At 36.5% G+C, this 41,868-nt stretch carries 33 protein-coding genes; 8 read left to right on the plus strand and 25 right to left on the minus strand.

Translation table 11 applies throughout. From position 1 onward, the window contains the following. Positions 1-306: 306 nt before the first annotated feature. The gene (locus BOQ62_RS12110; protein ID WP_129039810.1) at positions 307-1,344 is read right to left on the minus strand and encodes a serine hydrolase domain-containing protein; all 1,038 of its coding nucleotides are present in this window, start codon (positions 1,342-1,344) and stop codon (positions 307-309) included. 110 nt (positions 1,345-1,454) lie between these two features. On the opposite strand from BOQ62_RS12110, the gene BOQ62_RS12115 reads away from it, so the two are divergent. Further along, on the plus strand, positions 1,455-1,967 hold the full coding sequence (locus tag BOQ62_RS12115; protein WP_129039812.1) for a hypothetical protein: 513 nt from the start codon (positions 1,455-1,457) through the stop codon (positions 1,965-1,967). A gap of 326 nt (positions 1,968-2,293) precedes the next feature. Here BOQ62_RS12115 and BOQ62_RS12120 read toward each other — a convergent pair whose 3' ends face one another. The 6 genes from BOQ62_RS12120 to BOQ62_RS12145 all read right to left on the minus strand — a co-directional run bounded on the left by BOQ62_RS12120 (position 2,294) and on the right by BOQ62_RS12145 (position 13,968). After that, positions 2,294-3,757 carry a RagB/SusD family nutrient uptake outer membrane protein gene (locus BOQ62_RS12120; protein ID WP_129039814.1) on the minus strand — a complete coding sequence of 488 codons (1,464 nt, stop codon included), beginning with the start codon at positions 3,755-3,757 and terminating at the stop codon, positions 2,294-2,296. Positions 3,758-3,767: 10 nt separating this feature from the next. Next, the gene (locus BOQ62_RS12125; RefSeq protein ID WP_228414026.1) at positions 3,768-6,707 is read right to left on the minus strand and encodes a SusC/RagA family TonB-linked outer membrane protein; all 2,940 of its coding nucleotides are present in this window, start codon (positions 6,705-6,707) and stop codon (positions 3,768-3,770) included. Between the two features lie 1,006 nt (positions 6,708-7,713). After that, positions 7,714-9,183: a TolC family protein gene (locus tag BOQ62_RS12130; RefSeq protein WP_129039816.1), complete on the minus strand. Its 1,470-nt coding sequence runs from the start codon at positions 9,181-9,183 to the stop codon at positions 7,714-7,716. After that, positions 9,176-12,337, minus strand: coding sequence for an efflux RND transporter permease subunit (locus tag BOQ62_RS12135; protein WP_129039818.1), 3,162 nt, complete (start codon positions 12,335-12,337; stop codon positions 9,176-9,178). Before BOQ62_RS12135 ends, BOQ62_RS12130 begins: the two co-directional genes overlap by 8 nt. Positions 12,338-12,352: 15 nt before the next feature. Then, complete coding sequence (locus BOQ62_RS12140) at positions 12,353-13,438, minus strand: efflux RND transporter periplasmic adaptor subunit (RefSeq protein WP_129039820.1); 1,086 nt, start codon at positions 13,436-13,438, stop codon at positions 12,353-12,355. Positions 13,439-13,719: 281 nt separating this feature from the next. Beyond that, on the minus strand, positions 13,720-13,968 hold the full coding sequence (locus BOQ62_RS12145; protein ID WP_129039822.1) for a hypothetical protein: 249 nt from the start codon (positions 13,966-13,968) through the stop codon (positions 13,720-13,722). 225 nt (positions 13,969-14,193) lie between these two features. On the opposite strand from BOQ62_RS12145, the gene BOQ62_RS12150 reads away from it, so the two are divergent. The 3 genes from BOQ62_RS12150 (at position 14,194) to BOQ62_RS12160 (ending at position 17,844) form a co-directional block, all read left to right on the plus strand. Next, positions 14,194-15,105, plus strand: a complete 912-nt coding sequence (locus tag BOQ62_RS12150) for an SDR family oxidoreductase (protein ID WP_129039824.1) — start codon at positions 14,194-14,196, stop codon at positions 15,103-15,105. A 143-nt stretch (positions 15,106-15,248) separates the two neighbouring features. Further along, the gene (locus tag BOQ62_RS12155) at positions 15,249-16,169 is read left to right on the plus strand and encodes an AraC family transcriptional regulator (protein WP_129039826.1); all 921 of its coding nucleotides are present in this window, start codon (positions 15,249-15,251) and stop codon (positions 16,167-16,169) included. Between the two features lie 166 nt (positions 16,170-16,335). Then, positions 16,336-17,844 carry an adenosine kinase gene (locus BOQ62_RS12160; RefSeq protein WP_129039828.1) on the plus strand — a complete coding sequence of 503 codons (1,509 nt, stop codon included), beginning with the start codon at positions 16,336-16,338 and terminating at the stop codon, positions 17,842-17,844. 73 nt (positions 17,845-17,917) lie between these two features. On the opposite strand, the gene BOQ62_RS12165 is transcribed toward BOQ62_RS12160, so the two are convergent. The 3 genes from BOQ62_RS12165 to BOQ62_RS12175 form a co-directional block, all read right to left on the minus strand. After that, entirely contained in the window at positions 17,918-19,129 is a 1,212-nt protein-coding gene (locus BOQ62_RS12165; RefSeq protein ID WP_129039830.1) for a winged helix-turn-helix domain-containing protein, read from the minus strand. A gap of 197 nt (positions 19,130-19,326) precedes the next feature. Further along, positions 19,327-20,289 (minus strand): zinc-binding dehydrogenase, encoded by a 963-nt coding sequence (locus tag BOQ62_RS12170; protein ID WP_129039832.1) that lies wholly within the window; start codon positions 20,287-20,289, stop codon positions 19,327-19,329. A gap of 52 nt (positions 20,290-20,341) precedes the next feature. Beyond that, complete coding sequence (locus tag BOQ62_RS12175; RefSeq protein ID WP_228414028.1) at positions 20,342-21,322, minus strand: alpha/beta fold hydrolase; 981 nt, start codon at positions 21,320-21,322, stop codon at positions 20,342-20,344. Between the two features lie 93 nt (positions 21,323-21,415). Between BOQ62_RS12175 and BOQ62_RS12180 the strand changes: the two genes are divergently transcribed. Further along, on the plus strand, positions 21,416-22,282 hold the full coding sequence (locus BOQ62_RS12180; protein WP_129039834.1) for a LysR family transcriptional regulator: 867 nt from the start codon (positions 21,416-21,418) through the stop codon (positions 22,280-22,282). Positions 22,283-22,542: 260 nt separating this feature from the next. On the opposite strand, the gene BOQ62_RS12185 is transcribed toward BOQ62_RS12180, so the two are convergent. Genes BOQ62_RS12185 through BOQ62_RS24095 form a run of 5 tightly spaced genes read right to left on the minus strand, consistent with a single transcriptional unit; the run spans position 22,543 to position 25,120 of the window. Further along, entirely contained in the window at positions 22,543-23,313 is a 771-nt protein-coding gene (locus BOQ62_RS12185) for a hypothetical protein (RefSeq protein WP_185146797.1), read from the minus strand. Between the two features lie 6 nt (positions 23,314-23,319). Then, on the minus strand, positions 23,320-23,955 hold the full coding sequence (locus tag BOQ62_RS12190) for a hypothetical protein (protein WP_129039836.1): 636 nt from the start codon (positions 23,953-23,955) through the stop codon (positions 23,320-23,322). Between the two features lie 11 nt (positions 23,956-23,966). Then, on the minus strand, positions 23,967-24,599 hold the full coding sequence (locus BOQ62_RS12195; protein ID WP_129039838.1) for a hypothetical protein: 633 nt from the start codon (positions 24,597-24,599) through the stop codon (positions 23,967-23,969). Positions 24,600-24,653: 54 nt separating this feature from the next. After that, the gene (locus BOQ62_RS12200; RefSeq protein WP_129039840.1) at positions 24,654-24,989 is read right to left on the minus strand and encodes a helix-turn-helix domain-containing protein; all 336 of its coding nucleotides are present in this window, start codon (positions 24,987-24,989) and stop codon (positions 24,654-24,656) included. Next, positions 24,965-25,120, minus strand: a complete 156-nt coding sequence (locus tag BOQ62_RS24095; RefSeq protein ID WP_317127379.1) for a helix-turn-helix domain-containing protein — start codon at positions 25,118-25,120, stop codon at positions 24,965-24,967. The genes BOQ62_RS12200 and BOQ62_RS24095 overlap by 25 nt, the downstream gene beginning before the upstream one ends. Positions 25,121-25,921: 801 nt before the next feature. Between BOQ62_RS24095 and BOQ62_RS12210 the strand changes: the two genes are divergently transcribed. Further along, complete coding sequence (locus BOQ62_RS12210; RefSeq protein ID WP_129039842.1) at positions 25,922-26,728, plus strand: helix-turn-helix domain-containing protein; 807 nt, start codon at positions 25,922-25,924, stop codon at positions 26,726-26,728. An 80-nt stretch (positions 26,729-26,808) separates the two neighbouring features. On the opposite strand, the gene BOQ62_RS12215 is transcribed toward BOQ62_RS12210, so the two are convergent. The 6 genes from BOQ62_RS12215 to BOQ62_RS12240 form a co-directional block, all read right to left on the minus strand. Further along, positions 26,809-27,309 carry a hypothetical protein gene (locus BOQ62_RS12215; protein WP_129039844.1) on the minus strand — a complete coding sequence of 167 codons (501 nt, stop codon included), beginning with the start codon at positions 27,307-27,309 and terminating at the stop codon, positions 26,809-26,811. 22 nt (positions 27,310-27,331) lie between these two features. Continuing rightward, complete coding sequence (locus tag BOQ62_RS12220; RefSeq protein ID WP_129039846.1) at positions 27,332-30,082, minus strand: hypothetical protein; 2,751 nt, start codon at positions 30,080-30,082, stop codon at positions 27,332-27,334. A 61-nt stretch (positions 30,083-30,143) separates the two neighbouring features. Beyond that, positions 30,144-30,674: a hypothetical protein gene (locus tag BOQ62_RS12225; protein ID WP_129039849.1), complete on the minus strand. Its 531-nt coding sequence runs from the start codon at positions 30,672-30,674 to the stop codon at positions 30,144-30,146. Positions 30,675-31,205: 531 nt separating this feature from the next. Then, on the minus strand, positions 31,206-31,706 hold the full coding sequence (locus BOQ62_RS12230; RefSeq protein WP_129039851.1) for a hypothetical protein: 501 nt from the start codon (positions 31,704-31,706) through the stop codon (positions 31,206-31,208). Between the two features lie 20 nt (positions 31,707-31,726). Further along, positions 31,727-34,783, minus strand: a complete 3,057-nt coding sequence (locus BOQ62_RS12235) for a DUF11 domain-containing protein (protein ID WP_164976738.1) — start codon at positions 34,781-34,783, stop codon at positions 31,727-31,729. Positions 34,784-34,862: 79 nt separating this feature from the next. Next, a complete protein-coding gene (locus BOQ62_RS12240; protein ID WP_129039856.1) occupies positions 34,863-35,435 on the minus strand; it encodes a hypothetical protein in 573 nt (190 codons plus the stop codon). Positions 35,436-36,144: 709 nt separating this feature from the next. Here BOQ62_RS12240 and BOQ62_RS12245 point away from each other — a divergent pair. Beyond that, positions 36,145-36,975, plus strand: coding sequence for an SDR family NAD(P)-dependent oxidoreductase (locus BOQ62_RS12245; protein ID WP_129039858.1), 831 nt, complete (start codon positions 36,145-36,147; stop codon positions 36,973-36,975). 59 nt (positions 36,976-37,034) lie between these two features. Continuing rightward, a complete protein-coding gene (locus BOQ62_RS12250; protein WP_129039860.1) occupies positions 37,035-37,955 on the plus strand; it encodes a helix-turn-helix domain-containing protein in 921 nt (306 codons plus the stop codon). Positions 37,956-38,023: 68 nt separating this feature from the next. Here the strand turns inward: BOQ62_RS12250 and BOQ62_RS12255 are convergent, their stop codons facing one another. The 4 genes from BOQ62_RS12255 to BOQ62_RS12270 all read right to left on the minus strand — a co-directional run. Then, positions 38,024-38,494, minus strand: coding sequence for a hypothetical protein (locus BOQ62_RS12255; protein WP_129039862.1), 471 nt, complete (start codon positions 38,492-38,494; stop codon positions 38,024-38,026). 515 nt (positions 38,495-39,009) lie between these two features. After that, positions 39,010-39,606, minus strand: coding sequence for a hypothetical protein (locus BOQ62_RS12260; RefSeq protein WP_129039864.1), 597 nt, complete (start codon positions 39,604-39,606; stop codon positions 39,010-39,012). A gap of 671 nt (positions 39,607-40,277) precedes the next feature. Further along, a complete protein-coding gene (locus BOQ62_RS12265; RefSeq protein WP_129039866.1) occupies positions 40,278-41,450 on the minus strand; it encodes an RNA-directed DNA polymerase in 1,173 nt (390 codons plus the stop codon). Positions 41,451-41,649: 199 nt separating this feature from the next. Beyond that, positions 41,650-41,868 (minus strand): IS3 family transposase (locus tag BOQ62_RS12270; RefSeq protein WP_164976739.1); only part of this gene is annotated, 219 nt, incomplete at its 5' end.

The raw sequence follows: 41,868 nt of genomic DNA on the forward strand, positions 1-41,868 counted from the left end.
AAAAATAAAATGAGTGTCCTGAATGCGGTAAGAAATAAATTAGTACACAGAATAATGGCTGTCATCAATAGAAAACAGCCATTTTTACAAAAAGAAGAATTTGTGTCAATAAAAAATTCAAATTTCTCTTGTGTATTAACATAGAAATCTTTGCGTTTTCCAACTAAACTTTTTTTATTGATGTTTTTTGGAAAATCGCAAAGGCGCAAAATACTATTAAAAAGACTGCTATAAGGCGCAAAGATTTTATCTCCGATAAAATTTAATAATGTTTATTTCAAATACTTTATATGACAATTTTTTGATTTATTTAGCCGTAATTGCTTTCAGAACTACATTCTTTATTGCAGCTTCTTTAAAACTCCAGTATTCACGGTTTTCAGGCATTTGATTTTCAAGGATAACCAAAGTAGTATCGGAGGAAGGGAAGTATGCATTCAGGCAGGTAAAACCATCTCCAAGACCTGTCACTGCATAATAATTCAGTCCGGCTTCTTTGATAAACCTCACATTATACCCGAATCCCATGCTTTCTTTTCCAAATACATCATGTTGAGAACGGGTAGAAGGAGTCATCATTTGTTTCTGAAATTCTGGGGAGATAAGCTTACCTTTAAATAATGCCTGATCCCACTTAGCAAGATCCTGTACGGTGGAAATGATCCCTGCTGCAGGAGCAATATCATCGTTCAGAAATGATTGTTTCACTTTTTCAAACTGATTGTTTTCATTCATATAACCAGGAACGAGAGATTGATTATTCTTTGTATTGTAAACAAAAGTGTGATCCATTTTCAGTTTTTTGAAAAGAGAAATGGCAAGTTCTGTGAAGCTTTTTCCGGTTGTATTTTTAAGAATTTCTCCAAGCATCATGTAAGAGAGGTTACCATATTTGAACTGGGAACCTGCTTTGAAAACAGCAGGTTTCTCAAGATTGGTAATTCCGTGAGTATGGTTCAGAAGATGATGTATCGTAACCGTATCTGTCCAGGTTTGGGTAAGAGAAGGGAGGTATTTTTTGATAGGAGTATGAAGGTTTAGTTTTCCCTGTTCGGCAGCCTGTAAAATTAAGACGGCTGTCACCTGTTTGGAATTTGACATAATTTCAAACTGATCATCTGTTTTCAACGGAACTTTTTTCTCAAAATCTTTGTAGCCATTGGTTTTCAAGTATTGTACTTTTCCTTTTTGAGCTACTAAAACCACTCCGTTGAACTGAATAGGGCTGGAAGCAGTGATAATGCTATCGATTTTATGAGCATAAGCGTCTTTTTTCTGAGCTGTTGCGGTAATAGATAACAAGGTAGAAAATAGACCTGTGAAGAATAATTTTTTTATGGTCATTATATATTTTTATTATTGAAAAAGTAAGGGATGTAAGAAATAAAAATGATTTTCAAATATAAGTAATTCCAGTTTTCTTTTATTTCAAATATTGTAATAATTTAGCTGCTATGAAAATTAAAACTATTAGCCTTTTTATCATTTTTATCTCATTTATTTCCTGTAAAAAAGATAAAGAATACCCGAAATATGTTGAGCTGGAATCGGGGAACGGAACCTATTCACTTTTTATCAAAGAGGGAACTTTTGAATTTTTAAAAACGAAACATGTAAGTCATGATCAGATCGTAACAGCATCTTTCTCAGAAGGCAAATATAAAATATCTGGCGATGAACTGATTTTGAATAGTGATAAAGGGAAAAAGTATATTTTCAAAATCGGGAATGATTCTGAACTGATCCCTGAAAAAATGGATTCCCTGAAAGACCTGAAAGGATTATATCCTGTTCAGATTCTTCATAACAATAAAATGCCAAAAGAAATGGGGCGTCTGGATTCTTTAGGAAGAAAAAATGCTTTGTGGCTTTATTTTAATGAAAAAGGGAAGGTGATTAACCAGCGGTTATATAAAAATGGCGAGCTGGTAAAAGATCATTACAAATCTGATATTATTATAAAATAAATAATCTGCAATAGACTTGAAAATAAACAGTATTCAATTTTATCACAGATAAAATCTTTGCGCCTTATAGCAAGCGTCTTAATAGAATTTTGCGTCTTTGCGTTTTCCAATTATATCTTTCTTATTTGTGTTTTTTTGAAAACGTAAAGACGCAAAGTTTTTTAAATCCTATGTATAATTTTAAGGCGCGAAAAAATCAAAGATTTTTAGCAGGTGAAAGTCAAAAATTATCAGCACTTTACCTTAATCCATAAAAAAGGCACCACTTACAAGTAAATGGCGCCTCGTCACTGAATATATTTGAATGTAAAATTGTTTCTGTTTATCTACTCATTCTGTTTGATTTGTGGGTTATTATTAATCTCTTTATTAGGAATCTGGAATCTGAATTTATCAAGGGTCAGGTTGAATCTTCCAAAAGTATGATTCGTTCCTGTGTATACTCTTTCTAAAGGAGTATTGAGTCTTTTCATATCAAACCACGCATAACCTTCGCCCCAAAGTTCTATTCTCTTTTGCAGGACAATCTCATTAATCAGCTCGCTGCCTGATTTCGTAGACAATGTATAAGCCTGATCTCTTTTTGAAGTAATGCTAAACAAGATTTGTCTTGCTTCTGCTTCCCGTCCCTGTCTGGCAAGGGCTTCAGCCTGAATATAATACAGAGAAGAAGCTCTGATGTAAATATAATCTCCTTCAAAAAGAGTTGGATCTTTAAACTTCCAGCTTACGTAAGGAGGATAATTTTTTGTTTTTCCATTAAAAGTATATGTTGCATTCTGGCTTCCATTGAAGACTTTCTTACGGTAATCTGTTGCCGGAATGGCTTCATAAAGACGCTTGTCTATCAGTTTACGGATCTGTGCAGCTCCGGCATACCCTTCGTTGGTATTATCAAACATCGAGAAGAAGGAAGCATAATAATTCCCAATACTCATGGTGGAAATCGTATTATGAAAACCCCATATTACCTCAGGATTATTAATGTTGGAAAATCCCGTGTTGGTATAATCATCTTCGGTCATCAGGGCAATTCCCTGCTTACTTTCCTCAGCGTATTTGGCTGCTTTGATGTAATCTCCAGTTTCCAGAAATACTTCTGCTGCAATAGCTTTAGCGGTTCTTTGGTCTATCTGGGCTCTGGAAGGACGGGCATAGGTATCCAAAAGCGAAACAGATTCTTCTATGTCTTTTTTGATTTGTGTATACACTTCAGCAACCGTTGATCTCGGAAGTCCCTGACTTGGATTAGCTGCGGTGAGAACCAATGGAAGTCCGGGCTCAGACTGGTGTCCGTTATAATCATTGGCATAAAAGCGAACTAGATAAAAGTAAGAATAGGCTCTTAAAGCGAGCAGCTGTCCTGCAATGGCTTTGTTTTTTGCATTGGCATTTTTATCCAGACCATCCAGCAGCTTGTTGATCACAAATATTCTTGCATAAAAAGTGGTCCACACAATCTCAGAAGCAATATTACTGGCATTGGTGGCTTCGTAATTATAAAACATTCCTAAATGCTGGTTGGTAGACTGGATCACATCATTCGACATGAGGTCGGATCCCGCTTTTATTCCCATGATTCCAAAATCTGAGTGAACGGTAGTACCGCCAGCACCATTGCTGCGAAGATCAAGATAGATCCCACCCAAGATTTTTTCAGGACTGTTAGCGTCATTATTCAGTTGTTCTCCGGAAATATCTCCTTCCGGCAACGTATTGAGATCATTAGCACAACTGGTAGCCAAAAAACTTAGGGTTGCAGCTGTTATAAAGTATTTTATTGTGTTCATTCCTGTTCTTTTAAAAATTAAGTTTAAACCCTAAAGAGACACTGGACAGCAGAGAATAACGATAAGCATCAGAAACTCCTGTCAGTGAAGCTCTTGGATCATATCCTTTTCTCTTTGACCATAGGTATAGATTGTTCCCCGTCACATAAATTTTCAGTCCTGATAATCCTGCCTGTTGTGCAAAACCTTCGGGAAGCTGATAGGAGAGGGTTACATCCTGAAGACTGATATAATCCGATTTGATCAGATAAAGTGTTGAATTTCCGTTCTGGTTCGTAGCCGTAAGATCTACTCTTGGCAATGCAGCTGTTGGATTTTCCGGAGTCCAGGTTTTATCCAGATCCGTAGAATAGTTGGATCCATAGGTATCAGAATGGAATAAGCTTCTGTAAATATCATCATAGCCATAACCTCCGAACTGGTACGCAAAATTCACTGCCAGATTGAATCTTTTATAGCTGAAATCTGTCCCAAATCCTCCATATACCTTTGGAATGGCAGACTTTCCTGTGTTATAATCGGTAGCTTCCTTATAATTATTGGTTACTGTTCTTTCTTCCTTTTGAGTAGCAGGATTAATTGTTGTACGGTACCACAAAGCATCACCATTCTCAGGATTCACTCCGGCAAATTCTTTAAGGAAATAGGTGTAGCGGTCTCCTCCTTCTGTTAAGATAAATAATCCGCTCACCAGACCTGTATTTCTCTGCTCAGCAGGTAATCTGGTAATCTTATTTTTATAATGGGTAGCATTCGCATAAAAGCTCCATTGGAATTCATCTCCACGAAGGATATCAATATTGACATTAGCCTGAACACCTCTGTTCGTCATATCTCCGATATTTCCGTACTTCACATAGGAACCCGCATTGGATGGAGGAAGAGGAAGCGTGTAGATCATATCCGAAACTTTCCTTTCAAAATAATCAGCATTCAGGTTAATTCTGTTTTTTAAAAGTGAAATTTCAAAACCGGCATTCAGGTTTTTGGAAGTTTCCCACTTTAAATCCTTGTTTCCCTGTTTTTTTAGAGATAAAACAGGTTTGTCATTCCCGAAATTATTGATTCCGTAGATATCCTGATAAGCATAGTAATCTCTGGAAGAGCCGCTTAAAAGAATGTTATCATTTCCCTGCTGGCCATAAGAAGCTTTTAATTTTAAAGAATTAATCACGCTGTTGTCCTTAAGAAAATCTTCTTTTGCGATATTCCATGCCAATCCCAGTCCATAGAAATTTCCCCATCTGCTCTCCGGAGAAAATACAGAAGAACCGTCTCTACGAATGTTAGCATTGAAGAAATATTTACCATCATAATCATAGAGTAATCTCGTGAAATAGCCTTCTACAGCATATTCATAACCGCTTCCTGATAATCCGGTAATTTTCACGGCATTATCAAAAGCTTGTGAGTCAGGTAATAAAAGCTGCTGTTTTGATCCTGAAAAACCATCATCTTTTATCTTATTCAGTTCATGTCCTACAAGGAGGTTAAAGCTGTGATTTCCCAGTTTTTTCTGATAAGTAAGCAACTGCTGGTGGTTCAGTGTATATTTAAAGTTTGAACTTTGCGAAATAGTTCCTCCTACAGAAGAGGAAGTTCCTCCTTCCGTATTTCCGAACTGAAGGTTTCTTGTATTTTCGAGATAAGCACCAAAATTATAGGTAAAGTCCAGTCCTTTGATGATTTCATAATTTAGCCCAAGATTAAGATTGGTCACATTACTTACTATTTGTGATTTATTCTTCTGAAGGTTACCTACAGGATTTTCAAATACTGCATAAGATCTTGTAGCTCCGTTAGGTCCTTGTCCGTCTCCATAATCATATAAAGCATTTCCATAACTGTCATAAAGCCTTTGGTAATTGTTGTCTCTCAGGAAAACAGGGTAGAAAGGAGCAATGTTTCGGGCAAACTGGAAAGGGTTGGAGAAACCTCCGGTCTCACCGAAATCCTGCTTGCTGTAAGTGTAGGATAAAGCACTGGTTAGTTTCAGTTTTGAAGTGATAGCGTAGTCTACATTAGATCTGATCCCGAATCTTTCAAAACCTGACGAGATTAAATATCCTTTATCATCAAGATAATTAAGGGAAGTATAAGATTTTACCTGATCCCCGTTGGCATTGATCCCTACCGTTGCTTCTCTTCTCAAAGCAGGTCTGAAAAGCAGTTTCTTCCAGTCATCCTGATACAATAATTTCGCATCAGAATTAAAAGAACCATCCTTTGATATCAACTGATTAAACGGAACATTATACACATTATACCCAAGTTTGGTCAATGCTGAAAGCCCCACATCATGAGGAGAAGGGCCTGAAGGAACAGCTCCCGGTTGTTTCAGTCTTGCAATTTCACCAATTCTGGCTCTGTTGTAATAAGCTGTATAATAATCCTGCGGAGAAGTATAGACGGAATAATCCTCAATAGATCTGAAGTTGACCCCTGTTTTTACATCGGCCTCAATACTTACGCCTTTACTTTTTCCTCTTTTGGTGTTCACAATAATCACTCCGTTGGCCCCTCTGGAACCATACAGAGCATTTGAAGAGGCATCTTCCAGAAAAGAAATACTTTCAATATCCGATGCCGCAATACTGTTCAGGTTTCCGCTGTACGGGATACCATCCAATACAATTAACGGATCGCTGGAAGCGTTGATAGATCCGATTCCTCTCATTCTGATGGTGGGCTGGGAACCTGGCTGGCCTGAGGAAATCACCTGTACCCCAGCCACTTTTCCTCCAATTCCCTGAAGAATATTTCCATTTTGAAGATTAGAAAGATCTTTAGCCTTCAGCGACTGTACAGATCCTGTAATCTCTTCTTTTTCTGCTTTCCAAAAGCTACCACCACTACTTCTTTGATGGAGGTTTCTTTGGAAAGACTGTCTTTGCTTTGGGCAAAACCATATTCCGCGAACAGCAGTAAGGCCAATACACCAAGCTTGCATTGTTTCTTTTTCATTATATTAATCTAGGTTTAAAACTGAATTGTGTATTACTGCTGATCTCTCCGTAAGAAATAATGATTCCCTGCCTCCTTTTTCAGGGAGGATATAAAAAATGGAAGATTAAAATTTACAGGAGATATACCCGGATGAAAGAAGCCTTTAATTCCTTGGCTTTAATTCCTACAGTAATGAATGTATCTTTTAAAAGTTAGCACATCATCATCATGCCCATCATAGCAAAGCACATGTCTTGAGAAATGCAATTGTGCTGTGAAGGGGCAGACATTCCACAACAATTTTGCTGTGCAGAAGCTGCCGCCGTAATGGTGCATAGGTAAGAATTAAAGGTATTCTTATTCATGAGAATAAAGTTTATGATTTTTTTAACTGGGTCAAAATTATTTAATAAATGACAAATCCCTATAAAAGGAGAGTATGAGATAAATCATATTAGTCTACTAAATTAGTAGGTTAATGGTTCGGATTTAGATTTTAATAAAATAATAAACTGATTATCAATTTATTGAATGAAATATTGTAAATGTTAAAAAATGATAAAAAAGTTAATTTTCAAGTGTGAATTAAAATTAAAACCAGAAGTCTATTTGTTTTGTAGACTTTTTGTTTATTTTATAGCTGTATTCCATGAAAATGAGCATTAGAAGCTTTATCCTGCTATCCGCTCATACTCCTCACGCCAGGCTGCCACCTAGCTTAGCCTAAGCTCTTCAACGCTTGTTGCGGGGTAACCGCTGCTATCAGGGCTAGAATAGAATTATAAATTATAAATTATGAATTGCGAATGGAAGAAATATACTCAAACATCTGTGTTTATCTGTGTAATCTGTGGGAAAAATGAAAATATTCAATAGGAACGGGCTATTACCCTGAGCATAGTCGAAGGAAGCCCGTTTACCAAAGATTAAAATTCATCAGGTTTCAGCTAAAACCTAAAAAAGAAGCCTGCCTCTTGGCAGACTCCTATAAAAACAAGATTGAAAAGAATTTATTGTTTGGTAATATCCGGAACGTCCAAAGGAGTCTGGTCCCAGCCGCCACCAAGTGCTCTGTATACAGCAACACTTGCTTTAAGTTGGTTCACTTTCTTTTCCACCAGCTCAAACCTTGATTCAAGTGCGTCACGTTGAGTCAGTAAAACCTCCATATAATCGGCACGGGCATATTTGAATAAGTCGTTGGAAATATCAATAGACTTGGTCAAAGCATTCACTTCCTTAGTTTTGATATTCACACTGCTTTCCAGATTATGAATTTTAGACAGCTGATTGGCTACTTCAATATAAGCTCCCAAAACAGTCTGCTCATAATGATATACAGCCTGAATCTGTTTGGCGTTGGCATTATTATAAGCCGCTTTAATCGCTCTTCTGTTGATCAGAGGAGCTGTAAGTTCTCCCGCAAGAGAGAACAGAAACGACTGAGGTTTGATAATATACAACGGATTAAAAGCCTGTAATCCAACTCCGGCAGAAAGATCAAGAGAAGGGTAGAACCTTGCTTTGGCTACTTTAATGTCAAGCTTGGCAGCAGCCAGTTCATACTCAGCCTGCTTAATATCCGGACGGTTTTCCAACAGTTCAGATGGAATTCCTCCATACACGGCTTGGGGAATAACAGAATCAAAAGAATTCTGACTTCTTTCCACAGATTGCGGAAATCTTCCCACCAGATAATTGATCTTATTCTCAGTTTCAACAATCTTTTGCTGGATATCATACTGCATTCCCTGAGTTTTCAGAACCTGAGCTTCAAATCTCTGCACGGCCAGTTCATTGGACCGGGCATTCTTCTTTAACTCTTTGATAATATCCAATGCATCATTCTGAATCTTGATATTCTGATTCAAAATAACCAGTTCATTATCCAATGCCAGAAGCTCATAATAAGAATCAGCAATCTCAGAAATCAGGTGAGTCGTCATGAAGTTCTTTCCTTCAATGCTTGCAAGATACCTTTGTACCTGTGCTCTTGTAGCATTATGAAGTTTTCCCCAGATATCGGTTTCCCATTGTGCCTGAGCACCAATTCCAAAGTCAAACAAAGGTTCTGGCATTTCTCTGCCGGGTTCTATTTCGGTATTGGCCTCCATCGCTCCGATATTGGTGTATCGGCTTACTTTGTCTACACCAGCTCCGGCTTTTAAACCTACAGACGGAAGATATTCACCCTTCTTGGCTTTGATTTCGTTTTTTGACATTTCAATTTCCTGAAGGACAATATTCAGTTCCTGATTATTCTGAAGAGCCTGGCTAATCAGCTCCTGAAGATGAGGATCACTGAAATATTCATTCCACTTCATTTTTCCCGTATTGATAGTGTCATTTTCTGCTGAACCGTATTTTTCAGGGACGGTTTTATTTTCAGCACGCTGTGCTATTTCGATAGGTTTACAGGCAGTAAGACTTAATAAGACGACTGCCAGACCTGCATATTGATATATTTTTCTTTTATTCATAATGGATCATGTCTTCGCTTAATGGAGATTCATCTTCGTCTTTGATCATTTTTTTACCATCAGACCACTTGGCAAATATGTAGTAGAGCCCCGGAATTACAATCACTCCGAATAACGTTCCTATCAGCATTCCTCCCAGTGAAGAAGCTCCAATAGTATGGTTTCCGATCGCTCCCGCACCTCTTGCAAAAACAAGCGGAACCAATCCTGCAATAAAGGCAAAAGAGGTCATCAGAATCGGTCTGAAACGGGCTTTAGAACCTTCTACAGCTGCTTCAAGAATAGAATCTCCTGCCTGACGTCTTTTTACTGCAAATTCTACAATAAGTACTGCGTTTTTACCCAGTAATCCGATAATCATGATCAATCCTACCTGTGCATAGATGTCATTTTCAAGTCCCATCGCTTTTAATAATAAGAAAGATCCGAAAACTCCCACCGGTAAAGAGCAAAGTACCGCAAACGGAATAAGGAAACTTTCATACTGAGCCGCCAGAACCAGATACACGAATACCAGAACAACAAGGAATACATAGATGGCTTCATTACCACGCTGTGCCTCATCGTAAGACAATCCTTCCCAGGCTATTTTATATCCGTGAGGAAGTGTTTTAGCCGCTGTTTCATTGATAGCCTGAATAGCATCAGCCGTAGTATATCCTGCAGCCGGAAGTCCACGGATTGCCGCAGAATTGTACATGTTGTAACGGGTGATTTCGTTTGGTCCCTGTGTTTTTTTCATCGTCATAAATGCGGAATAAGGAACCATTTCGTCACGGTCATTTTTCACATACAGATTCATAATATCCGTAGGAAGTCTTCTGAATTCCGGAGACGACTGTACATATACTTTAAAGAACTGTCCGAAACGGATAAAGCCCTGTTCATAGGTACTACCGATCAGAATGTTGAGGTTGTCCATCGCTTTTCCGATAGAAACTCCTTTCTGCATCGCTGCATTATTATCAAATACCAGTTCATACTGAGGATAATTAGCTGCAAAGAAGGTGAATACTCCTGAAAGTTCCTTACGCTTTTTAAGCTGTGCAATAAAATCTTTATTAGCTTTATCAAATTCCTGATAATCAGTCGTTCTGTTCAGGTCAAGAAGTCTCATGGAGAAACCTCCCGAAGATCCGAATCCTGGTACAGCCGGTGGTTCAAAGAACTCAATGGTAGCTCCGAGATCTTTAGATTTTTCTTCCAGTTCTTCCATGATTTCCTTTACAGAATGCTCACGGTCGTTCCAGCTTTTAAGGTTAATCAGACAGGTTCCCGCATTCGAACCACGACCTTCCGTCATGATTTCGTATCCTGCCAGAGATGAAACAGATTCCACACCGTCTACACCCATACAGATTTTCTGCAACGTTCTGGAAACTTTATTCGTTTGTTCCAGCGTAGAACCCGGAGGAGTCTGGATAATGGCATAAATAGTTCCCTGGTCTTCATTCGGGATAAATCCGCCCGGAAGTACTTTATTGATCATCACAATTCCGGCACAGAAAGCAATCAGGATTCCCCATGTTACCACCTTTCGGTTCACGATTTTTCTAAGGAATGAAGCATATTTTCCTGTTATTTTATCAAATCCGCTGTTAAAAGAGTCTAAAGCTTTGGTGAAAATATTGACTTTCTTAGGCTTCCCATGATGGTTTTTCAATAACATTGCAGCCAAAACCGGAGTCAAAGTAAGCGCTACTACCGCTGAAATCACAATAGAACTCGCCATAGTAATCGAAAACTGACGATAGAAAGTTCCCACCGGACCTGTCATAAATGAAATAGGAATAAACACAGCTACCATTACGGCTGTAATCGCAATAATAGCACCTGCAATTTCACCCATTACTTCTTTTACCGCTTTGTAAGGTGAAATATTACTGTCTTCCATTTTGGCGTGAACAGCCTCAATGACAACAATGGCATTATCCACCACAATACCGATCGCCAATACCAATGCGAAAAGAGTAACCAAATTGATGGTTAACCCAAAGAACTGTATCACAAAGAAAGTTCCGATCAAAGAAACCGGTACGGCAATAATAGGAATCAACGTAGAGCGCCAGTCACCAAGGAAAATGAAAACCACGATGGCTACAAGGATAAACGCATCTCTCAATGTATGCATTACCTGTTCAATGGAAGCATCCAGGAATTGGGATACGTCATAACTGATTTTATAATCTACACCCGGAGGGAAGTTTCCTTTCATTTCTGCCAGCTTGGCTTTCACATCTCTGATCACGTCATTGGCATTACTTCCGTAATTCTGTTTTAAAACGATAGAAGCGGAAGGATGTCCGTCAAGATTGGAATAAATATCAAAGAACTCACTTCCAAGCTCTACTTTGGCAATATCTTTCAGCTTTACATTTTCTCCTTCTGCATTGGAACGTACAATGATATTTTCATATTCTTCCGGCTTGTTGTACTGTCCTTTATAAGTCAATACATATTCCAGCGACTGTGCTGCAATACCGGAACTTTGCCCGATTCTTCCGGGACGTCCGATGATACTTTGTTCACCAATAGCTTTCATCACCTCATCTACGGAAATAGAATACGCACGCATACGGTCAGGATTCAGCCAGATACGCATGGCATATCTACGGCTACCCAGAATCTGAGATTTTGCAATCCCGTGAATACGGTTGATTTCCGGAATGATATTTACCATAGAGTAGTTGTACAGGAATTTTTCATCCATACTTTTATTCGTACTGTAAAGGTTTACGTACATCAGCATACTCGGCTGAATCGGGTTTACCACAACTCCTTCTTTCTGTACAAGTTCCGGTAATAAAGGCATTACCTGATCCACTCTGGTTTTTACCAGAACTACCGCCTCATTGGGATCCGTTCCGGGATCGAAGACAACGTTTACTGTGGCTTCTCCGGCACTGGTGGCATCGGTAGTGATGTAACGCATTCCCTGAACTCCATTGATGGCATTTTCAATTGTAATCAAAGATGATTTTACCAATACATCTGCACTCGCTCCCGGATAAGCAATAGAAACAGCTACTGTGGTTGGGGCAATTTTTGGAAACTGTTCTGTAGGAAGCTGTTTCATGGCAATCCCTCCCATAAACAGGATCACAACCGATATCACAATGGCGAAAACCGGTCGGTGTATTACTTTTTTAAACATAATGCTGCTTTTGGGTTACTCGGCGTACAGATCCAGGTTCGACATTACTTTTTCAGGCTTTTCGTACTTTGAACTGATCTTTTGGTTTTCCTGAACCAATCTAAGACCCTCAAGAAGAATTCTATCATCCTTTCCAAGTCCTGAAGAAACTACATAAATATGAGGTAGCTCAGCAGCTACTTTTATTTCTCTTGCATGTACTTTTCCGTCTTTACCAATCACATAGACATATTTCTTTTCCAGCTCTTCGAAAGTCGCTTTCTGTGGAATCATCATCGCATTGGCATAAGGTGAAGTAATAACAATGTTTCCGGTTTCACCGTATCTCAACAGTCCTTTTGGATTCGGGAAAGTTGCTCTGTAAGCGATATTTCCGGTTTCATTGTCAAAATCAGACTCAATGGTTTGTACGATGCCGTCTTGTGTGAACTCTTTGCCATTGGCCATTCTTAAACGCACATGCATTGGATTGTTATCTTTTTTAGCATCCATCTGATTAAGATATTCAGCTTCCGGTACATTGAAGTATACCCACATTTTGCTATTATCTGATAGCTCGGTTACAAGCTCGCCTTCATCTACAAGACTTCCTTTTCTTACGTGTAATTTTCCTACAATTCCGGTAAATGGGGCACGGATTTCTGTGAATCTCAAATGGGTATTCATTGAAGAAAGTTCGGCCTGGGCTTTTTCGTATCTTGCTTTAGCCATAGCCATTTCCTGAGGAGCAACGATGTTTTTGTCAGAAAGGTTTTTGGTATTCTGATATTCGATTTCTGCATACTTGGTTTCCGCTTTGGCACGGTTTACATCAGATTCGTAAAGATTAGGCATGATTTTGAACATCAGCTGCCCTTTTTGCACAAACTGTCCTTCGTCTACATAAATAGACTGGATGTATCCTTTTTCCTGAGCGCGAAGCTCAATATGATTGATAGAACGGATTTGCGCAACATAATCTTTGTTAACTAAAGTATCTTTGATAAGCGGGCTTGTAACGTTGAATGACGCTGCTTCTGTTTTTTCCTTTTTTTCAGATTGACAGCCTACAAACAAGAAAATAAGGCACAAGTTGATATACATGAGACTTTTCTTGACCATGATAAATATTGTTTTTATAATAATTTATAATTGAAAAAATAGAGTTACCGGCTATCACAATAAAGTATGAAAGCAGATAAGATTTTCTGAAAAATTAGTATAAAATCACAGTCGGATGACCCTGTACTGGATGTACAGATCATCATGTAAAGGTTTTAAATGTTCTGACTGAGCGAGTGAAACAGCAATTTGTCTGTTGTGAAATGTAGTGACGAAGCCTGAAATCAGATGCCAGAAACCATCTTTGAAAAGCGCAAGAAATTCTGTAGAACCCAGTGTTTCTACATTTTCATCATTTTCGTTGTCGTTTTCAGCAAGATTTGCTCTGATTTTGTTGTAGCGGGGATGGCTGATATTGTAAACATCATTGGCCTCATGGTTATTGATAAACGCAAAAGGATCATCAATGCTTTTTTCTGGTGAACCAGAAGATCAGTAGTAAAGTGAAGGCCGGAAGAAATATCTGTTGAAATATACTGCTGAATTTGCCCGTAATACCAACCTAAAACGGTAAGCCACGCAAATAACAAACTGTATAAATATTGATAAAACCTTTTCCGCATCCCAGTACAAAGGTAGGCAAAGTTACCACCAGGTGCAACCATTGTAGATTAAAAAAGTGTTAAAAAGTGCCTTTTTTGATTAAAAAAACACAGTTATTTCTCAGTTTTTCTTTTTGGATAAGAAGAAGATAGATCTGGCGAAGTCTTCTTTAGGAGCATTCCGGAATTTTACATCAACAAAAAAATAAAAAAATGAATATTGTTTTAACAGGTTCCATCGGGAACATCGGAAAACCGCTTACAAAAGAATTGGTGGACAAAGGACACTCTGTAACGGTGATCAGCAGCAATAAAGAGAGAATGGCAGCTATTGAAGCGTTGGGAGCAAAAGCTGCTATAGGCAATATGTTTGATCCTGATTTTCTTACTGAAATATTTACAGGAGCAGACATTGTCTATCTCATGGAAACTATGGAAGCGGCAGGCGATCTATTTGATGAAAATGTTGATTTTATCGAAAAAATCAATGAAATTGGGCACCACTATAAAATGGCTGTAGAGCGTTCAGGAGTGAAGAAAATTATCCATCTCAGCAGTATTGGAGCTCATACGGATAAAGGGACAGGGATTATTGTGTTTCATCACCATGTAGAACAGATTCTGAAGCAGCTTCCGGAGGATTTGGCCATTAAATTTATTCGTCCGGTAGGTATTTATTTCAATATGTTTTCATTCATCAATACCATTAAAAACAAAGGTGCGATTATTTCCAATTGGGGAGGAGACCGGAAAGAACCATGGGTCTCTCCATTGGATATTGCAGCCGTTGTAACGGAAGAAATTGAAAAACCATTTGAGGGAAGAACAGTACGTTACGTGGCCAGTGATGAAGTTTCTCCTAATGAAATTGCGAAAGCTTTGGGTGAAGCCATCGGTAACCCGGAACTTGAGTGGAAAGTGATTTCAGATGCAGAATTATTGAAAAGCTGGCTGAATATTGGCTTCAATGAACAGGTGGCTAAGGGTTTTGTAGAAACTCAGGCAAGTCAGAGAAGCGGAATTCTGTATGAAGATTATGATAAGCATCTAACTGTTTTAGGAAAAGTAAAGTTAGCGGACTTTGCAAAAGAATTTGCTGCTGTTTATCAAAGTGATGAAGTGTAAATATCAAACCACAAACGTCAAAATGTTTAAGAATAAACAAAGCACTACTTTAACCACAAGCATCTGTGAAAATCTGTGCCATCCGTGGTAAAAAAGACCCTACAATAAAAGTTTACTGTAAAACAATTTGTAATTTTATAGACATGGAACAACGGGCTATAAAAAGAATAAAATCTATCACAGAATTTCACCGTTCAAGAGGACTGCCTCCTCCTGAGCATCCGTTGATCAGTGTAATTGACTATAAAGAGGTAAAGCGGCCTGCCGATATCGGAGAATTCAACTGGATGCTGGATTTTTATCAGATTTCTTTAAAAATAGGAATGAATGGAAAATTGAAGTATGGCCAGCAGGAATACGATTTTGATGAAGGAACTCTGTTTTTTATTTCTCCGAATCAGGTTTTCAGAATTGAATCAGATCCCGCCGTACAGGAAAAACAATCTGGCTGGATGCTGTTGATTCACCCCGATTTTCTGTGGCATACTTCACTTGCTCAGACTATAAAGCAATATGACTTTTTTGATTATTCTGTGAATGAAGCCTTGTTTCTTTCTAAAAAAGAAGAGCTTACCATCTATGGAATTATAGAAAATATTGAACAGGAATATCATACAGTGATCGATAAATTCAGTCAGAATATCATTATTTCCCATATTGAAACATTGCTGAATTATTCCGAAAGGTTCTACGAGCGACAGTTTATCACAAGAAAAGTAACCAATCACTCCATTCTCAATCGATTGGAAGATTTGTTGAGTGATTATTTCAATGATAATGATTTGATCTCAAAAGGATTACCAACAGTGCAGTTTGTTGCAGATGAACTTGGAATTTCTCCCAATTACCTCAGCCGGTTATTAAAAACCCTTACCGGACAGAGTACTCAGCAATTTATTCATGATAAACTGATCGAAAAGGCAAAGGAAAAGCTTTCTACAACAAATCTATCTGTAAGTGAAATTGCTTATGAATTGGGCTTTGAACATCCACAGTCCTTTACTAAACTCTTTAAAAATAAAACACAGCTTTCTCCATTGGAGTTCAGAACATCTTTTCAGTAAAAAGCGAAGAATGGCTTGTAATAGATAAGAAAATAAATATTGGAAGGTTTTTTTACAGAAAAATTAATCTTATTTTTGAAATAGCTTTATTTCTGCACAATTTTTGCTGTAATAAGCTACTTTTATCGTTTAAGACATAATCGTTCGTACAAACCCCACCTATATTATGATGAAAAAATACCTTATTTATATATCACTTTTGGGAGCACCCTTATTTTGGGGACAAAATAAAGTGAATGAAAAATCTGTATACCAGCAGAACTGGACGTTATCGGAGAAAGAAAACGAGACCATAGCATTTGATGCTGATGTGAAATTATCTGATGCAGAAATTGCTCTGGATAAAAAAATATTTCAGCTCCATAAACAATTTATCAGTGATACGGAAGCCCAAAAAATATCTTTATATAACAGCTCTTTTAATGAATTAAAACCATTAATAGAAAGCAGCAAGCTGTTTGAACTTCTTCAGACAATGCCGAAAGGAGGTTTACTGCATACCCACAGTGGAGGAATAACCGATGTGAAATGGATCATTTCAGCTGCCAGAAAATATCAGGAATGCTATGTTTTCGATCAGAAAGATAATAACCAGTTTATTTTCGGACAACTGGGATTTTTTGAAAAAGGAAAAGTTCCTGCCGGATTTGTAAGTCTTGAGAAAAAACTGACTTCAACACCGGGTTTTGAAAAAGAGCTGGAGAATCTTCTTACCTTGAAACGTGATAATCTTTGCTCTTATACAGATTATTGGATTGAATTTGAAAAACGTTTTAAGCGCATCAGTCTGCTGCTTCCATACCGCCCTTTCTTTAAAGAATATTATCTGAAAGGATTTCAGGATTTGATAAAAGACAAAGTACAGCATGTAGAAATCAGATATATCTTTGAGGAACTTTATGATTTTCAGCACGGAAAATACCCTTTGAAAACTACGATTACAGATCTTCAGGATATTCTTAAAGGAGTACACCAGTCAGATCCTCAGTTTACCCTGAAGCTGATCTATTCAAGCTTTAAATTCCTGGATAATGAAAGTATTGGGAAACAGCTGGAAACGGTATTTGAAATGAAAAAAGAATTTCCGGATATGATCTCTGGTTTTGATCTTGTAGCGGATGAAGCTGCGGGACACAACATCAATTTCTTTGAAAAAAACTGGGCAAAAATGAATGAACTTAGTAAAAAGTATGGAGTGGAATTACCTCTTTTCCTTCATGCCGGAGAAAGTAATTCTGCCTTGAATAAAAATGTTCTGGATGTTGCCCTGTTAAATAATAAAAGAATTGGCCACGGACTGAATCTGATCTACTTTCCAAAAACAATGGAACAAATCAGGAAACAGAATAAACTGGTAGAAGTAAGCCCGATCAGTAATCAGATCTTAGGGTATGTAAGTGATATGAGAAACCATCCTGCAAGGGTTTTACTGAGTAATGGTGTACAATGTTCCATTAGCAGTGATGATCCGTCTGTATACGGATACACAGGTCTGAGCTATGATTTCTGGGTGACACAGGTTTATTGGGAACTGGATGTGAAAGCATTGAAAAAACTGGTCTTCAATTCTATTAATTATTCTTCTTTGAATGATGGTGAAAAAAAGAAAGCAATAACTTATTTGAACCAGCAATGGAATGATTTTGTTCAGAAATCAAATCAGCAATTAAACTAATCGGGATGATCCTGAAAAAATAAAATCGCATTATTGAAGTCAATAATGCGATTTGTCTTTTAATAGATCTTAATTACTTTTTAAACTTTAACCTTGATAATTCTTTTTTTATTGTAGAACCTAATTTTGATGGACTTACTTTTGTCAGAACCAAAGACTCACAGCTATTGAAAATGGCAAAACGTCTTATCGATTCTGCCAAAGGTTTCAGCCATAACTCAGTTTCTATAGTATTGTTTTCAATATGTAAATGAATAAGTTCCAGCTTTTTTTCTTTTCTGTGGGCTTTACAGTCAACCCTTCCAATAAACTGATCTCCAAACAGGATAGGCAGGCAGAAATAACCATACTGTCTTTTTTCCTTTGGAGTATAGCATTCCAGACGGAAATCAAAATCAAAAATCTGTTTGATCCGATCTCTATGGATAATAGAGTTGTCAAATGGAGACAACAGCCGGACATCAGGATCTGTAGTATCAAATGTCTTTTCAAAAACATCGTTCTGAACAAAGACAAAAGATCCTTCCTCAATAGTAGCTTTTGATATTATATTTTCTTCAAGCATCATTTGTAAAACCTTATTGACATTCGTCTTTAAATCATTTCCCTTCCTGAGATGGGTGATCTGTTTTAATGTAGTAAATCCATAAGCCCGCAGATTGGTTTTTACCAGATATTCCGCCAGTTCAAGTGGAGTAGGCTCTGTAGTATCAATAGAAGAGGGTAGAACCCTTTCAGCGAGATCATAAGTTTTCTGCATTCCGGAGCGTCCGCTGATCATCAGATCACCCTGCATAAAAAGTCTTTCAAGAGCGAGTTTGGCAGGTTTCCAGTTCCACCAGCTTCCTGTTTTATGGCTTTCATTTTCAAAATCCCTTGCTCTTTTTGGACCTTCATTACGAATGGTGTCTACCACATACTCCATTACTTTAGGATCAGCGTTGTAGTAACGGGATTCTCCTCTTTTGATCGTCAGCATTTGAGGTAAAACATATCTGAAATCCTGCATAGGAAGATAAGAAGCAGCGTGGAACCAATATTCAAATACTTTGCGCTCCTCTACCAGCCCTTCCAGATCATCTGCCTGAAAATCCGGAATTCTTGTCCAGAGTGTATGATGATGAGCCCGCTCTACCATAGATAATGTATCAATCTGAATATATCCGAGATGTTCCAAAGCATTCAGAACTGCAGCTTTTCCAATTCCGAATGGAGTGTTTTGGGTTAATCCCTGACTATCTAGTGTTGCAAGCTTTAACTGCCCCAGCGTCAATTTTTTTTCCATATTTTAATTCGAAGAAAAACAGATTTTTTGATGTTTTTTCAAATATAATAATTTGCTACAAAATGGATCGTAAATAAGTGGTTGTGATGGAATGATTTTTCTCAAAAAATAGTTGTTTTATTGGAAATAGGTTGTCTCAAAAGCCAAATCATCTGACTTTTAAGACAGCCTATTTTGTTAAATTATTTTGTCCAAAACTACACAGACAGTACAATCTTCCCAAACAGAGGCCTGTCCCGTTTCGAGTCTTCTATTCTCTGATGAGCTTTTTGAACGTCTTCAAGCGGATATATACTGTCAATAACAGGTTTGATACGTCCGGTCTCAATTAATTCTGTGATATGATGCAGTTCATCTCTGCTTTGCCGGGTGAAAACAAAATGATAAGTCGCATTTTTCTCCCAGGCATTGATGAGGTTTTGTGGCTGCGGAATATCAACCAGGGTTACAACAGAACCATAATCCGCCAAAGCAAGCGGACTGTCTGAAAGTGTGCTTCCTCCTACAGTATCAATAATTACGTCTACACCTTTTCCATTCGTATGTAATTTTATTTCCTCAATCCAGTTTTCTTTATGATGATCAATCACTATATCTGCTCCGAGGTTTTTTAGTTTTTCATGTAAAATACTTTGTCCCGTTGTATAGACAAACGCCCCCAGAGATTTAGCTATCTGTATGGCGAGTGTTCCTACGCCCCCGGAACCGCCAAGAATGAGAATACTGTTGTCTTTTTTTAATTTTGCGCGTACTACAAGCATTTCCCAAACCGTTCCTCCTATAAGTGGAATGGATGCCGCTTCCTCATAGCTAATATTATCAGGCATCCTGGATAATGAAAACTCATCGGTAATATGATATTCTGAATAGCTGCCCGAACTGCCAAAACGGGGAGAATAATAAACCTTATCACCAGCTTTCCATTTTTTGACAGCTTCACCTACTGCAACAATATCACCGGCAATATCGTGACCTGTTATAATAGGTGTATCGAAAAATGAGGCATAATCACCTCGTCTTATCTGGTAGTCGAGAGGATTAACAGAGGTTGCCCTTACTTTTACAAGCACCTGAGACGGATCTTTTATAATGGGAACGGGCATTTCTTCCAGCTGTAGAACTTCCGGTCCGCCATAGTTTTTAATAATAATTGTTTTCATAATAAGATATTTCTCTTACTTTCTTAAGGATTGATTTGTTGATGAATATGTACTATCGAGGCAATGTTCCCATAAACTCAAAGATTTCAGCACCTATTTCTTCAGCGTTGGTCTCAAGGGCAAAATGTCCGGTATCATAAAATTTTAATTGAGCATCCGGTAAATCTTTTTTATAAGCTTCAGCTCCTGCAGGAAGAAAGTATGGATCTTTGTTTCCCCATACTAATAATAATTTGGGTTGATATTTCCTGAAGTATTCGTGGAATTTTGGGTATAAGGCCACGTTTGTTCTGTAATCTTTTACCAGATCCAGTTGTATTTCTATATTTCTTGGTCTGTCAAGAAATTTCTGATCAAGGGTGTAGGCTTCCGGAGCAATTAAAGAAGGATCAGAAACACCATGAAGATATTGAAATAAGGTAATTTCTTTAGAAACAAAGCCTTTCAATGCCAGGCGGTTGGCTTCTGTTGTTTCCTTCCAGTATTTTTGGATAGGATTCCACTCATTGCTTAATCCTTCTTCATAGGCATTTCCATTTTGAGAAACAATACCCGTAATTTTTTCAGGATTGTTCATGGCAAGACGCAGACCTACCGGAGCACCATAATCAAAGATGTAAATGGCAAAACGTTTCATTTCCAGCTTATCTACAAATTTTTGTATCGTTCCTGCAAGATTGTCGAAGGTATAAGAGAATTCATGATGATCCGGAGCATCAGAATAACCAAATCCCGGAAGATCCGGAGCGATGACATGGTATTTCTTGCTCAAAATCGGAATCAGATTTCTGAACATATGAGATGATGTAGGATACCCGTGAAGAAGAAGGATTGTGGGCGCATCAGAAGGGCCGGCTTCTCTGTAAAACAGGTTAAGATCATTTACTTTAATGTTGCGGTAGTGAATAGGATGGGTGTTTTCCATAATGTGATGATTTAAATGTAATTTTTGATTGGATTGAGCCATTGCCATGTTGCCTGTTAATAGGGCAGCCGACAGACCTGTAATAAATTGTCTTGAAATTATTTTCATTTATTCTTTTTGATATTCAAAATTAATACGGATATTTGATTATTAAAAACGATTAATTGTAATTTATTAAATCACTTTTAATGATTAATTAAAATGAATACACACGATTTGAAAATATTTGAAGCTGTAGCAGAAACCGGAAGTTTTACAAGAGCTGCCAATATGATGTTTACGGTTCAGTCCAATGTTACAGCAAGAATAAAAAGTCTTGAAGAAGAGTTTAATACGAAGCTTTTCTCCCGTACTTCCAGAAGAGTAGAGCTAACTTCCGAAGGAATGATTCTGATGCAGTATTCTAAACAGATTCAGCATCTGGTGGAAGAAGCCAAAAATAATATCCAAAGTGGTGACAATATCAGAGGATGTTTGAAAATAGGCTGTATAGAAACAACAATGGCTTTGAAAGTCCCTGAAATCCTGAATACTTTTGATGAAAAATATCCAGGTATTGAGCTGGAGTTTAAATCAGACACCAGAGATTCGGTGCTTTCTGATGTCGTAAATTACAATCTGGATGCTGCTTTTGTTTCTGCTCCTGTGAATGCTAAAGGATTGGAGAAAGTTTGTATCAAAGAAGAGCAGCTTGTTATTCTTGCCTCCTCAAAAGGCCCGGGCCTGCAGACGCTCATCGCGAATGAACCTTTGAAAATAGTGGTATTTGATGAAGGATGTATTTTCAGGGAAAGATTAGAATCCTGGTTAAGTCATAAAGGAATTCTGAATTATAAAAGTACAGTGCTGAACTCTATTGAAGGAGTGATTAACTTTGTAGAGGCAGGTTTAGGTATCAGTATATTGCCGGAAGAGATTGTATCTAAATATTATGTCGGAAGAGAACTTAAAACTTACGGACTGAACAAACAGCTGGGAACCATGAATACAATTCTGGTTTTTAGAAAAGATGGGCCACAATCACGAGCTTTGCAATGTTTTATAGATATGTATGCACAAGTGGTGTAGTTTTCAATAAAGCATTTTATGATGTCTAAAAGCAGGCTGCCTCAAAAGTGAGATTCTTCACAGCATAGCGTTCAGAATGACACTTTTGAGGCAGCTTATTTAGATCTTAAGAGATTTATTTTTTAGGTGTTAAAGAGAAATTATCTACATAAACAGCCTGGTGTACACCATTCAGTAAAACTTTCAGTGCCAGATGCGTATCTTTTTTGATAGAAATGGCATAAGTTTTTAAAAGTTGTTTTTGTTTGTAAGGTATAAGATTAACGTAAAAAGGGGAGCGAGGGTAGATAGGTGGTGCAAGAAAATCTCCGAAGCCGGAAGACTTCGGAGAGCAGAAATTGATAAACGGAAATTAATTTTTTAAGATATCTAAAACCGGATGGCTTGCTTAATATTTGTGCGGATCCGTTTGTACCGCCCAGATCTTTGGTATCATCATTAATATTCTGTTTTGTAATAAGATATTTATAAGCCATTAAATAAAGATCAACTTTAAAGCTATTGTAAGTGCCGTCCGGGTTGATGTAACGTTCTAGTCTGCTATTCGTAAAATTTGCTCGGATGTGCCAGGTTCCGTTACTTTTAAAGGTATTTACATTGGGAGATCCCTGTTTATTATCATTAACGCCGTTACTGCCATAGTCAAGAGCAACTTTTGTAGAGCCATTGCTAAGTTGAAATGAATAATTATGCACTACTACCAGAAATTTGGTAGCATCTATTTTAGTATCATAATCTGTGATTCCTGTGGAAGGAACTCCTGAAATGGTAAGCTTGACATAATTAAATAATCCGCTGGTTTCAAGTGCAGGATTATACAAATCGAGGGTGTTTTTAGAAGTGGCAAGAAAACTACCTCCCGTTTTATCCGGTTCACCAGGGTTTCTTACATATAAAGAATTGGTAAAGCTTGAACCGTTTACATCAAGTGTTTCTGCTGGTGTTGTGGTATTGATTCCTATTTTCTTATTTTGAGCATTAATACATATTCCTAAAAGAAATATAATTGTGCTGTAAATTACTTTTTTCATAGTAGTTTATTGAAGTCCTGTTGGGGTATTAGTTGAAGTTCCTATAAATGAACTGTTTACGCTTCCTGTGTAAGTTCCCCAGTCTTTGATGAGCGCTTTTTCATAGACACAAAGTGTAAGTGTCCAGGTTCCGTTTTGAGCAGATGTTGTGCCTGCTCCCTTAAAACTCAGGTTAACAGCATTATAAGTTTTTCCTCCACTTGATACATGGGTTATTTCTGTAGAATAGGCTCCGTATGATGGGATACTTGTTGTTGAATTTACACCTGCTGTAGCATCTGTGAAAACAGCTCCGGTAATGGCAACAATGTATTTTTCCGTTTCCAGTCCTGTGTTAAGATTGACAACATCTGTCTGGCTCACATTCTTGAGGATAATATTATAAGTATTAACAGGAGCTACATTTCGAAGGGAAATATCAAGAAGCTTGACCTTTCCTGCTGGGGTTGTATCTTTTGAACGCGTAAGCAGATAATAGTTACCGGTTGCATCTGAATTAACAGTATCAATGATATAAGATTCAATAAGTGTTCCTCCTTGAACATCCAGCATGCCCTGCGGATTTGTTGTGTTTATTCCCACTTGTGCGCTGGCCCCCAAATAAGCACACGCCGTAAATAAAAGTACGGTTATTTTTTTCATATTCTCTTTTATTATTGGATTAAAGGAGCAGAAGCGGCGCCTGTTCCGGAGGTGTTAACGGTTTGAGAAGAAGTAAATTCCTTTGCATAAGCTCTGTCAAAAACCAGTAAATTGAGTGTCCAGACCCCATCAGGTAATGAATCATCTGTTGAGAATCCTACATAATCAGCTTTGAGTTTCCATGTACCATTGGTACTATAGGCATAAACTTCGGGAACAGGAGTAATTAAAGTTGAGGTATAAGTAAATATGGGCTGCGTAAAGCCATATGAGGCAATAACAACTAAAAACTTATTTGAATTGATTTTAGTATCATATTCATCTATCCAATCTTTGTCTGCACTATTACAAGTGATCTTATACTGGATAAGGTTAATAGGAGCCGGAGTAGTAGGTACAAAAGACTCATTGTAAGAGGTAATTTTGTTTTGGGGAGCCGGAGATTTGATTAAAAAAGAATAATTTTCATCGGCTCCCAGCTTTTCAATAGGATCTTTTAGGGCCATTCCTGACGTTTTCATCGTACCGTTTACCGTAAGCTCTTTCTCGGGGTTGGTTGTATTGATTCCTACGTTTCCTGTGCTTTGTGCACACGCAGGAATGATAGCACCGGTGAGTAGTACTGTCAAAATAATTTTATTCATTAATGTTGTGTTAAATGTATAATATAGTTTACATGGATATTAGTTGAATTGAAGCTAAACTTTAAAGCAGTTTTTCCATTTTGTGATGGTATTTCTGCTTAATTTATAATGGTTAGACAGCTGGGTATTATTAAGTTTATATTTCTTCTGATATTCTAATATCTGTATAATCGTCTCATCATCATAAGAGCGCAGACGCTGGTTCTCTGACGAAATTTCTTCAGATCCAAAAATCTTCTGATTGAGCTGAATAATATCCAACACACTCAGTTTTTCTTTTGAGAGTAGAGATTTACATTCATCAAGCTTTTCCGGAAACTTCATGAGGAGAATATCTGTATAGATTTTATTGTAGTAAGGTTGTTCTATTCTTTGTTTTTTTCTATCCATTTGTATAAAGTAGTTTTAGGAATATTGTATTCACTGATCACCTGGCTTTTAGTTTTCTTCCCGGATTCAATCATTTCCAGCATAAAATTGATCACCTCTTTGGTATAAATATTCTTTCGGAAATAGGGCATCTCAGAGTTGGGAATATTTTTTTGTTTTTTACAACGGGTGATGCAGGCGAATAGAAAATCAGATTTTGAGAATAGAATCTGAAGAAATCATATTCTAAAATTTTACTCCATTTCAGGAGAATTTCAGTATCCAGACTTTTAGAAGCATACATTTCCGAAATGTTCTCTTCCGTACAGTTGAAAAATTTGCAGATTCTGGGCATAGGAGTTTCACATTCCTTCACACGCTTATTGATCATGGAGCCAATGTGTATATTCTTGAACTTCATCTAAGCATGGTTTTTAGGTAGGGGTGTAACAAAGTAATTGTGAGTCTCGAAACAATGTTTTTTTATCATAAATTTTTAATTTTTTTTATCCTTGTGTGTTTAGAAAATAACAGACGTAAACCTACTTGATCGTTTGTTAAATTATCTAAAATTGGTATTTTTTTGTATTTTTTACTAAATGTGATGGTGTTTAATGTAAATGTTGCTTTTGTTTAATATTTGAATAGATCTATTGGTATTTTTCTTCGTATAATGATTTATATATAATGATTTGAAAATTAATTTATATTATCCATCATTTTGAATGTCATCATATATTGTTAAATTTGTAACTTACTTTAGCAAAATTAAGAGATAAAAACAATCAAAAATTGAATGCTTCAATTGAATTTTTAAATTCATTGAATTTTGTAATTGTTTGATATTTAGCTTTTTGCATGAGCTGTTTTTTGAAATACACTAGAATGACAGATGATAAAGAATTCACAGGCCAATCTGTAGATAATCTTAAGAGAAAAGTTATAATATAAAGATGTTGGTACATCTCTATATGTCCTATGCTCCTTTATTTGCCGGATTTATCATGCTGGATTTCTGGAAATTTTCTGCTGCAACGGCTATGTGGCTTCTTCCCGTACCCTTGGGTGCTCATATTTTTCTTGGGAAAAAATATATATACATTTATACCTTATATATATTACTGATCATAGTGGCTGTAAGTATTCTTACCAGATTCTTTGTATTTAATTATTTCACTCTGAATGACGTGAAAGTAATTGTAGCGTCAGACACTTTTGTAGGAGTATCTAATATAGCGGTATTTGGTCTTTTGCTCTATTATAATGAAAAGATAAGAAAAGCTGAAATTGAAGAAAATATCTTGACTAAAATAGTGTTTTCCGGACAAGAGGAGATGCCTGATAGGTCTGACGAGGAAGCCCTTATTGAAAAAGATAAAACGGCTTATCCCAACCTTGAAAATACAGAAAAATACAACCTTCTGTTTAATGATATACGGGATATTGTAGAAGATCAAGGCTATTATAAAGACGTAGGCTTTACCATTTCTCAATTGTCTAATATTTTGAAGTCCAATAATCTCTATATATCCAAATCTATTAAATTAAACGGATTCTCCAACTTTAGCCATTATCTTAATACCTGCAGAATAGAGAACGTGAAGAAGCTGCTTCAGGAAAATGATATCAGCAAAGTGACACTTATGTACATCTATACAGAATCAGGATTTTCCAATCAGTCTACATTTAACAGGGTATTTAAACAGATCGAAGGAGTTACCCCTTCAGAATATCTGGCTAATTTAAACCTTGAAGAATAGAAATAAATTCAATATAAAATTGTCATAAAAAAGTCCGGCACCTTTGGTGCCGGACTTCATCATTAATCTATCAAAATCTACTATTTCCAGAAACTCCATCTCACTCCGTCAAATACAGCCATTGTTTTACTAACTGTATCATAACAGATGGTTCCTGCTATCGGACTTTTCATATTGGCCACCGGATCATTAACCTTAGGTAAAACTAAAGCTTTACTGATGGATTCTAAAACCAGAACACCCTGCGCAGCAGAACTTGTAGCTCCTATAATAACTCCACCTCCGGTTTCTGCAGAAGTATTAGGCATTGTTCCTGTAAGATTTCCGGCATCAGATAAAGGCACCCACAAATCATTTGAACGCATTTTTATCGTAAGATCGGTTTTATCCAGAAGAAATGTTCCGTTGGTGGCCGCTGCACCTGTAGGAAGTACTTCTACTATAGGAAGAATAATTCCGGTAGTAGAGACGGGAAAGTCAAGAATAGCATCTCCGTCTACAGAAGCTTTACCCATGCCCACCTGCGACTTCAGAGAAGAAAGGCCAGCCAAAATAAGGGTTAAAATGATTGTTTTTTTCATTTTTGATTCATTAAAATTATTATTAATTACAGCTTCTTACCACACAGTTCCAGCTGGTTCCATTATAAAGTTTCATACATTTAGTTACTGTATCATAAATAAGCATGCCCTCTACAGGGTTTGTAATAGCTGAACTTTGCGTGCGGGTAATAACAAAACCTTTGGTTTTCGACTCCAAAGCAACGGCACCGTTAGGAAGATTTTCAGGCCATCCGTTTTGCTTAGACTGAGTCGTAATACCGATTTTGGTAACCATATTAGAAGGAGAGTTATTAGGGGCTTGTGTACAGTAGGTAAATTTTCCAAATGTGAAAAATTTTCCATTCGGAATTTGAATACCAGAAGTAGCACCAGCTGTAAGGCTAATATTCACAACATTGGTAGTCATCGCAGCGTCGTCAGCATACACAAGATAGGTTGCCTGGCTGTCAGAAGTGCTAATATATAGATTCTGTGCCGTACCTGTAGACTGTACTTTCCATCTGCGTAACATTAAGTTTTGAGCATTATATGTTGTTGCAGCACCATTATTTCCAGTTATGAAATAAAACTGATCATTGGTAATATCTGAATGGCCAATACTTGTATTTGAGCTTGTAAAATCATTATTAGTACTGATGGTAATAATATCTGCTGTGGCATCCTGTGATTTTGCAATTCTCTGATGTAAAGTTTCAACATCATCTCTTGCAATACCTATTACATTATTTTGGTAGGTGTTTGCAGCTGTAGACCATACCGTTGTACCGTTAGTACTGCTATAGTTCACCGGGGCTGTTGAGGTTCCTAAAGTTACACCGTATTTAATGGCCATGTAGGATACCACCTTGTTGTAATCTGCAGCATTCAGTACGGTATTATACATAATATTTTCAGGCATGATAATGTCTATACCATCATCGGCTCCACCATCAGCATCTACTCCTATCACTAAATTGGTTCCGCTTTTTGAAATAGTGGTACCGCTGCCTTTTGATACACTGTTTATCTGGTAAGCAATTGTTCCTGCTCCCGTAGCTGAAAATGTAGTGACTGCAGGAATATTTACGGTGTATGCAGCACTTCCTGAAGCACTTGGCCATGCAATAGGTGTATTGGTATACGTTCCAAAGTATCCAATACCGACACTTGTTCCATTCAGGGTTGTAGCACCATGGAAGCTGAACATATTTCTAAATCCTGCAAAAGGAAGGGTAGGATTTTTATTCAGAGTAATCATGGTATAATCATCTCCTGTAGTGGCAAATGCATTGAGCATACCCAGTCCCGAAGTAGAGGTAGATTGTGCCACAGGATTGAAATTGATATTCATTGCTGAAGAATTTCGATACAATGGTCCTGTAGTTTGTGATGCAATTGTATTAGGAGAAGGTGCCCCTCCAACAAAATTTCCACCAATTGGGGACTTGTTGGGCCAGGTGCTTATCGCTACATTATCAGTAGTATTTCCATTGGGATTATCATCTGCTTTTATCCAAACACGCAGATTATTTAAAACCCCTCCCGGTGCCTGAACAAAAGCTGCCAGAGTAAAAAACTGTCCGTCTGCCAGCGAAACATCCGCATAGTTGTAAATAACTCCGTTGATAGTCTGCGTATTTGCTGACATATCAGTTACTATATTTCCTGAAGAAAAGGTAGGATCAGAGGGGTTTTGAACTAATTTTAAATTATTCAGCCCTTGTGGCCACATTATTCTTACTGTTCCTACCGAACCTGTGTTCTGAACTTTCCAAACAGAACCGAAAAGATAATTAGCTCCGGGAATATTTGTAACAAGAGTAGTAGGTGCTTTTGCCAGACCATTATCTCCAACGACAAGTGACTGCAGGTTTGTTAATGTGCCCGAATTGGAAGCGTTAGTATTAGCCATTCCTGTAAGCCCAATCAAAAGCTGTTGTCCGGGATTAATACTCATCGACTGTTTTTGATACAAGACCGAATTATCATCTCTTGCAATACCTGCTATATTGTTGCTATAAGCACTATTCGTTGTGGAATTCCAATAGGTGGTTGTTCCGTCAGAAGCAATATAATCACCAAATTTTGTAATTCCATATTTCAGAGAAAGATAACTTTCTATCTGAGGACGTTCCGGCGTTTTTGTTGTATTGTAAATAACGATTTCAGCGATATCGACATTCACAAAATTATTAAGTCCCTGGCCTCCTACCCAAACTGGCTGTGTACCTGCAGTAGCAACAGCATTACCATTTGAAAAGGCAGAAGACTTAAATTGGCCATTAACATAGACATTCATTGAACTTGAAGTTCCGTCTGTTGACTGTAACCTAATTTCATTGATTGCAGGAGTTGTGGAACCTACACTACGGTTCGTAATAAGCATATTACCATTGGAATTTCCTCCCACATTCCATGTTCCTCCAAAACCATTAGAATGGTTGTATAAAGAGTTTGCAGTACTTCCTACTTTTCTATATACTATATATTGTGATGACTGATAAGGAGATGGTGAACTAACCGTTACACTTTGTGGAACACTTGGTGCTGCCAAACGGTCGTCTACACCATCAAATCTTACTGATGGGTTAAAGTTAATCTGGCTTGTATTATAAGCAGGCAAAGTAGTGGTTGCTACTGCCTGTTGGATAAGATCATAAGTTCCCGGAGAAGCACTGTTATTCCATTGAGTGACAGTTCCTGCAGAATTTGTAACCCCTGAATCGGCTTTGTACCATAGCTGAGGCGCAATTCCTCCCGGGCTTTGGGCGTTTGTGAAAACGGATATACTCGCTGTTAGCAATATACCCATTAAGATATTGTTTTTTTTCACCTTAATTTGTTTAAAATTTAAATATTATTATAGATTTCTTTTAAATAAATAAAGATGGTGGAGGGCGGGTTTTATATTGAAAGAAATAAGAGTCTTTACAAAAGATAAAGCCCTTTAGAATTACTTTATCATGATCATTATTTAAAAAATGACAAGAAAATTTAAATGTTTTATTATCAATTGAATAGCCTGAATAATCATGAAGGGTTACCGAAGCAGAAATAGCTTCTCCTTTCTGATAATTCAAAAAGAAATTATCGGGAGAAGTTGTTATTCCTTGAATAGGCTCAGGACGTGGTTCTGTTTTTATCCTTTTCTTATAGGTATTGGCAGTCCATGTTTTTTTTTCTCTTTTGGAAAAGGTTTTGGATTTTTTATTCAATGCAATATTTTCCGTTTTATGAGAAATAGAGGCATTCCTTTTGAGGTTTTTTAATCTTTTCTCATTGACTACTCCTGAATCAGTAATATAGAATGTTGTGTTTTCAAGAATGGTGATTGTAGTGCCTTCCTGATGATAAAACCCCTGTGCATTGATTTTAGAAATTAAAACAAAAATAAACAACAGCATTAAAACCCTCTTATAAAAGGGCAAAATGGATTTCAGCTGTTGTAAGGATTTCATCAATGTGTTATAGGTATTTAAAAGTCAAAAATTTGACTCACTCAATTCAGCCTTAAAGGAGGGAAGATATAAGGACTGATTTTGGGTTCCCAGATCTATAATCTGGTCCCTTATTTTTATAATAAATTTTAGATTTTCAATGTATTAGGGGATGAAAATTTTCTTCCTGCGAAATTAACGGTTGTCAGCAATCAAAATGATTGAGTGTAAGTGTAATTTTAAAATTAATTTATTTTTTTTTAAAATATTAACAACCAGTGTTTTATTTAAGTTTTTTTTGAAAAATATTTGAATTTTATTTGAGAGTTGGCTTATTAAGAATAGGGGGATAGATGAGAAAAGAAATTATCTGTTCAATAGGCACCTTGACATCGTGAACACGGCTGAGCCATTTGTTGTAGCTAAATTATTTATTTCAAAAATAAAAAACCCGGCACCAAAGGTGCCGGGATTCACAACTATAATCTCATGAGCTTTTTATTTCCAAAAACTCCACTTCAATCCGTCAAAGACAGCCATTGTTTTACTTACGGTGTCATAACACATAGTTCCTGCCACCGGACTTTTCATGTTGGCTACAGGATCATTCACCTTGGGTAAAACTAATGCTTTATTAGTGGCTTCCAATACCAGTACTCCCTGAGCGGGTGAGCTTGCGGCACCAATAATGATACCGCCTCCCTGTTCAGCTGAAGTATTAGGCATTGTACCGGTAAGGTTGCCGGCATCTGATAAAGATACCCACAAATCGTTCTGGCGCATTTTTATCGTAATATCATTTTTATCTAGTAAAAATGTTCCGTTGGTTGCCGCAGTTCCTGTTGGAAGTGTTTCTACAATCGGGAGAATAATACCTGTGTTAGATAAAGGGAAATCCAGAATAGCATCTCCGTCTACAGAAGCTTTACCCATGCCCACCTGCGATTTCAGGGAAGAAAGGCCGACCAAAACAAGCGCTAATATGATTACTTTTTTCATTTTTGATTCATTAAAAATTATTATTCATTACAGCTTCTTACTACACAGTTCCAGATGGTTCCATTGTAAAGCTTTATACAGTTATCCACGGTATCGTAGATAAGCATACCCTCTACAGGATTGGTAATCATTGAACTCTGAGTACGTGTGATGACAAATCCTTTTGTTTTAGATTCAAGGGCTACCGCTCCGTTTGGAATATTTTCCGGCCATCCGTTCTGTTTGGTCTGGATGGTAATACCGATTTTCGTAATCGTATCGGCAGGAGAGGTATTTGGGTCTTTTGTACAAGAAGTACATGCAAGTATTTTTAACAGGTTAGACGCTACAGAATTGGCTGCCCCGCACTGTGACTGAGGATTTACAGAAACCGTAGCCTGATTGTTAAGATATTTGCTTCCGTTAGTATCGGTATAAGCCATTGTAGCAGAGTTATTGGTATTCACTTTAAACTTAACCACTGCGGTTTGCCCCGGTGCTATGCTTATTCCTGTAATATAAAGAAGTCCTCCCGTGAAGGTAGCGGTTCCATTGGCTGTAAAGTTACTCTGAACCAAAGATCCGGCTACATAAGTTTGAGCAGCATCCAGGTTATCCATAAATTCAACATTGGTAATAGGGTTTATATCATTATTAGTGATATTAACTGTGTATTCCAGCTCAGTGGAAGAGGTTCCGAAACATCTGTTGACCGATTTGGTCACCGTTGGTTTTGTAATAACGGTGCTTGCCGTAAAAGTAATGCTGGTATCCTGGAATCCTGTAGTACCGCTGTCATCATCACTTCTGTAAGGATTAGGGTTGTTAATTCCTCCGTTTACCGTATAATTGAAATAAGTAGCATACGTTCCTGCTCCGGAAGGTTTTACTTTGATATAGATATAAGAGTTTCCTGAAGGTACAGTAAGGTTGCTCAGGGAGAAATTCTGTCCGGAATAAGTTGGAGTTTCTGTTCCCAGTCCTACATAGCTGTCTGCTACATACTGTAATCCTGCCGGTAAAACATTGTTGATGTTAATCGTTTTGGAGATACAGTTGTTATTTTTAATATTAACCTTTAATGTTCCCTCTTCACATGTTGGCAGTTGGCTTTCAACATAAGATGCAATCAGGTTTACATTATCTGCATTAGGCTCAATAGGATTCACGCATACAAAGGACATATCACCAATATAAAGGAAGTCAACCTTACTGAACACCTGCTCTCTGTTAATCGTCCATTCTATCACAATTTTTTCAACCGGTTTTTCAAACTCTACATTCACTGTTGCAAAATCCAGAAAATCTAAGAATGGTTCAGTTCCTGTAGCGGTACCGGTTGAATTATCAATCGTATACCTTCTTAATAAGGCATTAAGCTCAGGAGTGGAGTTGTAGGCATAATTAAGTTTTGGGGTCACCTGAGTGGTTCCGCAATACCCAATTATTTTCACTACAGCAGCTTGCCCTGCCAGTCTGGTAATACCTGCCACCTGGAAGCTGGCCTTAGCAGCTTTGCTTCCGCTTACATCTTTTAAATTTACCGTATAAGATACCTTACCTGCAGCACCGTCCAGATCATCATATCTTGACAGCTGGGTCCATGTACCAAACATTCTTGGGAAAAGAGTAGAGATCCACTCAACTCCTGATGGATAAGTAACGCTGATATCAGCAGATAAAGCACCGCTTGCAGGAGCTGTTCCGGCCAATGGTACATTGGTTAAAGTATTATTATTCATGCCCGTCATTCCACCGTTAAACCATGCCTGTGCATTCTGTAGTGTCTGTTTTCCTCCATTACAGGTCTGGCAGTTAATAGGTCCTGTTTTACCTACTACCGTAAAATACTGTCCGTTTTTAAAGTTATAATAAAAGGTAGCTTTACCTCCAATTACACTTACAGCAGGCATAAAAGCAGTGTTGGTTGTGAATCCGCTGTCATCGGCAACATATAAGGCGATTTCATTGTTGATGCTGTAAGACGATAAATCAACCTGGAAATAAGCTGCACCTACAGTACCGGTTTTCTGTACCAGCCATGTTTTATTGATTCTTTCAGTGCCATTTTCCAAAGCAGGACAGCTCACCGGAGTAGTCCCTGTATTGATGTTATTATCACCAAACATCATAAAGCCTTTGTCTGCCAGTGAAGTTCTGGTGACTGTAGAATTAGGTGATGTGAAATCATTCACCGTTGATGCGGTGAGGATGCTGTTATCATTAATACTGTGGGAAATTTTTTGATCCAGAGCACCGGAAATATCCCTTCCGATACCAAAAATGTTATTGTTAAAAGCCGTATTGACAGAAGAATTCCACACAACTGCTGCATCTGAATTAATATAATTCTGTGGCTGTACTAAAGTGATACCATACTTTATTGCAAAATAAGAATCTACTTTATCTCTGTCCTGTGCAGATAAGCTCACATTATAGTAGGCAATTTCCGGTGTTCTACCTGCAAAACCATAGACACCACCGCCAACCTGAAGGTTAGGATAAAGACTACCATCACTGATAGCTCCTGAAAATGTGGTGAAATTTCCATTATAACCTACCTGCTTATTATTACCACTCACTATTGAACTTGCCTGTGCTCCCATTAAAATCATTTTATTGAGAACCGGAGAAACAGAAGTATTTTGTACGTTAGGTACAGCTGCATCTATATAATGGAGTGTTACATAATCTCCTATCGGGCTAAAAGTATTATCAATACCCAGCCCAAAACTGTGGGCTGCTCCACTTCCAGGGATATTGGCAAATCTGAAAATATGGTTATAAATAGCATTTGTATTTCCGGATTTAGATCCTACAGCAAAAGTAGTATGTAATCTGCCTATAATGGTTTGATCTACTGGTGCTGTAAAATTTGCAGCATCAGTTGCATTAAAGGTATAAAACGGATTATAATTACTGTTGGCATCCCCGCTGGATAATAAAATAGTTCCTGCACCATTTTTGCTGAGGGTTAATCCGCTGGTTCTGTCTGTCCAATTGGTTAATGTGGCTGTAACACCTGCATCATACCAGTATTTTAATCCCCCGGTAACTCCTCCGGGAGCCTGAGCTTTTGTGAATATGAATACATTCATTATAAAGAATATACCCATTAATAAGTTATGTTTTTTCACCTTGATTTGTTTAAAATTTAAATATTACTATAGATTTCTTTTAAATAAATGAAGATGGAGGAGGGCGGTTTTTACATTGAAACCAGTAATAGTCTTTGAATAATATAAAACTATTGCTGACGATCTTATTATTTGTATTGTTTGGATATTCGTGGGTAAGTCTCAGTTTTTTATTTTCAAGTGAATAACTCGTGTGGTAATGAACCGTGACCGATGCTGAAATAGCTTCTCCTTTTGAGTATAATAAAAAGAAATCATTAGGTTGGGGTATTGCAAATTGAACAGGCTTTACTTTTGGATATGTTTTTATTTTTTCTATTGGATGTCTGGTAATGGCTTTCTCCGGATTGGAAACAGATTTTTTCTGTTTTCTGGATTTTAATACGCCTTTCTTTTCTGAGGTTTTTTCCTCAAAATCCTTCAGATCCGCTTGATGTATTTCTCCAGAATTGGCAACATACAGTGTTGTGTTTTCCCCAATAGTAATGTCAGTTCTTTTTGCATAAAAAAGAATCTGTGCCTGTGCGGGGGATACGAAAAATAAAAACAACAACAATGAAGCCCACTTGTATAAAGGGAGAAATAACTTCAATTGTTGTTGTAAGGGTTTCATAGTGTGTGTTTTATGTCAATAAGAAACAGGAGGGGTGTTTCCGTACTTTTCTTGATTCAGAAAAAATCTGAACCATATATAATGAGGGAGTAAGGTTTTGAATGGATTTTGAAGCATATATAACCGAATAAATTCAGCTATGCTTTCTTAGGCTGTGGAATGTTAGGTTATAAAAAAATTTTATAAAAGAACAAAAAGGATAAATTTTTTTCATAAAGTTTAATTTTATCAATGAGGGATATGTTTTATTTTCTGTGGTAAAATTAGATTAATATTGATAGGTTTTTTGGAATTTTACTTGTAATATTAAGTCATTTTAGTAAATTCATTTATGTTGATTATATTGTTGTTTATTAGTGTGTTATGTAAGCTAAAAGATGAATTTGATATAATAAGTCCAATCATGGTGTGTTAAATTTTTTAAAGAAGATGAAATGGGCTTCATTTTATCTTCCTGAGAAGAAGAAAAGTAGAATTAATTTAAAATAAAGAAGTCGTTGAGGGTATCTTACTAAAAATAAATAAATGATACAAATGAAAAAGATGAAATGTAAATTTTACTTATAATTTGATTGAATATAAAAAATATTACACTTTATGATTAACTATTCATAAAGATCCTCAATTTGCCTACAAAGGTCTGCGATTAGCCTACAAATCCGAAAGACAAGCTGTATACCTTTGCTTTGTAAATAAAACCTATACAATTATGATACAGCAAAATAGAATCTGGTTCATTACCGGAGCATCAAGAGGTTTCGGACGCATCTGGACTGAAGCAGCGTTGGAACGTGGCGATAAAGTGGTAGCAACCGCAAGAAAACTGGAAAGCATTGCAGACTTTAAAGAGAAATATGGCGATCATGTACTGACTCTAGAACTGGATGTTACCAATCCAAATCAGGTAAAAGAAGCAATAAATAAAGCCCATCAGCATTTTGGAACACTGGATATTGTACTGAATAACGCAGGATATTCGCTGGTAGGAACCATAGAAGAGGCCAGTGCAGATGAAATACGTGCTTTATACGAAACCAACATTCTGGGTCCCGTAAGTGTCATTCAGGCAGCACTACCGATATTAAGAGAACAAGGATATGGACATATTTTAGGCACTTCAAGTAATCTTGGGCATTTTACACTGCCTGTTATTGGGTATTACAGCTCCTCTAAATGGGCTTTTGAAGCCATCCACGAAAGTCTTGCAGAAGAAATAAAGCAATTCGGGATTAAAGTAACTATTATAGAACCGGGAGCTTATGCTACAGAATTTGGAAGCCAGGACTCTCTGAAGTTTTCTCAAAACCTGGATGTATACAATGATTTTAAGTCAGAATTTATAAAGACGATTCAATCTTATGAACGAGGAAATCCGAATGCAACTCCACAAGCACTTTTCAAAGTTGTAGATGCTGAAAATCCACCGTTACGCTTTCATTTGGGAAGTCATAATCTTCCACAGGTGAAGGCTGTATATGCTGACAGGATCAGTCTTTGGGAAGCGTGGGACGAGGTTTCCAGTGCTGCGCAAGGGGAGTAACAACATAAAAACCGGTTATCCATGTATAATCGGTTTTTCGTACCTTTAAAATACTATTTATGAAAAAGAAAGATCAAATTCCACTAAAATTTGAGTCGTTATTTGAAGCGAGCCAATTTTTTGGACTGCCCAAACCCAAGCACCCTCTCATCAGCTTAATGAATGGGGCACACAATCTGGTATTGACGGATAAACTGTCTCAAAGGCATGTTTTGAGCTTTTATAAAATCTCTTATAAACCCAAATTAGATGGCAGGATAGAATATGGCCAAGGCTATTATGATTTCAACGAAGGCGGTTTATTGTTTGCAGCACCCGGCCAGGTAATAGGAGGGAATGGAAACAGTGATACGGTCTGTTCACAATATTCTCTGCTTATTCATCCGGATTTCTTTTTGGGATATCCTATCTCCAGGAAAATCAAACAATATGGTTTTTTCTCCTATTCCACAAAAGAAACACTGCATCTTTCTGAAGAAGAGAAAAATACAATCCTTTCTATTTTTAATTTCATTGAATCAGAACTTAACAGCCGTATTGACGATTTCAGCCATGATGTGATGGTTTCTCAAATAGAATTGCTTCTTAACTACGCTAACCGTTTTTATAAACGGCAGTTTATTACCCGTAAAGCAACCAGCAGTACCCTTTTACAGAAATTTGAAGATTTGCTGGATGCCTATTTTAAAGATGAAATATCTCTTAATAAAGGAATACCCACGGTGAGTTATTTTGCGGACAGTCTTCATCTTTCACCAAGCTATTTGAGTGATATGCTGCGTTCTTTAACGGGGCAGAGTACTCAGCAGCATATTCATGATAAACTGATCAGCGAGGCCAAAGAAATGCTTTCCACCACAAGCTTATCCGTGAGTGAAGTGGCCTATGCACTGGGATTTGAGCATTCTCAATCCTTCAGCAATTTATTTAAAACAAAAACCAAACTTTCTCCTTTAGAATTCAGGAAGTCTTTCAATTAATAGTATAGTTTTTCATTTGGTTAATGAAAACTCAGTTACGCAATTGAGTCAATAAGAAAGTTTAAAAACTAGCGGACAAGAAGATAGATTCCAACACCAATAGCAGTATAAGCGGTCACCGTAAGAATATCCGCAATAGGTTGTGAGAAACGTTTTTCTGCAATTTTCTCGCTATTGATCTGGTTCTTATGGAACTTCAAGCTTGTTTTTGCATTGCGAACAGGATGGGCTACCAGGCTGTCGCTTTCCCATCGGTCAACGATTACTTTATAACTCTTACCATTGACTTCAATTTTAACATTCTTACCAGGGGCAAGCTTCTCCTGAACACTCACTGGAGCAGGTGCCTGTACTGCGTTCAGATTTTGAGGTGCCGCTCCTGTACTGTTCATTTGCGGGGAAGCAGTATTGGCAAGAGCTGTATTGTTTTTAGGATCTTGTTTGTTGTTAGCCGCCGGATCTACAGGCTTTTTTACCTGATAGGTATAGCAACTGGTAAGGGAAAATAAGATAATGATGAGATAAAAATTCTTTCGCATGAACCAAATTTAAGAATTAAACGGAATATTTAGAAGTTTCTTTTGAAAGATGATGTTTTTTTTGAAAATTCCCAGTAGTTTCTTTTACAAAAAGTGTCCTGAACCCATCATTTGAGGTTCCAGATATATCGGCCGAGGTTTCGGAATTCTATTTCGGGGTTCTGAAGTGCTCCTTTACGGTCTTTAGAGTCTACCGAGCGGTTCATAACACCAAATTTCCGGTTGGTGAACCCCAATGGAGAGGCTTTTTATAGATCCGGATGGGTTTAGAACCGTGCGCGAGTATTCCGGAACCGGTAATTATGAGTAAAATAAAAAGACAGCGTACTGTTTTTACCCATACAGTATAAGTTTCAGATGGAAAGACCTGCGTAGGCATCCTTGTCAAGGTTTTAAACCTTGTCAAGGTTTTAAACCTTGACAAGGATATTTATATTGTTGTTTTTAGAATGTTTGGTTTTAATATTAAATCCACACGAAAGGATTCGTTCGGTAGCGGAGAGTTATATAAGTTTTTAGCTTGCAGATATTTTTAGTGTACTAATAACTTCAAAGTTTGAAATCTTGTAATCATCATTGAAAAATAATCCATTTATATATCTTTTGATTGGGTGATATAAATCTTTTGGAAATATTCCATTTTCAATTGTTTTATAGTCATTGGCAATGCTATATAATTTACTAAATTGCCCACGACCAGTTTTTAAGAATCCAATGTTATGTAAATATCTTGTTATTTTATGCTTTGTATTTCCTCCAATAGAATCACTAGTAATTAAATAATAATCTTTTACATAAAATGTTCTAATATTATTTATGTTATTACAAGAGTTATCTCCAACTGTTGCAAGTGTTGGTTTTTTAATGTAAGAAACGTCTTGTAAGAAACATTCTGTTTTTATTACATCTTGAAGATTAACAAAGTAATCTCCATCAACTAATAAATGCTTTTTTGTTCGATAGATTCCCAAAATCATCTCATTAATTTCTCTTTCAGAATAATCATTAATATTTTCTGATTTTCCAAAAACCTTATACGCTAAACCGCTTGATTCAGGATTTTTATAAATCCTATCTATTCTGGATTTTTCTATTTTTTTTATTTTTTCCATAATCCGTTTTTAAAAATTATAATTGACTAATGACATTTAATAAATACAGAATTTATTACTTTAATAATCTTCACCACTTTCATCATCATCATCTTCTTCTTCACTACTATTTTCATATTCCATAACAAATGGAACATCATCTTCTAAATCATCCCAATCGAATGGAATAGGAGGAGTTATATTTCTAGCAATAAAGTTTCTCCTAATCTGGGCATTCCTATCATAAAAAAAGACATTATAATATCTAAGTATTTTAAAAAATTCGTGATTAATAATTATGTTAACATTTGTATTGATCCATTTTTTAATTTCTATTTCATAGCAAATTAACCAATATTTAGAATATAAATTATCAGCTGTAAGTTTACTTTCTAGAATGGTAAAATCAAAATTTCTTTTGCTTATTGGTTTAGAATCAATAATATCAAGCGCTATTAAAATTGAGATCTGATCATCAGAATTTAAAACATGCTGAAGTAAACTATTATCAGCTTTGATATCAAATGATTTAAAAAACCATAATCCCCAAGCAACTTCAAATGAATGATTTAGATTTAAGTGTTCTGGGATAAGTTTATCTAATAATTGTTTAATTTTTTTTAAATGTTTTGATTCTAAGAATGCTTTGTAGCTTAAGATTATTTTAAAAATTTTATCAATATTACTTGTGTCTAAGTGTAAGGTTTGTAGGAGAAATGATATAAATACATCAATATCATTTTTTTTACCTTAACCTTACCAAATTCAAACCTGGTTAAAGAATATGAAATAATCCAAGATGTCATTTCTTTATAATCTTCAACTAATTTAAATATTAAAGTAAAATAATAAGTTAAATCCTGAATATTATCAATAGTTGTATCTCTAAATTGATAATTATGAATTTCAATATTCCATAAATCTGACTGAAAATGGGGTAATTGTTTGATGTTTACTTTATTTTCATTAATTTCTAACTTATATTCAAAGAATATTTTTTGTACTTTTTTAAGTATAGTTTCTGCATCCCCAACGTTATTAGTATAGAAATAATAATCATCATAATATCTTACACATTCATAATCTGTATTTTCAATACTTTCAGCTATTTCTTTATCAAGTCTTGAACCGAGTAATTCAGATAAAATAAATGAAGAATCAGGGCCTATTGGAAGACCTACACTTTGTTTATCATTGCAATTTCTTACTAAAGTATCTATAGTATCGGCAATTTGATATTTTTTTGCATTTGAATCTGTTGATAAAAGGGCTGAGAATCCGTTTGGATCATCATTTTTAATTTTAAAATAGTGTTTAGAAATATCTTTTCCTAAAATACTCCAAGGTATTGAATGAGTATAAATAGATTGATAATAATTTGTAATATCAATTTTCAATTGAACTTTATAGTTATAGGATATTTCAGTAAGTTTATTTTTAAATCGACTCCAAGATTTACTTTTTGTCCTAACAGATCTTTTGCTAGTTGGATCACTTGTTAATTTACTTTCAGAAAATTGGCTAAGTGAATATACATCTTTTATAATATTCCAATTATTAACAATTCCTTCACATAACAAAAAGTAAGTTTGAGGATGTGGTATTTCAATTTTTCTTCTTGAATATATACCCTTAGCAATATTATATTCAAATAATTTAGAAACTGAATATTTAGCTAAAATAGGTTTATAACGTGATTTAGCTTGACGACCAGTTTCAGTACCAATAGGTATTTTTATATTGTTTTCAAATTGTGTCCATTTTCTTAAAATATATGGAGATTTTTTGCCAAATGTTCCTGTTTGAAATGGAGGAGGTAATTCTTTAGGAAAATAACCTTTTTCAATAATACGTGTTAGATTCAATGTTTAATTTATATTTTAGTTTTAGACAATTATTCTCTATTAAATGTAACTAATTATAAGTATTGCTCTCTTATGGCTTCCCGTAAACAACAAAAATAAATATCACTTTAATATTCAAATTCAGTATTTTCACGGAATTTCAAAGATTTCTGCACAAAAAAATCCCAACTTTAGACTGCACCCAAAAGTTTAGACAAAATTAAACAATATTATTATATGAAAGAGTTCGGTACTGTACCGGACTCTTTCCTTTTAGATTAAGTCTTATCCTGTCGTTATTATAGTAATTGATATACTTCTTTATTTCTTTTTTGAGCTGATCAATGGTTTTAAATTTCTTAGTATAGAACATTTCAGATTTTAAAGTTCCAAAGAAGTTTTCTATTACCGCATTATCCAGGCAGTTTCCTTTGCGGGA

The organism is Chryseobacterium sp. CH21 (assembly GCF_004119445.1).
GTDB lineage: Bacteria > Bacteroidota > Bacteroidia > Flavobacteriales > Weeksellaceae > Chryseobacterium.

Bases quoted from the DNA above. Each gene is read 5' to 3' on its own strand.
- BOQ62_RS12155 (WP_129039826.1), top strand. From the start codon at position 15,249: ATGGAACAACGGGCTATAAAAAGAATAAAATCTATCACAGAATTTCAC.
- BOQ62_RS12220 (WP_129039846.1), bottom strand. From the start codon at position 30,082: ATGGGTATATTGCTAACAGCGAGTATATCCGTTTTCACAAACGCCCAA.
- BOQ62_RS12120 (WP_129039814.1), bottom strand. From the start codon at position 3,757: ATGAACACAATAAAATACTTTATAACAGCTGCAACCCTAAGTTTTTTG.
- BOQ62_RS12230 (WP_129039851.1), bottom strand. From the start codon at position 31,706: ATGAAAAAAGTAATCATATTAGCGCTTGTTTTGGTCGGCCTTTCTTCC.
- BOQ62_RS12125 (WP_228414026.1), bottom strand. From the start codon at position 6,707: ATGCAAGCTTGGTGTATTGGCCTTACTGCTGTTCGCGGAATATGGTTT.
- BOQ62_RS12200 (WP_129039840.1), bottom strand. From the start codon at position 24,989: ATGGATAGAAAAAAACAAAGAATAGAACAACCTTACTACAATAAAATC.
- BOQ62_RS12130 (WP_129039816.1), bottom strand. From the start codon at position 9,183: ATGAATAAAAGAAAAATATATCAATATGCAGGTCTGGCAGTCGTCTTA.
- BOQ62_RS12190 (WP_129039836.1), bottom strand. From the start codon at position 23,955: ATGAAAAAAATAACCGTACTTTTATTTACGGCGTGTGCTTATTTGGGG.
- BOQ62_RS12260 (WP_129039864.1), bottom strand. From the start codon at position 39,606: ATGGAAAAAATAAAAAAAATAGAAAAATCCAGAATAGATAGGATTTAT.
- BOQ62_RS12225 (WP_129039849.1), bottom strand. From the start codon at position 30,674: ATGCTGTTGTTTATTTTTGTTTTAATTTCTAAAATCAATGCACAGGGG.
- BOQ62_RS12135 (WP_129039818.1), bottom strand. From the start codon at position 12,337: ATGTTTAAAAAAGTAATACACCGACCGGTTTTCGCCATTGTGATATCG.
- BOQ62_RS12195 (WP_129039838.1), bottom strand. From the start codon at position 24,599: ATGAATAAAATTATTTTGACAGTACTACTCACCGGTGCTATCATTCCT.
- BOQ62_RS12175 (WP_228414028.1), bottom strand. From the start codon at position 21,322: ATGAAAATAATTTCAAGACAATTTATTACAGGTCTGTCGGCTGCCCTA.
- BOQ62_RS24095 (WP_317127379.1), bottom strand. From the start codon at position 25,120: ATGCCCTATTTCCGAAAGAATATTTATACCAAAGAGGTGATCAATTTT.
- BOQ62_RS12210 (WP_129039842.1), top strand. From the start codon at position 25,922: ATGTTGGTACATCTCTATATGTCCTATGCTCCTTTATTTGCCGGATTT.
- BOQ62_RS12240 (WP_129039856.1), bottom strand. From the start codon at position 35,435: ATGAAACCCTTACAACAACAATTGAAGTTATTTCTCCCTTTATACAAG.
- BOQ62_RS12215 (WP_129039844.1), bottom strand. From the start codon at position 27,309: ATGAAAAAAACAATCATTTTAACCCTTATTTTGGCTGGCCTTTCTTCT.
- BOQ62_RS12180 (WP_129039834.1), top strand. From the start codon at position 21,416: ATGAATACACACGATTTGAAAATATTTGAAGCTGTAGCAGAAACCGGA.
- BOQ62_RS12110 (WP_129039810.1), bottom strand. From the start codon at position 1,344: ATGACCATAAAAAAATTATTCTTCACAGGTCTATTTTCTACCTTGTTA.
- BOQ62_RS12185 (WP_185146797.1), bottom strand. From the start codon at position 23,313: ATGAAAAAAGTAATTTACAGCACAATTATATTTCTTTTAGGAATATGT.
- BOQ62_RS12115 (WP_129039812.1), top strand. From the start codon at position 1,455: ATGAAAATTAAAACTATTAGCCTTTTTATCATTTTTATCTCATTTATT.
- BOQ62_RS12150 (WP_129039824.1), top strand. From the start codon at position 14,194: ATGAATATTGTTTTAACAGGTTCCATCGGGAACATCGGAAAACCGCTT.
- BOQ62_RS12140 (WP_129039820.1), bottom strand. From the start codon at position 13,438: ATGGTCAAGAAAAGTCTCATGTATATCAACTTGTGCCTTATTTTCTTG.
- BOQ62_RS12160 (WP_129039828.1), top strand. From the start codon at position 16,336: ATGATGAAAAAATACCTTATTTATATATCACTTTTGGGAGCACCCTTA.
- BOQ62_RS12245 (WP_129039858.1), top strand. From the start codon at position 36,145: ATGATACAGCAAAATAGAATCTGGTTCATTACCGGAGCATCAAGAGGT.
- BOQ62_RS12250 (WP_129039860.1), top strand. From the start codon at position 37,035: ATGAAAAAGAAAGATCAAATTCCACTAAAATTTGAGTCGTTATTTGAA.
- BOQ62_RS12170 (WP_129039832.1), bottom strand. From the start codon at position 20,289: ATGAAAACAATTATTATTAAAAACTATGGCGGACCGGAAGTTCTACAG.
- BOQ62_RS12255 (WP_129039862.1), bottom strand. From the start codon at position 38,494: ATGCGAAAGAATTTTTATCTCATCATTATCTTATTTTCCCTTACCAGT.
- BOQ62_RS12235 (WP_164976738.1), bottom strand. From the start codon at position 34,783: ATGAATGTATTCATATTCACAAAAGCTCAGGCTCCCGGAGGAGTTACC.
- BOQ62_RS12165 (WP_129039830.1), bottom strand. From the start codon at position 19,129: ATGGAAAAAAAATTGACGCTGGGGCAGTTAAAGCTTGCAACACTAGAT.